Raw genomic sequence first — 57,369 nt, 5'->3', positions numbered from 1 at the left:
GAACTCGCCGCCGAGGGCGACGCGCTGGCCGCCCGCTTCGACGCCCGCAACGGCACCACCGCCGTCGGCGACGCCCGCCGCGAGCGCCTGGCCCGCACCCCGCTGCTCGCCGAGCCGCTCGCCCTCGGGCTGCGCGCCGCCACCCCGGCCCCGGCCCCCGCCCCCGCGCAGCCCGTCGGAGCCGCCCCCGCCGGCAGCGGGACGTTCGTCGAACTCGTCGTCCGCGCCCGCGAGTTGCACGATCAGCGGCACCCCGAGGCGGCCGCGCTGTGGCGGCGCATCGACGCCATCGCCACCGCCGACGACTACCGGCACCCCGACGACGCCGAGCTCGGGTCGCTCGCCCTGCTGCGCGCCGAGCTCGCCGAACAGCGCGCCCGCCGCGAGGGCCGGCCCGACGCCGAACTGGCCGCCCACCTCACCGAGGCCGCCGAGCACTTCGAACAGGCCGACCGCCCCGCCCAGGCCCTCGCCTGCCGCGCCCTGGCAGTGTCGCTGTCCAAGCCGGACGCCGGCACCGGAACCGCCGTCACCGACACCGAAGGCACCGGCACCGAAGGCACCGACGTCACGGCGGAACTCGACCGGTTCGAACAGCGGGTCCGCGAACTCGCCGAGGCCGGGGCCACCCGGGCCGGCGACGCCCTGACCACCGTGCTGTACGCCAAGGCCGTCACCGCCCTCCGCCAGGACCTGCCGGAGATCCGCGACACCGACGCCGACGAGCAGCGCGACCTCACCCGCTCCGAGGCCGCCGTCGCCCGCCTGCGCGAGGAGGCCGTCCGGCAGGGCGACGCGCTCACCGAGATCGGCGCCCACCAACTCCTGCTCCGCGCCTACTTCCTGACCGGCCGCAAGGCGGAGAGCGCCGAGCTGCTCCGGCAGGCCGAGCGCCGGATCGAGGCCGCGGGCGTCCCGTGGAAGCTGGTCGCCGTCCACGCCTGGCAGGCCGAACACGCCCTGGACGCCGACGAGCCGGACCGGGCCGAGGAACTCGCCCACCGCTCCCTGCAGGTCGCCGCGCAGCACGGCGACCGCACCGCGACCCGGGCGCACCTGGTGCTGGCCCGGGTGCACCTCGGCCGCGGCGCCTTCGACGCCGCCGCCCGCGTCCTCACCGAGGCCGCCGCCCGCCTCGACCAGGCCGGGGAGGAGGCGGAGGCCGCCTCCGTCCGCGGCCGGCTCGGCCAGGTGCTGGCCGCCGCCGGCCGGTTCGCCGACGCCGCCGAAGTGCTGGAGTCCGTCCGCCTGGAGCCCGGCTTCGCCGCACTCGACGTCCGCGAGCAGATCCACATCCGGCAGGGCCTCGCCCACGTCCTGCACGAACTCGACGAACACCGGGCCGCCGCTGAGGAGTTCCTGCACCTCGCCGAGTTCGCCGCGGCCCACGACGAGCCGCAGACGCACACCCTGGCCGCCTGCGGGGCCACCGTCTCGCTCGCCCGGGCCGGCCAGTGGCCCGCCGCCGACCTCGCCCGGCAGCGCGCCCTCGACAGCCACCGCACCGCGCCCCACGCCGACGCGGTCTTCGACATGCTGCTGGTGCTCGCCCGGCTCACCGCCGACACGCACGGCCCGGACGGCCAGGACGACGCCCTCGCCCGGCTCGCCGAGGCGGCCGAGGTGGTCGAGGCCGCCCGGGGGGACGGCCCCGCGCTCAGTGCCGAAAGCCCCGAAGGCACCCTGCACGACACCCGCGCCCGCACCCTGGCCGGCCTCCGGCGCCCCGAGGAGGCCCTCGCCGAGATGGAGCTGGCGATCGAGGCGTTCGGCGCCGTCGGCCCCGAGGGCCGGCTCTCCCGCGCCGAATCGATCCGCTACGCGGCCCTGATCGAGAGCAACGGCCTCGGCCGCGCCCAGGACGCCCTGACCCGGCTGGAGCAGGCCGCCGCCTGGTGCCGCGAGATCGGCGAACCCCAGGCCGCCGACGTCCTGGAGGGCCTGCACGCCCACCTGCGCCGCCAACACTGACCCGAACCGCCACCGACGGCCCGCCGAAGACGCCTCCGGCGGGCCGTCGCCGCGTCAGGACGCCCCCAGCACCTCGCCCACCAGGCCGCGGGCCTCCTCCTGGACCTTCGCCAGGTGGTCGGCCCCCAGGAAGCTCTCGGCGTAGATCTTGTACACGTCCTCGGTGCCGGAGGGCCGGGCCGCGAACCAGGCGTTCTCGGTGCGGACCTTCAGGCCGCCGATCGCCGCGCCGTTGCCCGGGGCCTCGGTCAGCACCCCGGTGATCCGCTCGCCGGCCAGCTCCGAGGCCGTCACCCGGGAGGCGTCCAGCGCCGCCAGCGCGGCCTTCTGCTCCCGGTCGGCGGGCGCGTCCACCCGGGCGTACACCGGGTCGCCGTGCCGGGACGTCAGCTCGCGGTAGTGCTCGGACGGGGTGCGGCCGGTGACGGCGGTGATCTCGGACGCCAGCAGCGCCAGCAGGATGCCGTCCTTGTCGGTGCTCCACGGCGTGCCGTTGCGGCGCAGGAACGACGCCCCGGCCGACTCCTCGCCGCCGAACGCCACCGAGCCGTTCAGCAGCCCCTCCACGAACCACTTGAAGCCGACCGGCACTTCGAGCAGCTCCCGGCCCAGCGCGCCCGCCACCCGGTCGATCATCGAGGAGGACACCAGCGTCTTGCCGACCGCCGCCGCGGCCGGCCAGCCCTCCCGGTGGCGGTACAGGTAGTCGATCGCCACCGCAAGATAGTGGTTGGGGTTCATCAGGCCGCCGTCCGGCGTGACGATGCCGTGCCGGTCGGCGTCCGCGTCGTTGCCGGTGGCCAGCGTGAACTCGTCGCGCCGGTCGATCAGCGAGGCCATCGCGTACGGGGAGGAGCAGTCCATCCGAATCTTGCCGTCCCAGTCCAGCGTCATGAACCGCCAGGTCGGATCGGTCAGCGGGTTGACCACCGTCAGGTCGAGGCGGTGGGTCTCCGCGATCCGCCCCCAGTACGCCACCGACGCGCCGCCCAGCGGGTCCGCGCCGATCCGCACCCCCGCCGACCGCACCGCGTCCAGGTCGAGCACGGCCGGCAGGTCGTCCACGTAGGCGCCCAGGAAGTCGTAGCGGCCGGTGGTGTCGGCCGCCAGCGCGCGCGCGTACCCGATCCGCCGCACCTCCTTCGACCCGCCCGCCAGCAGCTCGTTGGCGCGCCGCTCGATCCAGCCGGTCGCCGCCGAGTCCGCGGGGCCGCCGTGCGGCGGGTTGTACTTGAACCCGCCGTCGGACGGCGGGTTGTGCGAAGGCGTCACCACGATGCCGTCCGCGAGCGCCGCCGGCAGCGTCCGGTTGTGCGCCAGGACGGCGTGCGAGACGGCGGGCGTCGGCGTGTACCCGTCCGCCGGGTCCAGCAGCACCGTCACCCCGTTCGCCGCTAACACCTCCAGGGTGGTCACCCGGGCCGGCTCCGACAGCGCGTGGGTGTCGATGCCGAGGAACAGCGGCCCCGTGGTGCCCTGCTCGGCCCGGTAGTCGCAGATCGCCTGCGCCGTCGCCGCGATGTGGTCCTCGTTGAACGCCGTCCGCGCCGACGAGCCCCGGTGCCCCGAGGTGCCGAACGCCACCCGCTGCCCGACCTCCGCCGGGTCCGGATGCAGCGCGTAGTAGGCCGTCACCAGCCGGGCGACGTCGATCAGGTCCTGCGGCTGCGCCGGCTGCCCGGCCCGTGCGTGCACCATGGTGGCTTCTCTCCTCGGTCGGTACGGCCAGCATGCCCGCCGACCGCCGTCCGGGCCACACCGCGCCACCTGCGGCGACGCGGGCGGGACGCCGGGACGCCGCCGGGACGCCGGGCCGCCGGGACGCCGCCGGGAGGGCTACCGCTTGCGGCCGCGCTTCGCCTGGCCCTGGCCCTGCCGGGGCGCCGCGCCGCGCTGGGCGGTCCGCGACCGCTGCTGCGGCTTCTGCTGCGCCCTGGCGGGGGCCTTCTTCGCCGCGGGCTGCTTCTTCGCCGGCTCGGCGGCGGCCCGGCCGCGCGAGCTGTTGGCGGTGCGGCCGCGCACGATGCCGATGAACTCCTCGACCAGGTCGGTGGTCGCCGCCTCCGGCCAGGCCAGCGCCACCTGCGACTGCGGGACGTCCGCCAGCGTGCGGTAGGTCAGGTCGCGCCGGTGGTGCAGCCGGGCCAGCGACTGCGGCACCGCCAGCACGCCGACGTTGGCCGCCACCAGCTCGATCGCGTCGCCGGTGGTGGCCGGCCGCTCGAAGGCCGGACGGCCCGGCAGCGCGTCGTCCGGCCAGTGCAGCACGTCGTCCTGCGGGTGGAAGACGACCTCCTCGGCCAGGTCCGCCACCGAGACCTCCTCGGCGGCGGCCAGCCAGTGGTCCTTCGGGAACACCACCACGGTCGTCTCGGTGTACAGCGGGATGGCGCTCAGCACCGTCCGGTCCACCGGCAGCCGCACCAGGCCCGCGTCCGCGCCGCCCGACAGCAGCAGCTCGTGCCCGGCGGCGGGCGTCGACTGCAGCAGTTCCAGCGGGACGTCGGGCAGCCGCTCACCCCACACCCGCAGCCACTTGGTCGGGGTCACGCCCGGCACGTACACCAGGCGGAAGGAAGCGGAGGGCTGCTCGATCTCGGTCACACCGTCCAGGCTACCCACCGTGACCTGGGCAGGTGCGCACTCCCTATACCCTTGGTGCATGACTACGCCCAAGCCCAAGAGCACCCAGACCATGAAGCCCGCGACCGCGGCCAAGAAGCTGGGGATCTACCTGGCGGCGACCCCCGCCGAGTTCCAGGCGGGCGTCGTCACCCGCGACGAGCTCAACACCATGCAGTCCACCCCGCCGCAGTGGCTCGCCGACCTGCGCCGCAACGGCCCGCACCCGCGCCAGGTGGTCGCCGCCCGCCTCGGCATCTCCGTCACCGGCCTGAACCGGGCCGGCGTCACCGAGGCCCTCACCTCCGAGCAGATCGACGCCCTGCGCGAGGAGAACCCGGACTGGCTGCAGCGCGAGCGCACCATCCAGGCGGAGGTCCGCAAGGAGGCGCAGCGCCTCAAGGACAAGCCGGCGCCGAAGAAGAAGTAGCCCCCGCGAGCGACGGGACGCCGAACGCCCCGGGACGGATCGTCCGTCCCGGGGCGTTCCGTGCTCGGTGCGGTCAGCCCTTCGCGCCCGCGACGAGCTTGGCGAAGTCCACCGTGTCGCTCTCGCTCGGGGCGCTGGTCGCCACCGGGGTGCCGTAGTCGGAGTAGACCGCCGTCGAGGTGACCTCGCCGGCCTTGCTCTGCATCTTCTCGACCTTCTTCACCAGCAGGTTGTCGGCGTTCACCCAGACCTCGATGTGGTCGCTGGTGATCCCGGCGGTGGTGAACTGCTTCTGCAGGGCGTCCGCCTGCTCCTGGGTGAGGCCCTTGCTGGCGGCCGTCGCGAGGTCGGCCGCGGAGAGGTCGCCGGTGTACTTGGTGGCCTTGGCGCCGTTCACGGTCTCGGTGCCGGCCTCGGTGACCTTGCCGGAGGCGATCAGCGCGCGCACCGAGGTGACGGGGTCGGCGTTCTGCAGCTGGTTCTTCATGCTGTCGCCGGCCGCGCCCATCAGCTTCGCGAGGTCCGCGTAGCCGTACTTGATCCAGTGCGCGCCGCCGAGCTGGGCGGCCATGCCCGCGCCCATGTTCACGTACATCGCGTCTTCGAGGTAGCGCGCGGTGAAGGTGCCGTCGCCGCCGGCCTTGGCGAGGTTCGCCGCCATCGCACCCCCCATGGTGCCGCTCAGCTCGCCCTTGAGGCCGTGCTCCCAGGAGATGGCGCCCTTCAGGCTGCTGCTCTGCGTGGTGCCGACCTGCATGGTGGCCTCGGTCTTGGCGGACTTGGCCGCGCTGGTCTTCTCGCCGACCATCGCGAGCATCGCGGCGGGCGTCAGCTCCTTGGCCGCGTCGCCGCCGGCGCTCTTGCTGCTCGTCGGCTGGTCGGCGCCCGCGGCCTTGCTGTCCCCGCCCTTGCTGCCGCACGCCGTCGCGGTCAGCGCCAGCACGACGGCGGAGGCGGCGAGCAGCGTACGTCCGGTCTTGAACATCTGAACTCCCCCTGGAATATCGGACTTTCGGATCGGACTCTAACCGACCGGACGGACAATCCCCGCAGCGGGGGCCGAGGTGGGACAGAGCGCCCCGGCGGCGACCCGCCAGGGCCGAGTGTTGCATTGCGGTGCTTCATGTTCGAAAATGTTTGATGTGATGGTCGAATCTCAAGGGAGCGCCGCCGTGCACAAGACGGTGACCAAGCTGGCCGACGGCCGGGAGCTGATCTACTTCGACGCCGAGCCCGCGGTGCGCGACGCCGTCGACGCGCGGCCGCTGGAGCCGGCGGCGAGCGCCTCCGAGGTGCGGGTCGACCCGTTCACCGACGACGCCGTGGCCATCGCCGCGCACCGCCAGGGCCGCATCTACCACCCGCCGGCCGACGAGTGCCCGCTGTGCCCCTCGCGGGACGGCCGGCTCAGCGAAGTGCCCGCCGCCGACTACCAGGTGGCGGTGTTCGAGAACCGCTTCCCGTCGCTGGCCGGCTCCTCCGCCCAGCACGTCACCCCCTGGTCGGACGGGCCCTACACGCTCACGCCCGGCACCGGACGCTGCGAGGTGGTCTGCTTCACCCCCGACCACGGCGCCTCCTTCGCCGACCTGACCGAGCAGCAGGCCCGCCTCGTCCTCGACGCCTGGACGGACCGTACCGCCGAACTCCACGCCCGCCCCGACGTCCGGCAGGTCTACTGCTTCGAGAACCGCGGCGCGGACATCGGCGTCACCCTCGGCCACCCGCACGGCCAGATCTACGCCCTCCCGTACGTCACCCCGCGCACCGCGCAGGCCCTCGCCAAGGTCGCCGCCCACCGGCAGGCCACCGGCCGCAACCTGTACGACGACGTCCTCGCCGCCGAACGCGCCACCGCCGGCCGGCCGGACTCCCGGGTCGTGCTGGCCGGCGAGCACTGGACGGCGTTCGTCCCGTTCGCCGCCCGCTGGCCCTACGAGGTGCACCTGTACCCCCACCGCCGGGTCGCCGACCTCACCGCCCTCGACGAGCCGGCCCGCGCCGAGTTCCCCCGGATCTACCTCGACCTGCTGCGCCGCTTCGACCGGCTGTTCCCCGCCCCCGCGCCCTACATCGCCGCCTGGCACCAGACGCCGCGCCCCGCCGAGACCGAACTCGCCCTGCACCTGGAGCTGTTCACCATCCGGCGGACGGCCGACAAGCTGAAGTACCTGGCCGGCACCGAGTCCGGCATGGGCGCGTTCATGAACGACATCCGCCCCGAGACCGCCGCCCGCACCCTGCGCGAGCTGTAGGCCTGCTCCTCGGCCCCTCGACGCGAAGCCCCGCCCGGGGAAGGGAAGTTCCCGGGCGGGGCTTCGTCGTTCCGGCCGGTCCGGCCGGTCCGACTGTTCAGGCGAGGCGGTGCGCGCCCTGCGAGGGGACGGCCGGGAACACCAGCGGATCGAGGTACCCGGCCTCGGCGAAGGCGGCCCGCACCGCCCGCTCGACGGCCGCCAGCCGGTCGGTGTCGACCAGGGCCAGCACCGAGCCGCCGAAGCCGCCGCCCATCATCCGGGCGCCCAGCGCGCCCGCCGCGTTCGCCGCCGACACCGCGAGGTCGGTCTCCGGGCAGGACACCCGGTAGTCGTCGCGCAGCGAGGCGTGCCCCGCCGTCAGCACCGGGCCCAGCGCGCGCGGCTCGCCCGCGTCCAGCAGCCGGATGGCGTCCAGCACCCGCTGGTCCTCCGTCACCACGTGCCGCAGCAGCGGCCGCAGTTCGGCCGGCAGCTTCCGCTCGGCCGCCGCCAGCTCGTCGAGGCCGACGTCGCGCAGCGCCCGCACGCCCAGCAGCCCGGCGGCCCGCTCGCAGCCCGCCCGCAGCGCCGCGTACGCGCCGTCGCCCAGGTCGTGCTTGACCCGGGTGTCGATCACCAGCAGCGACAGGCCCACGGCGGGCAGGTCCAGCGGCACCTGGCGGCCGGCCAGCGTCCGGGTGTCCAGGAAGAACGCGTGGCCCGCGACGCAGCAGCTGGACGCCATCTGGTCGAGCGCGCCGCACGGCACGCCCACGAAGTCGTTCTCCGCGCGCTGGGCGAGCAGCGCCCTGGTCGGGGCGTCCAGGCCCAGTTCGAACAGGTCGTCCAGGGCGATCGCGGTGGCGCACTCCAGCGCCGCCGAGGAGGACAGGCCCGCGCCGGTCGGCACGTCCGAGGTGAACGCCAGGTCCGCGCCGCCCACCGGGTGCCCGGCCTGCGCCAACGCCCAGAACACGCCCGCCGGGTAGGCCGCCCAGCCCGGCACCGCGCCCGGCGCGAGCCCGTCCAGCGCCAGCTCGGTGACCTTGCCGTCGCCCTGCACGCTGGTCAGCCGGATCCGGCCGTCGGTACGGCGGCGGGCCGCCACCCGGGTGGTGTGCGGGAGCGCCGCCGGCAGCACGAACCCCTCGTTGTAGTCGGTGTGTTCGCCGATCACGTTGATCCGCCCGGGCGCGGCCCACACGCCGTCGGGGGCGGCACCGTAGGCGGCGGCGAAGGCGTCGGCGGCGTCGGTGGTCATCGGGCACTCCAGCAGGCGAGGGATATTCAACACATTCAAACACACAGCACCAGAGCCGAACAGCGAAGCGCGTGGTCGATTATGCTGACGGCTCCCCAATCACCTGCCCGGGCGGAGGACCGCGTGACCGACGGCGCACTGCTCGCCGCCCAGCGACGGGCGCTCATCCTCGACCTGGTTCGCCGCGACGGCGCCGTCAAGGTCGCCGACCTGGTCGAACGGCTCGGCGTCTCCGACATGACCGTCCGCCGCGACCTGGACGCCCTGGCCCGCACCGGCGCCGTCCGCAAGGTGCACGGCGGCGCGGTCGCCCGCCCCGCCGCCGCCGACGAGCCCGCCTTCGAGGCCAAGTCCGGCCTGGAGACCGACACCAAGGCCGCGCTCGCCGAGGCCGCCGCCGCGCAGGTCCGGCCCGGCAGCGTGGTCGCCCTCTCGGCCGGCACCACCACCTACGCCGTCGCCGCCCGGCTGCTCGACGTCCCCGGCCTGACCGTCGTCACCAACTCGCTGCCCGTCGCCGAACTCCTGCGCACCCACACCGCCGAACGCGGCGAGGACGCCCCCGCCCTGCTCCTCACCGGCGGGGCCCCCACCCGCTCCGCCGCGCTGGTCGGCCCGCTCGCCGACCAGGCCATCCGCTCCCTGCACGTCGACCTGCTCGTCATCGGCGCGCACGGCGTCAGCGAGCACGCCGGCCTCACCACCCCCAACCTCGCCGAGGCCCAGACCAACCGCGCCCTGATCGCCTCCGCGCACCGCACCGTCGCCGTCGCCGACCACACCAAGTGGGGCGTCGTCGGCCTCAGCAGCTTCGCCGCCCTCACCGACCTCGACTGCTTCATCACCGACCGCGCCCTCCCCGACGACGCCCGCACCGCGCTCGCCGAATCCTGCGGCGAACTCCTGATCGTCTGACTCTTCGCCACCGGCCTTCCGTTCCAGGGGCGTTGGTGATCAAATGGGGCGCATGGGGGACGAACGAAAGTACTACGGGCCGCTGGAAGTTCGCGACGGACGCTGGGCGGTGGGCGACTCCGCCCGCCCGCACGGCCGCTGGGTCGAACTGCGGCCGGACGGCATGGTCCAGCACACCGGTGACACCGAGGACGAACCGATCGCCTGGTCGCGGGTGATGTCCGGGATCACCATCCAGATCGGCCGCTTCGCCCGGAACCACGGCTACCCGGCCTCCTACGGCCTCGCCGGCTTCCTGCCCACCTCGGGCTCCGGCATCGGCTACCTCCACATGACCCTGCGCGACCCGTACGAGGACCACCGGCTGGCCTTCAACCGCCACCCCGGCACCTACGACGGCGGGCAACTCCTGCTCGCCGCCCAGCTGATGACCACCACCGTGGCCGACGGCAACGCCCACCTCCTCGGCGACAGCGCCTGGCTCACCTGGGCCGTCGAGCGCCTCTCCCGGATCACCCACTGGCCCGCCTTCCGCCAGCCGGAATCCCTGGTGAAGGAAGCCCTGGAGTCCGACGACTGACCGCCGCGGCCCCGGCGATGCCCGTCGGGGCCCTTCCGGCGCTGCGGGATGCGGGATGCGGGACCCGGGCGCGGGACGCCCGGTGGCCGTCCTCGGCCGCCCACGCCCGGCCTCCTCGCCCTCACCCCCGTGCAGGGCGAGAAGGACACGCAACCCCTGTCTCGCGGGACGTCCGGTGGCGGGGCGTTCATGGCAGGCCCCGCCACCGGACGCGTTGTGCGGGCGATCAGCTGGCGTAGACCCAGCCGGCCCAGTAGCCGTTCTCGGGGCGGCACTCGTAGGCCTTCACGTTGGACGCCGCCAGGTAGTACGAGGCACGGGCCTTGCAGGTCGAGTAGACCCGGAACAGCTCGCCGGTGGGCTGCCAGGTGTACACGGCCTGGACGGTGGCCCCCGACGAGGCCGGCGCGGGCGCGGGCGCGGGCGCGGCCGCCAGGGCCGGTGCGGCCGCGGTGCCCAGCGCGAGCGCGGCACCGACAGCGGTGGCCGCGAGAGCGTGACGAATACGCATGAACGCCTCCATGGGTGTGGTTACTCGAATCGGGCGGCCTTCCGGCCCGGGGATCCGGCTGTCTCCCGTGATCCCGGCCCTGCCGCCCTCAAGAACCATCCTGGCGCTGACACGGACACCGTCCCAGTCCTTTCGGCCGTCGCCAAAACACCTGTGGTGAGGCCCACTTGAAGCCTCCGGCCGCGCCGGAGACGATGGGCCCCGGACGCCGGAAGCCGGACGGAACCCGGGAGATCTCCACGTGTTACGCATCACGTTCACCCCGCAGGACCTCGCCCGGATCCGGATCGCGCAGACCTGGGGGCCCCTGACGGAGACGTTCCACGCACTGATGGCCGTGCAGCGGCCGGACAGCGCGGCCGTGCTCGGCGGATGGCGGCAGGAGGTCCACGCCCGTTCGCCTGCCGCGGTCCATCCGGCCTCGTCCCTCTTCCGGGAAACCATCGTGGACCTGTTCACCGTCACCGGCCCCGCACCGTCCTTCGAGGAGGGGATCGAGGCGTTGCGCGCGGTCCCGGCGGACCTCCTGAGCACCGAACTTCTGGGGGCCGTCGAGTACCGGGACCGCTACTCGCGCCGCACGACTCCGTGGGCGGGGCTGGCCTGGGGCGACATCGCGCACGACCGGGCGGACCGCGAAGAGCTCCTGGGGTTCCTGCGTGACGTCCACCGCGTCGCCGTGGCCCCGCACTGGCAGCGGATCACGGCCCGCCTGCGGGCCGAACAGACCAGGCACGCCCTCACGCTCGCCCAGGAGGGGCCGGAGGCGGTGCTCGCCGGTCTCCCGCCGGATTTCCGCTGGAAGCCGCCGGTCCTGGAGATCGGCCGAGGGGCCGTCACGGGCACCGTCGAGCTGAAGGGGCGGGGCCTGCTGCTGGTCCCGTCCGCGTTCTGCCGCACCAGGCCGGGCAGCTACACGGACGCCGCCGACGAGCAGGCACCCGTCCTGGTCTTCCTCCCCGTCATGCGCGGCCTCACCGACGCCGCCGGGCTGCTGACGTCCTCCCGCCAGGGGATCGACAGCGCCCTGACCGCGCTCCTCGGACGCACCCGGGCCCGAACCCTCCACGCCATCGGCGACGGCCCGTGCACCACCGGGCAGTTGGCCGAACGCATCGGCGCGTCCCAGCCCACCGCCAGCGAGCACGCCACGGTGCTGCGCAAGGCCGGCCTCATCGCCACCACCCGACGCGGCAGCGCCGTCCTGCACACCCTCGCCCCGCTCGGCAACGCGATGCTCAACGGCCGTCACTTCCAGGCCTGACCGCGCGCTCCCCGCCGTCCTCGCCCCCGGGCGCGGGCGGAGCGTTCTTCTCACGTCGGGCCCGCCGGAAGGCGCAGGTAGGGTCGGGCGGGAGCGAGGGCGGGGAGGCGCGCGGATGGACGTCGCGGTGTGGGCGGCGGTGCGGCGGGGGCCGGTGCGGTTCCTGGTGTCGGGGTGGCCGTGGCGGGCCTGGGCGCTGCTGCTGAGCGGGGCGGTGCAGGGGCTGGTCACCCTGGTGCTGCTGACCGTCGGGCTGGCGGCGGGGGTCGCGCTGTCGACGCTCGGGGTCGGGGTGGTGATCCTGGCGGGGACGGCCGTGCTCGGGGTGCCGGTCGGGGCGTGGGAGCGGCGGCGGTTGCGGCTGGTGGAGCCGGTGCGGCTCGCCGATCCGCACCGGGCGGTGGCGCGGGACTGGCTTCGGGCGCGCCTGCGGGAGCGGGCGACCTGGCGTGAACTCGGGTACGTGGCCGTGCAGTCCACCGTCTTCGCGACCGCCGGTCTGGCGTTCGCGGCGCTGCTCGGCTTCTGCGGGATGCTGCTGGCCGCACCGGTGTTCATCTGGGCGGTCCAGCCGGACACCGTGATGCTGATCCCCGGACGGCCGGTCTCCGGGCCGGTCGACGGCTTGGCGGCCAGCGCCGTCGGCCTGCTCGGGCTGGCGGTCGCCGCCTACAGCGGCGCGCTGCTGGCCGGCGCCCAAGTGCGGCTCGCCGGGCTGCTGTTGGCCGCCCGCGAGGAGGACCTCGGGGCGCAGGTGGTCGAACTCACCCGCTCCCGGGCCCGGTTGGCGGACGCGTTCGAGGCCGAGCGGCGCCGCATCGAGCGCGACCTGCACGACGGCGCGCAGCAGCAACTCGTCGCGCTGGGAATGACCTTGGGCCTGGCCGAACTCGAACTCCGCAGCCGGCCGGGCCCCGCCGCCGATCTCGTCGCCCGCGCCCGCGGCGAGGCCCGGCTCGCCCTCGACCAGCTGCGCGCCCTGGTGCGCGGCATCCACCCGCAGGTCCTCACCGACCACGGACTCCCCGCCGCCGTCGCCGAGTTGGCGCTGCGCCACCCCGTGCCGGTGCTGGTCGACGTGGACCTGCCGCGCCGACTGCCCGGCCCGGTGGAGAGTGCCGCGTACTTCACCGTCACCGAGGCGCTCACCAACGCCGCCAAACACAGCGGCGCCGACGAGATCGCCGTCCACGGCACGCTGGAAGATGGCACCCTGGTGCTGACCGTCACCGACAACGGCCGCGGCGGCGCCGACCCCGCGACCGGCGCCGGCCTCCAGGGCCTCGCCGACCGGGTGGCCATCCTGAGAGGACGCCTGACCGTGACCAGCCCCACCGGCGGCCCGACCCGCCTGCGCCTGGAGGTGCCGTGCTCCGGATCGTGATCGCCGAGGACGCCGTGCTGCTCCGGGCCGGCCTCGCCGAACTGCTCACCCGCCTCGGCCACCGCGTCACCGCCTCCGTCGGCGACGCCGAACAGCTGATCCGCGCCGTGGACGAGGACCGCCCCGACGTGGTCGTCACCGACGTCCGGATGCCCCCCGAACACCGCGACGAGGGCCTGCGCGCCGCCCTCTACCTGCGCGAACGCCACCCCGGCCTGCCCGTCCTGGTGCTCTCCCAGTACGTCGCCACCGCCTACGCCACCCGGCTGCTCGGCGCCGACACCGCCCACCGGGGCGGCCTCGGCTACCTGCTCAAGGACCGGGTCATGGACGTCGCCGACTTCACCGACGCCCTTGAACGCGTCGCCGCCGGCCGGACCGTCATCGACCCCGAGGTCGTCCGCATCCTGCTCGCCCACCGCACCGCCGACGACCCGCTGCGCCGCCTCACCCCCCGCGAGCACGAAGTCCTGGCGCTGATGGCGGAGGGCTTCAACAACCAGACCATCGCGCAGCGCCTCACCGTCACCGAGGCCTCCGTGGTCAAGCACGCCGGCAACATCTTCGGCAAACTCGCCCTCGACCCCACCGAGGGCAACCGGCGGGTCCTCGCCGTCCTCACCTACCGCGCCCACACCCCCGCCGACCCGTCCTGACCGCCCGCCGGGTCCGCCGGGTGCGCAGGGTCAGCCGGGTCGGCGGCGTCGGCGGGGTCGCCGGCGAGCAGGGCGTTCAGGTGGGCGGCGGAGGCGTCCCAGGACCACTGCCGCCGCACCCAGTCGCGGCCGGCCAGGCCGAACTCGCGGGCGTGGGACGGGTCTTCGAGGTAGCAGCAGACGGCGTCGGCGAGGGCGGCCAGGTCGCGGCCGTCGAGGACGGCGCCGGTGCGGTGGGGGAGGACGGCGTCCGGGGCGCCGCCGGAGCGGCCCGCCACGACGGGGAGTCGGGCGGCCGACGCCTCCAGGAAGACGATGCCGAGGCCCTCCGCCTCCAGGCCCGCCCGGCGGGTGCGGCACGGCATCGCGAAGACGTCGGCCGCCGCGTAGAACGGGGCGGTGTCGGCGTGCCGGCGGCCGCCCGCGAAGACCACCGCGCCCGGCGCGTGACGGCCCGCCAGGCGGCGCAGGCGGGCCTCGTCGGGGCCCCGGCCGACCAGCAGCAGGGTGGCGCCCGGGACACGGCGGCGGATCAACGGAAGGGCGCGGATCAGCGCGTCCTGGCCCTTGCGCGGCACCAGCCGGGCCACGCACAGCACCACCGGCGCGTCGCCGAGCCCGAACTGCTCGCGGACGCCGCGCCGTTCGGCCTCCGACGGGCGGAACAGCGACGGATCGACGCCCGGCACCAGCCGCGACATCCGGGCCCGGGGGCCGAGCGCGGGGCCGATCCGGCGGCGGGTGTACTCGCCGAGGTAGGTGACCACATCGCAGTGCGTGCCGATCCGCCGCAGCACGCGCCGCGCCCCGGGCGTCCGCGCCCACCAGATCTCGTGCCCGTGCGTGGTGGCGACCAGCCGCCGCACGCCCGCCTCGCGCCGCAGCGCCGGGGCCATCGCCGCGAGCGGCGCGGCCGCCCCGAACCACACCCGGTCGCACCCGTGCTCCCGAGCGATCCGGACGGCCCGCCGGGTCACCCGGCGGGTGGGCAGCAGCAGCCGGGACGGGTCGCGGACCACGGGGAACGGCAGCGTCGCGTCGTACGCCCGCGCGCCGGGCTCGGCGGAGGTGTAGACGACCACGTCGTGGTCCGGCACCCGGACGGCCATCGCGTGGACGAAAGTCTCGATGCCGCCCTGCCGGGGCGGGAAGTCGTTGGTGACGATCAGGGTGGTGGCCATCGGTGCCTCGCAGAGGAAGTGGGATCAGGGTGCGGTGACGAGCAGTGGGGCTTCGGGCCGCTCGGGCAGGGGAGTTGACGCCCGGCCCGGAGTGAGGCGGGCGAAGACGGCCAGGAACAGCGGCAGCGCCAGGTAGCCGAACCGCCCGGCCGGTGCGAGCAGGAACGCCAGGGCCAGCCCGAGCGCCAGCCGGTCGGCCGCCGCGACCACGTTCCGGGGCGGGCGGCGGACCAGCGACACCGCCACCGCAGCGCCGCCGAGCAGGAGCAGCGCCAGCGCCAACCACCAGCCGCCGACGCCCAGTTGGGCCAGCAGTCGGCCGGGCAGCGGGCTCGCGGCGGGCGTCCGCCACTCGCCGAGGCCGAGCGGGAACGCGAACACCTGGCGCACCATCGGCCCGGGCGCGAGCACCAGCCAGGGCGCGACCAGCGCCGCCGCGCCCGTCACCGCGACCCCGGCGCAGCGCAGCGCCGCCCGTCGGCCCGCCACCGCCGCGAGCAGCGCGACGGCCACCGGAACGGCGGGCCAGGCGGTCCACTTGAGCGCGCAGGCCGCCGCCAGTGCCAACCCGGCACCGGCGGGCCGCCGCCGCGCGGCGAGGGAGAGGGCCAGGCAGAGCAGGCCGGTCATCGGGAGATCGACCCCGCTCACGGCCTGCGGCAGCGCGACGATGGGCGAGGCCAGCAGCGCGAGGGCCGCCGGGGCGTGCTCGCTGGGGAGGTCGCGAGGTGGGCTGTGGCGTGTCGTTGCTCGCGATCTGGCCGGTGGTTGTGTGGTTGCTCGCGCAGTTCCTCGCGCCCCTGGGGTGGCCCAGCCTGGTGCGAGGACCGCAAGGGCGTGGGCGGTGGCGGGGTCGCGGCGTGGTCTGTGGCGTGTCGTTGCTCGCGCAGTTCCTCGTGCCCCTGGGGTGGCCCAGCCTGGTGTGATCTCCCGTGCCATGGTGAGCCATGCGCCGGCCACCGCTGTCAGGAACGCCGCCGCGCACCACAGGCGTGGGTCGCCGAGGGCGGCGTGCGGGCCGAGCAGGGCGCGGGGGAGGCCGAGGACGGCCATGCCCGGCAGGTAGGGCGTCAACTCCTCGACCGACGTGGGTGATTGGAGGTAGGGCGAGCCGTGCGCCAGCAGTTCGGCGCCCGCCCGGCCGATCACGGTGACCTCGCTCTGCCCTTCGCCGGCCAGGGCGGCGAGGCCGAGCGGCAGCAGCCCGCAGAGGGCGAGGGCGACCAGTGCCGAGGGCAGCCGGCCGTCGCGGCGGCAGGAGAGTGCGGCGGCCGCCAGGTAGCCGACGGCGGCGACCACGCCCCAGTCGCGGTGCGGCCCGAGCGAGGAGACCAGCGGGAAGAGCGCGGCCCAGACGGCGCAGAGCAGCCAGCCGGCCGGCCACAACCAGCGTCGGCGGTGGTCGAGTTGGCGGAGAGGAGAGGACACGGAGCCATTCCATCCGGCCCGCCCGGCGGCGTCAGCGGGCCCAGGTCGAGACCTGATGGTCGACTTTCCCCCACCTTCCCGGGGGTGCTGCCACCACCCGCCCCTGGTCTGGACCACTGGACGCTGAGCGGGGTGTCCGCGCACACTGGCGCGATGACGCTCCGACCGCCCGCCGGCCTGGAAATGCACGACCTGGACGTCCCGGACCCGGGGATGGTGCCGTTCGCCGCCGGCAGCTTCGACTCCATCGGGCCGCTCTCCCGGGCGGACTTCCCGCACCGGCACTCGTTCTACGAACTGGTCTACGTGACCAAGGGGAGCGGGACGCACGTCGTCGACCTGGCCGAGCACCGGATCGAGCCGCCGGTGCTGTACGTGGTGCTCCCGGGCCAGGTGCACCACTGGCAGGGCGCGCGCCAACTCGACGGCTGGGTCCTGCTGTTCAAGGAGGACTTCCTGCACCGCCACCCGGAGGACCTGGCCCTGCTGCGGTCGCTGGCCGGCGCCGCGGCGGCCCGGCCGAGCCGCCAGGGCAGCGACGAACTCTGCCGCCTGCTGGCCGAGTTGACCGCCGAGTACCGGGCGGGCCTGGACGGCGGGCTGGGCGTGCTGCAGGCGCTGCTGCACGTGCTGCTGGTGCGGGCGCTGCGCGCGGCCCGGCAGCACGACGGCGGCGACGGGGGGACGGCGCCGAGGGCGTCCGTGCACCCGCTGATGGACCGGTTCGGCCGGCTGATCGCGGAGGCCGGCCGGCCCGACCGCTCGGTGCTCGCACTGGCCCGCGAACTCGGCGTGTCCGCCGGGTACTTGCACGAGGTGGTGAAGGAGTCCACCGGCCGCACCCCGGCCCGGCTGATCCGCGAGCAGCAGACCCTGGAGGCCAAACGGCTGCTCGCCACCACGGACATGACGATCCGCCAGGTCGCGATGGCGGCCGGATTCTCCGACCCGGCATACTTCTGCCGCTTCTTCCGGCGCGAAGTCGGCCGCACGCCGGGGGAGTTCCGCGAACGCGCCGGATAATCGGGTGCGGGCGGGAAAGGCCGCCGGCGGGAAAGACCAACGGCGGGTAAAGGCTGAGGAATGCACCACGTCCGGCGGCCCCCGTCCATCGACGGCCCGCCCGGCAGGGCCTAGCGTCTGAGGCACCCCACAGCGCCGCCGCCACGGGGACACCCGACCTCTCCAGGTGTCATGTCCCAACCAGGGGAATCCGGGCGGGCGGCGATCCGACGAAGCAGCCGAACGGAGAGCCATGTCCACCCCCCACAACCCCCTGGGCGACCGGCAGATCAGCCGCAAGAGCCTGCTCAAGGCCGCCGCGCTGGCCGGTGCCGTGCCGGTGCTGATCGGCGGCGGAACCGCCCTGGCCCGCGACACCGCCGCCGCCGGCGGCACGTCGCTCCCGCTCACCCCCGACTGCCACGACGGCGACGCGCCGACCGGCGCGCAGATCGAAGGCCCCTACTTCAAGCCGGGCTCCCCGCTGCGCACCAACCTCGTCACCCCGGGCACCCCGGGCACCCCGCTGACCGTCAGCGGCTACGTGTTCGGCCGCAACTGCGCCCCCATCTCCGGCGCACTGCTGGACTTCTGGCAGGCCGACACCAACGGCACCTACGACAACAGCGGCTACACCTTCCGCGGCCACCAGTTCAGCGACGCCAACGGCGCGTACACGCTGACCACGATCATCCCGGGCCTCTACCCGGGCCGCACCCGGCACATCCACGTCAAGGTGCAGGCCCCCGGGCAGCCGATCCTGACCACGCAGCTGTACTTCCCGAACGAGCCGCGCAACGCCACCGACACCATCTTCGACCCGAAGCTGGTGATGACCGTCCGCCAGGTCGGCAACGGCAGCCAGGCCAGCTTCGACTTCGTGCTGAACGTCAACGGGACGCCCAAGCCGAGCACCAGCCCGACCGGCAGCAACTCGCCGAGCCCGAGCCCGAGTTCCTCCCCGACCGGTGCCACGACCTGGCAGGCCGGCACCAGCTACAAGGCCGGCGACCTGGTCACCTACAACGGCGTCACCTACGTCTGCGTCCAGGCCCACACCGCGTTCGCCGGCTGGGAGCCGCCGAACGTCCCGGCCCTCTGGTCCCGTCGCTGACCGTACCTGCCCCCACGCGGCACGGTCAGCGACGACACTCGTCGCAGAGCCATCCGAAGCGGCGGCGCGGCCCCACTCCCCGGGAGGGGAAAACCGGGGGTGCGGCCGTCGACCGTCAAGCGCCATGGCGGCCCGAGCGCGGGGTGCCCGAGCCGCCATGGCGCGCCGCCTCCGACTGTTGAGCGCCACCCGAAGCCACCCAGCGCCTCCCTCCCGACCCCCGTAGGCTCGGCCCATGACCGAGCCCCAGCACCTGGTGGTCACCACCACCCACGAGAACGAGGACGCCGCCCGCGCCCTCGCCACCGCCCTGGTCCGCGAACGCCTCGCCGCCTGCGCGCAGGTCCACCCCATCCGCTCCGTGTACTGGTGGGCCGGCGAGGCCCAGGACGCCGCCGAATGGCGGATCGACCTCAAGACCAGGGCCGCGCTCGCCCCGCAACTCGTCGACCGCATCAGCGAGTTGCACCCGTACGACACCCCGGAGGTGATCGCCGTGCCGATCACCGTCGGGGCGTCCGGCTATCTGGCCTGGCTCGACGCGGAGACCACCGCCGAACAGGCAGGCTGAGCTACGGCAGCGGTGCGCTGTGCCAGCGCTCGAAGACGCGGCGGCCGTGCCCGGGCAGCTCGGCGCGGCCGGTCGCCCACAGCAGGGTCGGCCAGCGGTCGGTGTCCACCGGGGCCCCGGGGAACAGCCGGCCCAGCACCCGGTCGCACAGCCCGGCCGGCGGCGACCACGGCAGGCCGAGACCGGCGGCCGCATCGTGGGTGTGCACCAGGGTCTCCACCACCCCCATCGCGGCGAACCCCTCCGGGTCCGACACCCCGTACGCGTGGAACGCGCGGACCTGCGGCGACGCCGTCCGGACCACGGACGCCAGCAGCCCGCCGCCGGCGTCCAGCGCCTGCAGCAGGCCCGCCGGGCCCGCGGCGCGGTCCACGAACACCACACTTGCCGGCCCGCCGGGGTGGTCGCGCTGCCAGCGCAGCGGCACGTGACCGTCCAACGGCGGTCGGGCGGGCGCGAGTTGGGTCGCGTAGCCGAACAGCCCGTCCGCCACGTGCTCCACGGTCTCCCAGCAGTCCCACGCCAAGGCGCCCGCCGCAGCGCCCCAGTCGGCGGCGGGTGCCGCCGTCAGCGCCGCGACCGCCAGGCGCACCGCGCACTCGACGTCCGCCGCCCCGACCGACCCTCGCGCGGGCCCGGACACCGTCCCGGCGTCATGATCCTTCGGCATGCCACGGACCCTACCCGTCCCCGCTACACTCCCGAACGCCCGTGCGCACCGCTCGGGTGTTCGGGCTGGTACGGCACGGTGACGGGGACGCGGATGCGACGGTGGGGCAGGCTCGGCAAGGCGGCGCTGGTGCTGGGGGTGCTGGGGGCGCTGCTCGCGGCGGGCGGGGTCGGGTACGGGCTGCACCTCGGGCCCCGGCGGGTGGTGGTCAGCTCGGACTCGATGAAGCCCACCTACCGGGCCGGGCAGGCCGTCCTGATGACCGCCGTCGAGCCCGGGCAGGTCCGGCGCGGCGACCTGGTGGTCCTCCGCCAGGCCGTCCAGCCCGGCGAGCCCGCCATCCCCGTCGCGAAGCGGGTGATCGCCCTCGGTGGCGACCACGTCTCGCAGTGCGGTGACCGGCCCGTGCAGTTGAACGATGCGCCGCTCGACGAGCCCTACCTGCGGGGCCTCGACGTCAACGGGTACCGCTGCTTCGACGTCACCGTCCCGCAGGGGCAGGTGTTCGTGCTCGGCGACGCCCGCACCAACTCGATCGACTCCCGGGTGTGGGGCCCCGTCCCGCTCGCCTCGGTGGAAGCCCGCGACGTGCCCGGCACGGCCGCCGCCCTGACCGCCGTCGGCGCGGCGGGCCTGCTCGGCCTGCTGCTGCTGGCGACCTCCGGGGTCCTCGGCGTGGTGGCCCGCCGCCGGCGCCGCCCCGCCGCGCCGGCCGGGTACCCGGGCTGGACGGCGCCGCCCGCCGAGGCCGGCGCTGTCGGTGGCGGCACTGTCGGTGGCGGGTCCTAGCATCGCGCGCATGCGAGCATCAGGAACCTTCACCGTCCCCGAGTTCACCCCCGCGCCCGTCCCGGCCGGCGACGTCGAGACCGCCGTCGGCGTCGGCGTCGCCACCATGCGCAAGGAGTTCCGGGGCGAGGTCGCGGGCCGCTCCACCACCCTGTTCACCTCCGCCTTCGACCACGCGGCCGGCGTCGGCACCTACCTCGCCATGGAGTCCTTCGCGGGCCGACTGCACGACGCCGAGGGCACGTTCAACTTCGCGCACTCCGCGACCACGCTCGGCGCGGGCCGCGACGGCGAGTACTTCGTCATCGTGCCGGGCAGCGGCACGGCGGGCCTGGCCGGGATCACCGGCACCGGCGACATCGTGATCGACGAGGACGGCACCCACCGCATCCACCTGGACTACCGACTCCCGCAGTAGTCGCGGGCGTTCACCCGGATCGGTGCCGGTTCGCCTCGACCCGGCGCCGCTCCTCCTCCACCAGGCCGCTCGCCCGCCGCCGCCGCTACGCCTCCCGGCGGGCCCGCGCGGCCCAGTCGCACAGCACCGGGACGCACTCCTCGGCGAAGTACTCGTAGTCCGCGGCCGTGTTGTACACGTGCGTGGACAGCCGGAAGTAGCCCGTCCCGCCGAAGCTGGTGAACGCCGCCTCGACGCCGAACTCCCGTGCCAGCCTGTCCCGCAGGCCGTCCGCCTCCAGCCGGGTCCGCCCCAGCCCGGCCGGCAGCCTGACCAGCCGCAGCGCGTTGACCGGCATGCCGACCTCCGCCGTCGCCGGCCCGCCGGTCGCCGCCGTGAACGCCTCGCCGATCAACTCCTGCGCGTAGTCGGCCAGTTCGGTCATGTACTCGCGGGCCTGCGGCCAACCCCACTGCCGCGCCACGAAGTCGAGCGCGGACGGTGCGGCGAGATAGGCGGTGGCGTCCACCGTGCCCTGGGTGTCGAAGCGGTCCGGGAACGGCTCCTCCGCGCCCCAGGAGTCGATCAACGGGTACAGCGCGTGCCGGAGTTCGCCCCGCGCGACGAGCGCCGCCGTGCCGCGCGGCGCACAGCCGAACTTGTGCAGGTTGCCGACCCAGGCGTCGCAGTCCGCACCCGCCCGCGGATCCTCCAGCAGGCCCGGGACGTGCGCGGCGTCCACCAGCAGCGGGATGCCGCGCTCGCGGGCCGCCGGCCCGATCAGGTCGATCGGCAGGCGGCGCGCGGTCGCGGAGGTGATCTGGTCCAGCACGATCAGCGCCGTCCGGTCGCCGACCTGCTCCAGCACCGCGGCCGCCGCCTCCTCGGGCCCCGCCGCCAGCGGCACGTGCGCGGTGCGCACCGCACCGCCCCAGCGCCGGGCCAGCCGGGCCGCGCCCATGGTGACCGCGCCGTACCCGTGGTCGGTCACCAGCACCTCCCCGCCCGGACGGTGCGGCAGGCAGTTGTACACCACGCTCGCGCCCGCACTCGCGTTCGGCACCAGCGCGGTGAACCCGGCCGGGACGCGCAGGAATTCGGCGATCGCCGCGCGCGCCCGGGCGACCCGTCCGGGCAGCGCCGGGAACCACACCACCGGGGCGCGCTCCATCTCCTCGCGCAGCTCCAGCTGCGCCCGCTGCGCGGCCAGCGGCACCGCCCCGAACGAGCCGTGGTTGAGATGCCGCAACGACGGGTCCAGCGACCAGCCGGCGGCGGCCGCCCGCCCGTCCTGGAGCAGCAGCGGCTTGGGCGCGACGACGGTTCCCACGGTTCCTCTCCGATCCGGCCGCCCGCCTCGAAGCGTCAGGAGCGGCCTGCCGGACGATCCTGGCACAGCCACCCGCGCGGCCCACCCCTGGCCCGTTCGGGTGGCCTGCCGTTGCGCCGTCCGGACGCGGCCGAGCGGGTGCCGCATCCTTGTCGCACCCGGCCCGCCCCGTCCCATCGGCGGGCCGCCGAACGAGAACGAGGTTTCGCGCATGTCCGAGAAGTCCCGCCCGCCGGCCGTCCCCGCCCCGCGCCGCCCGCTCGGCACCGCCCGCCCGCCGGCCCGCACACCCCGGCCGCCGCGCACCCGCCGCGAACGGTGAACCGGCCCTGCTGACCGGCCCGCCCCGGCCGACCGTCTCCCGCGGCCGGGGCCGGGCCACCGACCCACCCGCGGCGAAGCCGTCCTGCCGCTCCGCCCGATCTGCTCGCAGCGAAGAAAGCTGCCCACCCGGCCCGGCAGTCCGTAGTGTCCCCACGCATGACGACGACGGTCACCGCCCGCACGGTCCGCTACCCCGCCGACGGCCTCACCATGGTCGGCCACCTCGCCCTGCCCGCCGGCACCGGCCCCCGGCCCGCCGTGCTGCTCGGCCCCGAAGGCCCCGGCCTGAGCGACTTCCAGCGCAGCCGGGCCGACGCGCTCGCCGAACTCGGCTACGTGGCACTGCTGTTCGACATCAACGGCGGCCGCTGGTTCGCCGACCCGCAGGAGATGCTGGCCCGCGTCCTCCCGCTGATCGCCGACCCCGACCGGATGCGCGGGATCGGCCACGCCGCGCTCGACGTCCTGCGCGCCGAACCCCGCACCGACCCCGACCGGATCGCCGCCGTCGGCTACGGCACCGGCGGCATCATCGCCGTCGAACTCGGCCGCGCCGGCGTACCGTTGCGCGCCATCGCCACCGTCAACGGCTTCAGCACCGGCCGCCCCGGCGAAGCCGCCAACATCCACTGCCCGGTCTGGGCCGGCGTCGGCTCCGAGGACCCGATCATGCCCGCCGAGAGCCGCGACGCCTTCACCGCCGAACTGCAGTCCGCCGGCGTCGACTGGCGCCTGACCGTCTACGGCGGCGCCCAGCACGCCTTCCACCACCCCACCGCCGACGCCCCCGTCCTCCCCGGCGTCGCCCACCACCCCCGCCAGGCCGACCGCGCCTGGCACGACGTCCTCGCCCTCCTCACGGAGTGCGTCCCCGTCACCGCCCCGGGCGCGGGCGCCTGAGGGTCAGGGGCGGACGGCGCCCATGTACGGCATGACGTTCATGTCGACGATTTCGACGTTCTTGCCGGTGCGGGGGGCGTGCAGGAGTTTGCCGTTGCCGATGTAGATGCCGACGTGGTGCAGGTCGTTGTAGTAGAAGAGCAGGTCGCCGGGCTGGATGTCGGCCTTGGCGATGCGCTTGCCGGCGTTCCACTGGTCCTGCGAGACGCGGGGGAGGCTGACGCCGCCCGCGCGGAAGGCGGCCTGGGTGAGGCCGGAGCAGTCGAAGGAGTTGGGGCCGGTGGCGCCCCAGCCGTAGGGCTTGCCGATCTGGGCGTAGGCGAAGTCGAGGATGGCCTTGACCTGGCCGGTGGCGGGGCCGGTGTAGGTCTGTCCGCGGGTCGAACTGCGGGACGCGGCCTGGTTGTTGCTGTCGCCGAGGACGCGGGCCCGGTCGGCGGCCTTGAGGCCGGCCAGGATGCGGCTGGCCTCGCCCAGCTTCGACTGGACCTCGGCCTTCTTGGCGGAGAGCGTCGCCCGGGCCTGCTCCAGCTCCTGCAGTTTGGCGGCGGTCTCGGTGCGCTCCTGGTCGATGCTCTGCTGCAGTCGCAGCGCGGCGCGCAGCGTCTCGGCCTGCTGCCCGCCGGCCATGTCCTGGAGGCCGGCCTGCCGCAGGTAGTCCTCGGGGGAGGAGCTGAGCATCAGCTGCATGCTGGGGTCCATCCCGCCGCTGCGGTACTGCTCGGCGGCCAACGCGCCCAGGGTGTCCTGGAGTTGCAGGATCTTCGCCTGCTGGTCGGCCAGTCGGCTCTGCAACTTCCCGGCCTGGTCCTGGAGTTGGCGGGCCCGCTCGTCGACCTTGTTGTACTCCTCGGTGGACGCCTCGGCGTCCTCGTACAGGTCGTCGACCTGCGCCTTGACCTGGTCGAGGTTGCCGGCGCCCGGTTCGGCCCAGGCGGAGGCGGTGGGCAGCAGGACGGCGGCTCCGGCGGCGGCGCCGATGACGGCGGTCCTGGTGCGTCCGGCGGGGCGGGGGCGGCGGTGCGTTCCCATCGCTGCGTCTCTCTCCTCGGGCGCCCACCGTCCTGGGCGATCACTACGAGACAACTTAGTAGTTCAGTAGATCGACCGGCAAGCCGCCCGCCGCCCACTACCATGAGCCGGACGACAGCGGAGCGAGGAGACGGAAACAGCAGTGCGCAGACTCGGCGAGCTGGAGGCGGAGATCATGGACCGCCTGTGGACCTGGGGCCGCCCGGCCACCGTCCGCGAGATCGTCGACGACCTCAACCGCTCCCGGCCGCTGGCCTACACCACCGTGATGACGGTCGCCGACATCCTGTACCGCAAGGGCATGCTGCGCCGCGAGAAGTCCGGCCGCGCCTGGAGCTACCGGCCCGCGTGCAGCCGCGAGGCGTACAGCGCCGCCCTGATGCGCGACGTCCTCGGCGCGAGCCCCAACCCCACCGGCGCCCTCGCCCACCTGGTCGAACAGCTCACCCCGGCCGAACTCGACGCCCTGCGCGCCGCCATCGACTCCGTCGACCGCGACCACCCCGGCAACGGCGGCGGCGCACCGGGGACGGCGCGGTGACCGCCGCCCTCGTGCTGCTCGGCTACGCGCTGCTGGTCGGCGTGCTCGCCCCGCTGCCGCTGGCCCGGGCGCGCTGGACGCACCGCGCGCCCCGGCTGGCGGTCGCGCTCTGGCAGGGGCTCGCCCTGTCCTTCCTCACCGCGCTGGTGCTGGCCGCCGTCCACGTCGCCGTGCCCGGCGGCCACCTGCACCTCGGGCTGGTCGGCCTGATGCACCTGTGCGGCGTCGACCACGCCGGCGGCGGCGGGGCGCCGCCCGGCGGCCTGCGCCTGCTGCTGCCCGTCGCCGCCGCGCTCTGGCCGCTCGGCCGGTTCGCCGCCGTGCTGGGGCGCGCCGCCCGGCACCGCCGCCGCCACCGCCGACTGCTCGACCTGGTCGCCACCCGCGACCCGCGGCTCGGCGCGCACGTCCTCGACCACCACGTCCCCGCCGCGTACTGCCTGCCCGGCCACCGCTCCCGGATCGTGCTCACCCGGGGCGCGCTCGACCTGCTGACGCCCCCGCAGCTGGCTGCCGTGCTGGCCCACGAGCGCGCGCACGTGGCCGGCCGCCACCACCTGGCCCGCAACGCCGCCGACGCCTTCGCCGCCGCGTTCCCGTTCCTGCCGCTGGCCCGGCTGTCCGCCCGGGAGACCCCGCTGCTGCTGGAGATGGCCGCCGACGACCGCGCCGTGCGCAGCCACCCGCGCGCCGCGCTCGCCGCCGCCATGTACCGGGTGGCCGGCGGACAGGTCCCGCAGGCCGCGTTCGCCGCCGCCGGCACCGCCGCACTGCTGCGGGTCCGCCGCCTGCTCGCCCCCGCCACCGCCCCGCACCCCGCGCTGCGCGCCGCCGCCGCGCTCACCACGGCCACCGCGCCCGTCCTGCCGCTGCTGTTCACCTGCGGCCCGCTGCTGCCCTGAACCGCCCTGCCCGCCGCACGCCGCCCTGCCTGCCGCACGCCGCCCTGCCTGCCGCACGCCGCGCCGCCTGCCGCACGCCGCGCCGCCCGCCCGGGCGGACCCGGACGGGCGGCGCGGAGGTCGGCCGCCGACCTACATCGGCACCGGCTTGATCAACGCGAACGGCGCGCCCTGCGGGTCCGCGACCACCGCCATGCGGCCGGCCGGCATGTCGAACGCCGGGGCCAGTACGGTGCCGCCGGAGCGCACCAGCGCGTTCACGGTGGAGTCGGCGTCGTCCACCGCGAAGTACGTCAGCCAGTGCGCGGGCGTGCCGGGCGGGTCGTTGGCGAGCAGGGTGGCGCCGCCGACCTCGCGGCCGCCGACCTTCGGCAGCCAGTAGTTGTCCACGCCGTCCATCGGCTCGATCTCGATGCCGAACGCCTCGCCGTAGAACGCGGTGGCCGCCGGGATGTCGCTGGTGTGCAGCTCGTTCCAGACCACCGCGCCGGCCTCGTTGACCACCTGGGCGCCGAAGAAGTCGCCGGGCTGCCACACGCCGAACACCGCGCCCTGCGGGTCGGCGGCGATCAGCATCCGGCCCAGGCTGCCGACGTCCATGGTCGGGGCCAGTACGGTGCCGCCGGCCCGGACGATCGCCTCCTGGGTGGCCTGCGCGTCGGTGGTGGCCAGGTAGGTGGTCCACACGGTGGGCGGCTCCGGCGCTCCCTCGGGCGCCATCGCCGGGCCGATCCCGGCGACGGCCCGGCCGTTCAGCTCGCAGACCGCGTACCCGCCGAACTCGGCCGGGCCGGGCCTGCCCTGCCAGCCGAGCAGGTCGCGGTAGAAGTCCAGCGCCGCCTGCTGGTCCTTCGCCATCAGATCGACCCAGCACGGCGTGCCGGTCGCGTACGGTTTTGTGACTTCGGGCATGTCTCGCTCTTTCCGGTGAGGCGATCCGGTGCGTCCCCCGGATGCCACCCTCGCGGCGCGGCCCCCGATCCGCCACCGGACGTGCGCCCGACGGGCAGGCGGGGCGCCACGGCACGACGGGGTTCCCGGGCCGCCCGCCGATGCGGAGGCCGGGCCGTCCGAGTTGTGGAATGCACCGAGCAGGGCCGGGCGCCGCCGCTACGGTGACAGGGTCGCTGACGGACCGTCACCACCGAAAGGCCGCGCCATGACGCTCACCACCGGCTCCCACACCGTCGTGCTCACCTCCATCGCGGAGCGCTGCGCGGCGCTGGGGTTCACGATGTCCTGCGACCTGGTGACCGGCCAACTGCTGCGCACCCTCGCCGCGGCCCGGCCCGGCGGCCGGATACTGGAGCTCGGCACCGGCGCGGGCGCCTCCACCAGCTGGCTGCTGAGCGGCATGGACGCGGACACCACCCTGCTGAGCGTGGAGCAGGACCCGGTGGTGGCCGCCGTCGCCGCCGCGCACCTCGGGGCCGACCCGCGCCTGGAACTGGTGGTCGGCGACGGCGCCGAGCTGCTCGACTCGCTGGCCGGCCGCGAGTTCGACCTGGTCTTCGCCGACACCTGGCCCGGCAAGTTCCACCACCTCGACCAGGCCCTGGACCTGCTCGCCCCCGGCGGCCTCTACCTGATCGACGACCTGCTCCCGCAGCCCGCCTGGCCCGAGGGCCACGCCCCGGCCGTCACCGCGCTGATCGACCGCCTCACCGCCGACCCGCGCCTGCACGTCACCTACCTCGACTGCTCCACCGGCCTGCTGCTCGCCACCCGCCACGGCTAGGCCGGTCCGCCCCGATGGTCGTTTCGGGTGGTTTTGCGGCGATTCCGGCCAGACCTTGACGAATCCTTAACGGCAGGCCTTAACGCCCTCCAGGCCTTGGAATCGATCACTCAAACCGGCTCTGGCCTGCGGAAATGCGGCCAGTCCGACCATCGGACGGGCAGCTTGTCTTAACGGCGATCGCGCATACGCTCCCGTGCTGTGTTCAACCTCCCCCAGGCGCTCAAGCGCCTCGTGATCGGTCGCGCCATGCGCAGCGAGGAGCTCGGCGAGACGCTGCTCCCCAAGCGGCTCGCGCTGCCGATCTTCGCCTCCGATCCGCTCTCCTCGGTGGCCTACGCGACCGGCGAGATCCTGCTCGTCCTCACCGTCGGCGGCACCGCCTTCCTCTACCTCACCCCGTGGGTCGGCCTCGGCGTGATCGCGCTGATGGCCGTGGTGGTGATGTCCTACCGCCAGGTGGTGCACGCCTACCCGAGCGGCGGCGGCTCCTACGAGGTGGTCTCCCGCAACCTCGGCGCCAACTCCGGCCTGGTGGTGGCCGCTTCGCTGCTGGTCGACTACGTGATGACGGTCGCCGTCTCGGTGGCCTCCGGCGTCGACAACATCATCTCCGCGTTCGGCTCGCTCGCCGACCACCGGGTGGCGCTCGCCCTGGGCTTCGTGGCGCTGCTCACCGCGATGAACCTGCGCGGCGTGCGGGAGTCCGGCCGGGCCTTCGCCGCCCCCACCTACCTGTTCATCGGCGGCATCCTGCTGATGGTCGTCACCGGCCTGATCCGGCTCGCCTTCGGCGACAACCCGCAGGCCCCCACCGCGGGTCTCGGCATCGCCGCCGTCGACGGCAAGGACGCCCTCCAGGGCCTCGGCCTGCTGATGCTCGGCCTGCGCGCCTTCGCCTCCGGGTGCACGGCGCTCACCGGCGTCGAGGCGATCTCCAACGGCGTCCCCGCGTTCCGCGCCCCCAAGTCGCGCAACGCCGCCGCCACCATGGCCGTGATGGGCGTCGTCGCGGTGGTGATGTTCGCCGGAGTGACGCTGCTCGCCCTCACCTCGCACGTCCACTACGTCGAGGACGCCTGCCAGTTGACCGGCCTGGCCGGCGACTGCCACGGCTACACCCAGCAGACCGTGATCGCCCAGCTCGCCGCGACCGTCTTCGGCGGCTCCGACACGCTGCTGTTCTACTTCATCCAGGCCGTCACCGCGCTGGTGCTGATCCTCGCCGCGAACACCGCCTTCAACGGCTTCCCGCTGCTCGCCTCGATCCTGGCCCAGCACCGCTACCTGCCCCGGCAGATGCACACCCGCGGCGACCGGCTGGCGTTCTCCAACGGCATCATCGCGCTGGCCGTGGTGGCCGGCGGGCTGCTCTGGTTCTACAAGGCGGACGTCACCAGCCTGATCCACCTGTACATCCTGGGCGTGTTCACCTCCTTCACGCTGTCCCAGATCGGCATGGTCCGGCACTGGAACCGGACGCTGGCCACCGAGACCGACGCCGCGGTGCGGGCCGGGGCCCAGCGCTCCCGGCTGATCAACGGCCTGGGCGCCGTCACCACCGCGCTGGTGCTGGTCATCGTGCTGATCACCAAGTTCACCCAGGGCGCGTGGCTGGCCGTGGTCGCCGCAGCTCTGCTCTGGCTCACCATGCGGGGCATCCGCCGCCACTACGACGCCGTCGCGGCCGAACTCGCCGTCGAGGACGTCGCCGCGGAGAGTTCGCGCCCGCGCCAGGTGCACGCCGTGGTGCTGGTCTCCAAGCTCCACAAGCCCACCCTGCGGGCCCTCGGCTACGCGGAGGCGTTCCGGCCGGACACCGTCGAGGCGGTCACGGTCGACGTCGAGCCCGAGGCGACGGCCGACCTGCGGACGGCCTGGGACGGCAGCGGCCTGGACGTGCCGCTGCGGGTGCTGGCGTCGCCGTTCCGGGAGATCACCAAGCCGGTCGTCGCCCACGTCCGCGCGCTGAAGGCCGCCTCGCCCGGCGACGCGGTGGCCGTCTTCATCCCCGAGTACGTGGTCGGCCGCTGGTGGGAGAACCTGCTGCACAACCAGTCCGCGCTCTGGCTGAAGAGCCGCCTGCTGTTCACCCCCGGCGTGATGGTCATCTCGGTCCCCTGGCAGCTCACCTCCGCCAGTCGCCGCGCCGACCGCCCCTCCGTCCGCGCCCCGGGCGCCGCCCGCCGGGGCGAGGGCCGCTGACCCGCCCCGCACCGGTCGAGCCCCCGACAGCCGCGCGCTGCCGGGGGCTCGGTGCTGCGGCCGCCGGTCTACGATGCCCGAAGTCGGGAGGAGGGCGGGGCGGTGGACGGGATGCTGCACCACGTGGAGATCTGGGTGCCGGATCTGGGGCGGGCCGAGGAGTCGTTCGGCTGGCTGCTGGGGGCGCTCGGGTACGCGGGCTTCCAGGAGTGGGACGGCGGGCGCAGCTGGCGGCTCGGGCCGACCTACCTGGTGGTCGAGCAGTCGCCCGCGCTGACGGACGCGGAGCACGACCGGTGCCGCCCGGGCCTGAACCACCTGGCGTTCCACGTGGCGGACGCGGAACGGGTGGACGCGCTGGTCGCGGAGGCGCCGCGGCACGGCTGGAGCCTGATGTTCCCGGACCGCCACCCGCACGCGGGCGGCCCGCAGACGTACGCGGCGTACCTGGAGAACACCGACGGCTTCGAGCTGGAACTCGTCGCGATGCGGCCGCCGCAGGCGCGGTAGCGCCGCCGCTCCGGTTCCATGTCCCCGGCCGTGCACCCCCGTTCACCTAGACTTGTCCGGGTTGTCACGTTTCAGTTGCCTTCGGTTGACCGCCGGGGAACCCAGGACGAGGACCGTATCGCCGTGATCACCGATTCCGACACCGCGTTGTTCCGTGCCCGGCCCGCCTCCCCGCCGCGGACGCTGGTGGATGTGCTGGCGGCGACGGCGGCCGCGTTCCCGCAGGAGCCCGCGCTGGACGACGGGCGGCAGACCTTGAGCTATGCCGCGCTGATGGGCGAAGTCGAGCGGGTGGCAAGGGAGTTGGGCGCGGCCGGGGTCGGGCTGGGGGACCGGGTCGGGGTGCGGGTGCCGTCCGGCGGGAACGCGCTGTACGTGGCGGTCCTGGGCGTGCTGGCGGCGGGCGCGGCGTACGTGCCGGTGGACTTCGAGGACCCGGACGAGCGGGCCGAGCTGGTGTTCGGCGAGGCGGACGTCAACGCCGTGATCGGGGCCGAGCTGCGGCCGGAGAAGGTGAAGCCGTCGGGGCACGAGGCGCAGCGGCCGACGCCGGAGCACGACGCGTGGATCATCTTCACCTCCGGTTCGACGGGCCGGCCGAAGGGCGTCGCGGTGACGCACCGCAGCGCGGCGGCGTTCGTGGACGCCGAGGCGGCGATGTTCCTCCGGGAGGAGCCGATCGGGCCGGGGGACCGGGTGATGGCGGGGCTGTCGGTGGCGTTCGACGCGTCCTGCGAGGAGATGTGGCTGGCCTGGCGGCACGGCGCGTGCCTGGTGCCGGTGCCGCGCGCGCAGGTGCGCGGCGGGGCGGACCTGGGGCCGTGGCTCGCCGAGCAGGAGATCACCGTCATCTCGACGGTGCCGACGCTTGCCGCGCTGTGGCCGGCCGAGGCGCTGAACGAGGTTCGGCTGCTGATCTTCGGCGGCGAGGCGTGCCCGCCGGAGCTGGCGGAGCGGCTGGTCACCGAGGGCCGCGAGGTGTGGAACACCTACGGCCCGACCGAGGCCACCGTCGTCGCCTGCGGGTCGCTGCTGACCGGCGAGCAGCCGATCCGGATCGGACTGCCGCTGGACGGCTGGGAGTTGGCGGTCGTCGACGAGGCGGGCGCGCCGGTGCCGATGGGCGGCAGCGGGCAGCTGGTGATCGGCGGCGTGGGCCTGGCCCGCTACCTGGACCCGGCGAAGGACGCCGAGAAGTACGCGCCGCTGGACTCGCTGGGCTGGGAGCGGGCGTACCGCAGCGGCGACCTGGTGCGGGCCGAGCCCGAGGGGCTGGTGTTCCTCGGCCGGGCCGACGAGCAGATCAAGCTGGGCGGCCGGCGGATCGAACTCGGCGAGGTGGACGCGGCGTTGCAGGCGCTGCCCGGGGTGTCCGGCGCGGCGGCCGCGGTGCGCACCGCCCGCGGCGGCAACCAGCTGCTGGTCGGCTACCTGGTGGTCCGGGACGGCTTCGACCGCGACGCGGCCGTGGCCCGGCTGCGGGCCGAACTGCCCGCCGCGCTGGTGCCGCTGCTCGCCACTGTCGACCACCTGCCGACCCGGACGTCCGGCAAGGTCGACCGCGACGCGCTGCCCTGGCCGCTGCCCGACCTGGAGACCTCCGGCCCCGCCGAGCAGCTGTACGGCACCGAGGCGTGGCTGGCCGAGCAGTGGACGCAGATCCTCGGCACCCGGGTCCGCGGCGCCGGCGACGACTTCTTCGCGATCGGCGGCGGCTCGCTCGCCGCCGCCCAGCTGACCACCCTGCTGCGCGCCCGCTACCCGACCGCCTCGGTGCTCGACATCTACCAGCAGCCGACGCTGCGCAAGCTGGCCCGGCTGCTGGAGCGCTCCGCGCAGTCCGAGGGCCCGGCCCGCACCGTCGAGCCGACCCCGCGCCGCGCCCAGGCGCTGCAACTGCTGCTGATGCTGCCGCTGGCCACCCTCACCGGCCTCAAGTGGTCGCTGGCGCTGGCCGCCCTCGGCACCGTGCTGAACCTGCTCGGCGACTACCCGTGGGCGCCCACCGCGCCCTGGTGGCTGCTCGCGGCCGGCGCGGCGCTGCTGTACTCGGCGCCCGGGCGGCTGGCGATCGCCGCCGGCGGCGCCCGGCTGCTGCTGCGCGGAGTCGGCCCGGGCAGCTACCCGCGCGGCGGCAGCGTCCACCTGCGGCTGTGGACCGCCGAGCGGCTCGCCGAGGCCTCCGGCGCGGTGCAGCTGTCCGGCTCCTGGCTGGTCAGGTACGCGCGGGCGCTGGGCTGCCGGGTCGCACCGGACGTGGACCTGCACGCGCTGCCGCCGGTGACCGGCCTGCTGCGGCTCGGCAAGGGCTGCGCGATCGAGAACGAGGTGGACCTGTCCGGCCACTGGCTGGACGGCGACCGGCTGGAGATCGGCGCGCTGCGGATCGGCGCGGGCGCGGTGGTCGGCACCCGCTCGACGCTGCTGCCCGGCGCGAAGATCGGCAAGCGGGCCGAGGTCGCGCCCGGCTCCGGCGTCACCGGGCACGTCCCGACCGGCCAGCGCTGGGCCGGCGCACCCGCCGTCAAGACCGGCAAGGCCGAACGCGGCTGGCCCAAGCAGCGCCCGCCGCGCACCCTGCGCTGGGCGGCCGTGTACGGCGCCACCGGGTTCGTGCTGTCCGCGCTGCCGCTGCTGTCCGCGCTGCCCGCCCTGCTGATCGCCGCACAGTTCGTGCACCCCGGCGACAACCTGGCGCAGGCCCTGCGCGGCGCGCTGCTCGCCCTCGTCCCCGCCACCCTCGCCTACGGGCTGGCGTACGCGGTGAAGGTACTGGTCGGGGTCCGGCTGCTGTCGCGCGGGCTGCGCACCGGCCACCACCCGCTGCACGGGCGGATCGGCTGGCAGGCGTGGACGGTCAGCCAGTTGATGGACCTGGCCCGGGAGACGCTGTTCCCGCTGTACGCCGCGCTGATCACCCCGGTGTGGCTGCGGCTGCTCGGCATGCGGATCGGCAAGGGCACCGAGGTGTCCACTGTGCTCGCGCTGCCCAGCCTGACCACCGTCGGCGACGGGGCGTTCCTCGCCGACGACACCCTGATCGCCCCGTACGAACTCGGCGGCGGCTGGGTGCGGATCGGGCGGGCGGAGATCGGCGAGCGGGCGTTCCTCGGCAACTCCGGCATGACCGCGCCCGGCCGGGCCGTCCCGGACCGGGGGCTGGTCGGGGTGCTGTCGGCGACGCCCAAGAAGGCCAAGCGCGGCAGCTCCTACCTGGGCATGCCGCCCGTCAAGCTGCCCCGGGCCGCCGACACCGCCGACCTGGCGCTCACCTACGAGCCGCCCGCCCGGCTGCGCTGGGCGCGCGGGCTGACCGAACTCGGCCGGATCGTCCCCGTGCTGGCCTCCGCCGCGCTCGCGGTGCTGACCGCCGCCGTCCTGTGCGCGCTCCGGCAGCCGCTGCTGTCGGGGCTGGTGCTGCTGGCCGCCGGCCTGCTCGCCTGCGCGGTCTCCGCCGCCGCGAAGTGGCTGCTGGTGGGCCGGTTCCGGGCCGTCGAGCACCCGCTGTGGTCGTCCTTCGTGTGGCGCAACGAACTGGCCGACACCTTCACCGAGGTGCTCGCCGTGCCCTGGCTGGTCGGCCGGGCCGCCGGCACCCCCGTCATGACGCTGTGGCTGCGCGCGATCGGCGCCCGGATCGGACGCGGCGTGTGGAGCGAGAGCTACTGGCTGCCCGAGGCCGACCTGGTCACCCTCGGCGACGGCGTCAGCGTCAACCGGGGCTGCGTGCTGCAGACCCACCTCTTCCACGACCGGATCATGCGCCTGGACACGGTGGAGCTGCGCGCCGGATCCACCCTCGGCCCCGGCGGGATCGTGCTGCCCGGCAGCACCGTCGGCGAACGCACCACGCTCGGCCCGGCCTCGCTGGTGATGCGCGCCGAGACGGTGCCCGCCGACACCCGCTGGCTCGGCAACCCCATCGAAGCCTGGCACCAGGAGGAGACGCACCGGTGACCGCCGACCCGTACTTCCCCCGCAACGGCGACCCGCGCTACCACGCCCACCGCTACGAACTCGCCCTCGACTACCGGCCCGGCCCCAACCGGCTGGCCGGCTCCGCCCGGATCTCCGCCATAGCGGGCCCCGAGCCGCTGCGCGAGTTCGCCCTCGACCTGGCCGCGTTCCGGATCGGCAAGGTCCTGGTCGACGGAAAGGCCGCGCGCTGGGCGCACCGCGACGGCAAACTGCGGATCAGACCCGCCAAGGCCCTCGCGGCCGGCGCGGTCTTCACCTGCGACGTGCACTGGTCCGGCAACCCGCGCCCGGTCCGCAGCCCCTGGGGCGGCCTCGGCTTCGAGGAGATCGAGGACGGCGCGCTGGTCGCCTCCCAGCCGATCGGCGCACCGTCCTGGTTCCCGTGCAACGACCGGCCCGCCGACAAGGCCGCCTACCAGCTGACCGTCACCACCGCCACCCCGTACACCGTCGTCACCGGCGGACGGCTGCTCAGCCGCACCACCCGCTCCTCCGCCACCACCTGGGTGTACGAACAGCCCGTGCCCACCGCCTCCTACCTGGTCGGGCTCGCCGTCGCCCCGCTGCGCGAGCACCCGCTGACCGAACGCGCCCCCGGCACCGTCCCGCAGCTCGCCTGGGTGCCGCTCGCCCTGCAGACCGCGTTCGAGCACGACTTCGGGCGGCAGCCGCAGATGATGACCCTGTTCGAGGAACTGTTCGGCCCCTACCCGTTCGGCGAGTACACCGTCGCCGTGGTCGACGAGGAGCTCGACGTCCCCGTCGAGGCCCAGGGCATGGCCACGTTCGGCCGCAACCACGTCGACGGGCGGCGCGGCTGGGAACGCCTGGTCGCCCACGAACTCGCCCACCAGTGGTTCGGCAACAGCGTCACCATTGCCGACTGGCGGCACATCTGGCTCAACGAGGGCCTCGCCAAGTACGCCGAATGGCTCTGGTCCGAACGCACCGGCGGCCCCACCGCCCAGCACCGGGCCGCCGACGCCCACCGACAACTGCGCGCCCTCCCGCAGGACCTGGCCATCGGCGACCCCGGCCGACGCCACATGTTCGACGACCGGGTCTACGAACGCGGCGGCCTCACCGTGCACGCCCTGCGCTGCGCCCTCGGCGACAGCGCCTTCTTCCGCCTCCTGCACAGCTGGGCCACCGCCCACCGGAACTCCGTCGTCACCACCGACGACTTCGCCGCCCACGCCGCCCACTGGACCGACCGGCCGCTGCGCCCGCTGCTCGACGACTGGCTGCACCGGCCCGCCCTGCCCGACCTCCCCGAGCTGCGACCGTTCGTGACCTGATGTACTGACACCATGGCCGCGAAGCCAACGTCGGTCTTCGAAGTCTTCGGAGGAACGAGGAACATGAGCACGCACTACGACGTGGTCGTCCTGGGCGCCGGCCCCGGCGGCTACACCGCCGCCGTCCGCGCCTCCCAGCTCGGTCTGCGCACCGCCGTGATCGAAGCCAAGTACTGGGGCGGCGTCTGCCTGAACGTCGGCTGCATCCCCTCCAAGGCGCTGCTGCGCAACGCCGAGCTCGCGCACACCGTGCTGAAGGAGGCCGACCTCTACGGCATCCAGGTCGACGGCAAGGTGTCCTTCGACTACGGCAAGGCGTTCAGCCGCTCCCGGCAGGTCGCCGACGGCCGGGTCAAGGGCGTCCACTACCTGATGAAGAAGAACGACATCACGGAGTACGACGGCTGGGGCACCTTCGTCGACGACCACACCCTGCAGGTCACGCTGCGCGGCGGCGGGTTCGAACTGGTCACCTTCGACCACTGCATCATCGCCGCCGGCGCCACCACCCGGCTGCTGCCCGGCACTTCGCTCAGCGAGCGGGTCGTCACCTACGAGGAGCAGATCCTCACCGAGCAGCTCCCCGGGTCGATCATCATCGCGGGCGCCGGCGCGATCGGCGTCGAGTTCGCGTACGTGCTGCACAACTACGGCGTCAAGGTCACCATCGTCGAGTTCCTGGACCGCATGGTGCCGCTGGAGGACGCCGACGTGTCCGCCGAACTCGCCAAGCAGTACCGCAAGTTGGGCATCCAGGTGCTGACCTCCACCCGGGTCGACGCGATCGACGACTCCGACCCGGACAAGCCCGTCCGGGTCACCGTCACCCGCGACGGCAAGCAGGAGGTGCTGGAGGCCGACAAGGTCCTGCAGGCGATCGGCTTCGCGCCGCGCACCCAGGGCTACGGCCTGGAGGTCACCGGCGTGCAGCTCACCGAGCGCGGCGCGATCGCCGTGGACGGCCGGGGCCGCACCAGCGTCGAGCACATCTTCGCGATCGGCGACGTCACCGCGAAGCTGATGCTCGCGCACGCCGCCGAGGCGATGGCCGTGGTCGCCGCCGAGACCATCGGCAAGCACGAGACCATGGAGATCGACTTCGTCATGGTCCCGCGCGCCACCTACTGCCAGCCGCAGGTCGCCTCGTTCGGCTACACCGAGGCGCAGGCCCGCGAGCTCGGCTACGACGTCAAGGTGCAGAAGTTCCCGTTCACCGCCAACGGCAAGGCGCACGGCCTCGGCCAGCCCGTCGGCTTCGTCAAGGTGATCTGCGACAACACCCACGGCGAGCTGCTCGGCGCGCACCTGATCGGCCCCGAGGTCACCGAGCTGCTGCCCGAGCTGACCCTCGCCCAGCAGTGGGACCTCACCGTCCACGAGGTCGGCCGCAACATCCACGCCCACCCGACCCTGGGCGAGGCCGTCAAGGAGGCCGTGCACGGCCTGGCCGGCCACATGATCAACATGTAGTTCGCCTGTTCGGGTGAGCCCGGCCGCCCCGGCGTCCTCCGTCCCCCGACGGAGCGCGCCGGGGCGGTACGTTCTTGCGTCCACCACCCCCGGACGTGAGGAGTCGGCCCGCATGGACGTCCCGTACCTGACGGTCGAGGAGCGCGCCGAGCTCGGCCGCGCCGCCCGCAAGCGCGCCCCGCGCTCCACCGCCGGCCACTGGCGGCCCGCCGCCGACCGGCCCGACCCGCTCGCCGTGCTGCGCGCGCAGGCCGCCGACCGGGTGCCCGAGCTGGTCCCGATCCGCAACGGCCGGATGGCGGCCTCCCCGTTCGCGTTCCTGCGCGGCGCGGCCGCCGTGATGGCCGACGACCTCGCCGCCGCCCCCACCAGCGGCCTGACCGTCCAACTCTGCGGCGACGCCCACCTGGTGAACTTCGGGCTGTTCGCCTCGCCCGAACGCACCCTGGTGTTCGACCTCAACGACTTCGACGAGACCCTGCCCGGCCCGTTCGAATGGGACGTGCAGCGGCTCGCCGCCAGCCTCGCCGTCGCCGCCCAGGAGAACGGCGAGCGCCCCGAGGACGCGCACCAGGTGGTGCTGGACGCCGTCCGCGCCTACCGCGAACACGTCCGTGAACTCGCCGGCCTCGGCGAACTCGCCGTCTGGTACCGGCAGATCGACGCCCAGCGGCTGGCCGGGACGCTCAAGGGCAAGCCCCGCCGCCGGATCGAGGCCGGCCTCGCCGCCGCCCGCCGCCGCGACAGCCTGCAGGCCGCCGGCAAGCTCACCGAGACCACCGCGAACGGCCGCCGCCGCTTCAAGGACCAGCCCCCGCTGGTCGAACACCTCGGCTTCGACACCGACCAGGTGCGCGGCCTGCTCGCCGACTACGCCGACAACCTCCCCGACGACCGCCGCCGCCTGCTCGACCGCTACCGCTTCGTGGACGTCGCCCGCAAGGTCGTCGGCGTCGGCAGCGTCGGCACCCGCTGCTACATCGTGCTGCTGGAGGGACGGGACGCCGCCGACCCGCTGGTCCTCCAGGTCAAGGAGGCCCAGGCGTCCGTCCTGGAACCGCACCTGGGGCCCGGCGGGTACCGGCACCACGGCGAGCGCGTGGTCGCCGGGCAGCGGCTCGTACAGGCCGCCGGCGACATCTTCCTCGGCTGGACGACCGGCCCCGGCGGCCGCCACTTCTACTGGCGGCAACTGCGCGACATGAAGGGCTCCGCCGAGGTCGGCACCATGACCACCCGCACCCTGGGCGCCTACGCGGCCCTCTGCGGCACCGCCCTGGCCCGCGCCCACGCCCGCTCCGGCGACCGCGTCGCCCTCGCCGCCTACCTCGGCCGCGGCGACGCCTTCGACCGCGCGATCGCCGCCTTCGCCCACCACTACGCCCGGATCAACGCCGCCGACCACGCCCGCCTCACCGAGGCCGTCGCCACCGGCGAGGTCGAGGCCCAGAACGCCTGACGGGGGCCCGCGCTACCGGGCGGGGGTGCGCGGCCGCAGGCGCTCGCCCTGCGGCCCGAACATGATCAGGTACTCGACCGGCCCGCCGGGCCCGGCGTTGGCCACCCCGTGGGGGGTGCGGGTGTCGAACTCGACCACCTCCCCGGCGCTCAGCACCAGATCCTGCCCGCCGAGCGCCAGCCACAGCCGCCCGTACAGCACGCACAGCCACTCGTACCCGTCGTGGGAGACCTGCCGCGGGCGCGGCGGCGGCGCCTCGACGGCGGGCAGGACGTGCTTGTGGGCGTGCAGGCCGCCGACGTAGCGGGTCAGCGGCAGCACCGCCTTGCCGTCGGGGGAGAGCGGCGGCGCCGGGGCGGGCGGCCCGGCGGGCGCGGCGCCGGCCAGTTCGTCGAGGGAGACGCCGTAGGTCTTCGCGAGCCGCAGCAGCACCTCCAGGGTCGGTCGGCGGCGGCCGGTCTCGATCCGCGACAGCGTGCTCGGCGAGATGCCGGTGGCGCGGCCGACGCCGGTGAGGGTGGCGCCGCGCCGCTCGCGGGCGGCCCGCAGCCGGGGGCCCATGGCGGCCAGTGCATCGGCCGTGCCGTCGTCCGTCACCGTCGCCCCGCCTCCCCGGCCGCACCGCCCTGTGCTGCCAGTTTGCCAGAACGGCAAGGGTGTTCGCGCCGCGCGGCGGCCGCGCCGCATGATCGGCGGGCAATCCCGAACCGAGGAGGAAACGATGCATCAGCCCGCGCCGTCCGCCGCACCGCGCCACCGCACCGTCGAGGGCCCCGCCGGGCGCCTGCACCTGGTCGAGCAGGGCGCCGGGCCGCTGGTCCTGCTGGTCCACGGCTTCCCCGAGTCCTGGTACTCCTGGCGCCGCCAACTCCCGGCCCTCGCCGCGGCCGGCTACCGGGCCGCGGCGCTCGACGTGCGCGGCTACGGCCGCTCGTTCGGGCCGGCGGCGGTGGACGCCTACCGGATGGTCGACCTGGTGGCGGACAACGTCGCCGTGGTGCGCGCCCTGGGCGAGGAGACGGCGGTGGTGGTCGGGCACGACTGGGGCTCCGGCATCGCGGCGACCTCCGCCCTGCTCCACCCCGAGGTGTTCCGCGCCGTCGGACTGCTGAGCGTCCCCTACACGCCGCCCGGCGGCCCCCGCCCCGGCGACGTCTTCGCGCGGATGGGCGGCGAGGAGGAGTTCTACGTCTCGTACTTCCAGCAGCCCGGCCGGGCCGAGGCGGAGATGGAGCCCGACCTGCGGGGCTGGCTGGCGGGCTTCTACGCGGCCCTGTCCGCCGACACCATGCCCGCCCCCGGCGAGCCCGACCCGCACTTCACGGCCCGGGCCGGCGGCCGGCTGCGCGACCGGTTCCCCGCGGGCCGGCTGCCCGGCTGGCTGACCGAGGACGAACTCGACGTGTACGCCGGGGAGTTCGAGCGCACCGGGATGACCGGCGCGCTCAACCGCTACCGCTGCATGGACCGCGACTGGGAGGACCTCGCCCCGTACAACGGGGCCCCGATCGAGCAGCCGGCGCTGTTCGTCGGCGGCGCCCTGGACGCCTCCACCGCCTGGATGGCCGACGCGATCGCCGCCCACCCCGCCACCCTCCCCGGCCTGACCTCCAGTCACCTCCTGGACGGCTGCGGCCACTGGATCCAGCAGGAGCGCCCCGAGGAGGTCAACCGCCTGCTGACCGCCTGGCTCGCCGCCCTGGACGGCTGAGCCCGCGAGCTTCTCTCCGCAGCTCACAGGCGGTGCGCGGCACCGTCGGCGAAGGCTTCGGAGCGCTCTCGGAGCGCTCTCGGAGCGGGCCCTGGTGTTCTTTACCCACCGCACCGGCCGACCGGACGGGCGGAGGGAACCGCACAGCGAGGAGCACACCATGGCGAACGTCCTGAACCTGCAGAAGATCGTCGTCGTCGAGGGCGCCGGCGGCAAGACCGAGCCCAGCGAGTCCTGGAGCATCTCGTCCTGCGACTCGCACAGCTGCTGACGCAGACCCACTGAGGCCCTTCGGGCCCGGGCGGCGCGCCGCCGCCACACCGCACCGGCCGACCGGACGGGCGGAGGGAACCACACAGCGAGGAGCACCACCATGGCGAACGTCCTGAACCTGCAGAAGATCGTCGTCGTCGACGAGCGCCCGATCGACGACCAGCAGGAGTCCTGGAGCATCTCCTCCTGCGACTCGCACAGCTGCTGATCGGCCGAGACCTTCTGGAATCCGGCGGCGCACCGCCGCCGAGCCGCACCGGCCGACCGGACGGGGCGGACCGAGCACACACCACCGAGGAGCACACCATGGCGAACGTCCTGAACCTGCAGAAGATCGTCATCGCCGACCAGCGCCCGATCGAGGACCAGGAGGCCGTCAGCGTCTCGTCCTGCGACTCGCACAGCTGCTGACCGGCAGAAACCTCCTGGACTCCGGCGGCGCACCGCCGCCGAGCCGACCGGCCGACCGGCCGGGCGGACGAAGCACCACAACCAAGAAGGAGCACACCATGGCGAACGTCCTGAACCTGCAGAAGATCGTCATCGTCGACGAGCGCCCGATCGACGACCAGCAGGAGGCCATCAGCGTCTCGTCCTGCGACTCGCACAGCTGCTGACCCAAGAGGTCTTCCGGGCCCCGGCGAAGCGCAGCCGCCGGGGCCCGCCCGTTGCCTGGCACCAACCGTCCGGAAGGGAAACGCCCGTGCTCTCCTGGCAATCGCTCCAGTACTACCTGCAGTTCGACCGGCGCTGGTACGAGACCGCCGACCGCCACCGCCCCGACCCGGAGCACCTCGCGGCCTTCCGTGAACTCGTCCCGGACGGCTGGGCGACCCGCCGGCGCGGCCTGTGGTTCATGGCCGACCCGCCCGCCCGCAACACCCCCGCGCAGGGCTGGAAGCTGCACGTCACCGCGGAGGCGGCGGAGAGCGAGGAGGTGCTGCGGCTCGCCCTGCCGGTGCTGTTCGCGCACAAGGCGGCGTTCAAGTTCCTGATCGACCCCTGGTCGGTCGGCCTGACCAGCGGCAAGACCTTCTCCCGGACCGCCAGCGGCAAGTTCATCACCGTCTACCCGGCCGACGAGGCCGAGTTCCACGCGGTCGGCAAGGGGCTGGCCGAGGCCCTGGAGGGCCGCAGCGGCCCGTACATCCTCTCCGACCGGCGCTGGCCCGGCTCGACGGCCGTCTACTACCGCTACGGCGGCTTCTCCGCGATCAAGCGGCTGCGGGCCGACGGCATCAACGACCTGATGATCGCCACCCCCGACGGCACCCTGATCCCCGACGTCCGCAACCCGTACTTCGAGGCGCCCGAGTGGGTCACCGACCCGTTCCCGCCCGAGGAGGCCGAGGGGGACAGCGCGCTGAACGGGCGCTACCTGCCCACGTCCGCGCTGATGTTCGGCAACCGGGGCGGCGTCTACCTGGCCACCGACCGGGAGACCGGCGCGCAGGTGGTGCTCAAGGAGGCCCGCCCGGGCGTGCTGGTCGGGCGGCCCGGACGGGCGGCCACCGAGGTGCTGGAGAAGGAGTACCAGGTGCTGTCGGAGCTCGCCGACACCGGGTACTTCGTCAAGCCGCTGGACTTCTTCCACGAGGCCGGCCACGCCTTCCTGGTCGAGGAGTACATCGACGGCCCGCACTACAGCCGGCACTGCATCACCACCAACCCGGTGATCACCGGCAAGCTGGACGGCGACAGCCTGCGCGCCTACTACCGCACCCAGCGCGACATCTGGCGGCAGGTCGCCGAAGGCATCGCGGCCGCCCACCGCCGCGGCATCCTGCTCGGCGACCTCTCCTACACCAACGTGCACATCACCCCGGACGGCCGGGCCGTGCAGCTCGACCTGGAGGCCGCCGTCCGCGAGGGCGTCGACCCGCACCTGGGCGTGCACACCGTCGGCCTGGCCAGCCCCCGGCTGCGCGCCACCAACCGCTACGACCGCGCCAACGACTGGCACTGCCTCGGCGCGCTGATCTTCTCCTCGATCATGGTCGTCAACAACATCACCGGCTTCCACCGCCCCGCCCAGGACCGGTTCCTCGACGCGTTCACCGAGGACCTCGCGCTGCCCGCCGAACTCCCCGCGCTGATCCGGTACTTGACCGACCCGGAGGCCGAGGACAGCGACTTCGACCCGGACGAGCTGCTGAAGCGGATCGACGCCCTGCCGTTCGACGACCCGGCGCTGTGGACGTCCCCCGTCCCGCTCACCGAGCCCGCCGGCCGCCGCTACCACGACCCCGAGGCCGTGCCCGGGCTCGGGGACGCCGACCTCGCCGCCACCGTCGAGGGCATCGCCGCCGAGATCGAGGCCGCCGCCGACGCGCAGCGCGCCGACCGGCTGTTCCCCAGCAACCCGCTGGTCCACCAGACCAACCCGCTCTCCCTCGCCTACGGCGCCACCGGCGTCCTGTACGGCCTGCACCGGCTGCGCGGCAGCGTGCCCGACCGGCTGCTCGGCTGGACGCTCAGCAAGGACGTCGACCCCGCCGCGTACCCGCCCGGCCTGTACCTCGGCCAGTCCGGCCTGGCCTGGGCGTTCGACACGCTCGGCCAACCCGGCGTGGCCCGCGCGCTGATGGCCTCCGCCCGCCGCCACCCGCTGCGGCACGCCCTGCCCGGCGTCCTGCACGGCACCGCCGGCCACGGCCTCGCCGCCCTGCACCTGTGGCACCGGCAGCACGACCCCGAACTGCTCGCCGACGCCGTCGCCGACGGCGAACACCTCGCCGCCACCGCCGTCCACGGCCCCGACGGGCCGCACTGGCCGCAGCTCACCGCCGGCGACGACCGGCCGCGCACCCGGATCGGCCACGGCCACGGCGCCAGCGGCATCGCCCTGTTCCTGCTCTACCTGCACCTCGCGACCGGCGAGGAACGCTGGTACACCCTCGGCCGCGCCGCCCTCGGCCACGACCTCGCGCACGCCGGCCCGCTCCCCGGCGGCACCCTCGCCTTCCCGTCCTACACCGGCCCCGCCGAAGGCCGCACCATCCTGCGCAACTACTGGGACGAGGGCACCGCCGGCATCTCGGTCGCCGTCGTCCGCTACCTCGCCGCCCGGCCCGACGAGCAGCTCGCCGCCGTCGCCGACGACCTGCTGCGCGACTCGGCCCGCCGCTACGCCGTCTTCCCGCACCTCGCGCACGGACTCGCCGGCCTCGGCAACGTCCTGCTCGACGCGGGCGAACTGCTCGGCGAGCAGCGGTGGCTGGACGAAGCCCGCCGGGTCGCCGACGGCATCCTGCTCAGCCGGATCGAACAGGACGGCGAGATCCCCGGCGGCATCGGCTTCCCCGGCGAACAGGCCCTGCGCGAGAGCTGCGACCTGGCCACCGGCTCGATCGGCATCGCGCTCTTCCTCGACCGGCTGCGCCACGCCCGGCCCGGCACCCGCACCGACTTCCACTTCACCGTGGACGGACTGCTGCCGTGACCACCGACGTCGCGCCCGAGGTACGACCGGACCGGAACCGGCGCCCGCTGCGCCGGTTCCGGCTGATCGGGGCGAACCCGATGTTCCGGCGGCTGTGGATCGGCCAGTTCACCTCCGAACTCGGCAGCTCCATGAGCGTGCTGGCGATCCCCATGCTGGCCGTCGCGGTCACCGGGTCGCCCGGGAAGGCCAGCGTGCTGGCCACCCTCGGCTTCCTCACCACCTGGCTGACCGCCGCCCCGTGCGGCCAGCTCGCCGACCGGATCGCGCCGCGCCGCCTGATGCTGGCCTGCGACACCGCCCGGCTCGCCGCCGTCTCCACCGTCGCCGTCTGGGCGCTGGCCGGCGGGCCGCCGCTGTGGCTGCTGGCCGTCACCACCGTCGTCTCCGGCACCGCGCTCACCGCGTTCGGGCCCGCCGCCGGCAAGATGCTGCGCACCCTGGTACCCGCCGACCAGCTGCCCGAGGCGGTCTCCGCCAACCAGGTGCGCGGCTACAGCGCCTCCATCGTCGGCCCCGCCGCGGGCGGCGCGCTGTTCGGCGTGGCCCGGGCGGTGCCGTTCGTCGCCGACGCCCTCAGCTACCTGGTCTCGCTGGCCTGCGTGCGGGGCCTGCCGTCCGGCGCCGGCGACGGCCCGACGGCGCGCGGCTGGCCCCGGCTGCGCGAGGGCCTCGCCGTCATCCGGCGCACCCCGTTCCTGCGGGCCAGCCTGGCCTACTCGGTGCCCGGCAACCTCGCCGTCTCGATGCTGATGTACGTGCTGCTGCTGCGGCCCGACGCGGCCGGCGGCGGCACCGGCCTGGCGTTCAGCACCGCCGCCGTGTGCGGGCTGGTCGGCTCGCTGTTCGCGGCGGGCGCGTTCCGCCGCTGGGGCCTGTGGCGGCTGATGGCGGCCACCGCCTCGCTGCGGCTGCTGGCCGCGCTGGCCGCGGGCGTGCTGAGCGGCGGCCAGCTCGGCCCGGCGGCGGCGCTCGCCACCGTGCTGCTGCTGTCGCCCGTGGTCGGCGCGGCGCTCGGCAGCACCACCATGCTGGTCGTCGACTACGAGGTGTACGGCCGGGTCACCGGCACCACCTCGTTCATCGGCGGCGCGCTCCAGCCGCTCGCCCCGCTGGCGGCCGGCGCGCTGCTCCAGTCGGCGGGCGCGGGCGCGGCGCTGACCGTGGTGGCCGCGCTGTTCGGGGTGGCGCTGACGGCCGTGGTGCTGGGGCGGCGGAGCCTGAACGTGCGGCCGCCGGAGCCGGCCGAGCGGGCGGCGTGAGAAGGACCCCCGGCGCCGGTCGGCGGCAGGGGTCCCCGGTGTCGGACGCTCAGAGCGCGCCGAAGGCGCCCTCGGCGGCGGCGGTCGCGAAGGCCGCCCACGCCTCGTTCGGGAAGCGCAGCTGCGGGCCGCCCGGGTCCTTGGAGTCCCGGACGGCCGTGGTCGCGGCGTTCGGCACCGCGATCTCGACGCATGCGCCGGAGCCGCCGCTGTAGCTCGACTTGCGCCAGGTCAGCTCGTCGGTGGTCCTGCTCATGGGGGTCGCTCCTCCAACTCGGCTTTCGGGCATGGCGATCCGCGGACCCGGACGGGCCCGTCGATCTGAGGAGATCATAGGGACGTGGACATGCCGAAACACCGGCCGGGCGAAGATCGGACGCCCGGAGGCCCGATCATCGGCATAACCGGTGTCCGGGCCGTCCGGGCATGGGAGGATGCGGCGGCCTCTGCCCTCGTGCGGCGTCAGGCGGGCTGCCGGAGCGCCCCGGCCGGCTCCGCCGCGAGGGTCGGGTCGTGCAGCAGGACGCGCTGGGTCAGATGGGCCAGTTCCGGCCCGGGGTGGACGCCGAGCTCGTCGCGCAGGGTGCGCCGGGCGGTGTGCAGGACGGCCGCCGCCTCGGCCTGGCGGCCGCTGCGGTAGAGCGTCCGGGCCCGCAGGGCCCAGCCGGACTCGCGCAGCGGGGCCTCGCTGGTGAGCAGCGCGCACTCGGTCACGGCGAGGTGGTGGGCGTCCAGGGCGAGCAGCGCGGCGGCCCGGATCTCCCGGGCGGTGCAGCGCAGCTCGGCCAGCCGACATCGCTCGGGGTCGAGGAAGACCAGGTGGACCAGGTCGGCGAAGGCCGGGCCGCGCCACAGGGCGAGCGCCCGGTCCGCCGCGGCGAGCGCCTCCGCGGGGCGGTGGACGCGGGCGGCCGCACCGGCCCGCTCGACCAGGGCGACGAACCGGCGGGCGTCGACCGCGTCCGGGGCGAGCCGCAGCCGGTAGCCGCCGGGCCCGTGGCGCAGCACCGACGACGGGTGGCCGGCCGGGCGGCCGGGGTCCAGGGCGCGGCGCAGGTCGGCCACGCAGGTGTGCAGGGCGTGCCGGGGGTTGGCCGGCAGGCGGTCCTCCCAGGCGGAGTCGATCAGGTGCTGCTCGGGGACGACCGCGTCGCCCGCCGCGACCAGCGCCGCCAGCACGGCACGCGGCCGGGGCCCGCCGAGCCGCACCGGGGACCCGTCGACCGAGGCCGACATCGGGCCGAGGACCTGCACCGTCGTCTTTGTGATGGTCGCATCCATGGGAAGAGCGTGACCTGCGGAAGGCGCCGTTCCATCCGGGCGGCGCCCCCGAATTCCCTACGTACCGGCGGCCACCCGCCGCCCGTGTACGGGAATATGGGGGCCGCCCCCCATGTCCGCGAACCCGCCGCTCGCCATGCTCGTAAGCATGACGGATCCCACAGCCACCTGGGGCCGGGACGGCGACGGCCCCTGGTGGGCACCGGCGTTGAGCCTGACCGAACGCCTGCCCGGCGCAGCCGACGAGCGCCCGCCGCACCCGGCGGGGCAGCCGGCCGCGGCGCCCGGCTCGACGCCCGCCGCCCAGGCGGAGCGCCGACTCGCCTCCTGGCACGGGGAGTTCGACGGCAGACTCGACGAGTGGCTGGCCGACCTGGGCGCCGACCGGGCCCGCCTGCTGGCCCTGCTGGCCGAGCCGGCCGCCGACCTGGCGGCGCGGACCGCGCCGGCCCCCGAGTGGGTCGGCTTCGTCCGCAGCGCGGTCGCCGCCGCGTCCCTCCCGGCCGGCGCCGACGCGGAGCTGGCCCTCTGGGCGGCCGGTTTCGCGACCGTGGTCGCCCCGTTCACCGCCGCCGCGCTGGCCGCGCTGCGCGCCGAGGCGGACTGGAAGGCCGTCGGCGAGGTCGCGGAACTCCCGGCGCTGGAGCGGGACTTCGAGCGCAGCCTGACGGCCCGGCTGGTGCGGGTCGCCGACCGGACGCTGGTACTGGAACTGAACATGGCCCGGATCGGCGGCGCCCTGCGCGGCACGAACGGCCAGGAACGCTTCGACGACTTCGTCCGGCAGGCCCGCACGCCCGAGCGGTTGATCGCCCTGCTCGCCGAATACCCGGTGCTGGCACGCCTGCTGGCGCACAGCTGCCTGGACGCGGTGGCCGCCTGGAGCGAACTGGCCGGCCGCTTCGCCGCCGACCGTGCCGCCATGGCACGGGAGCTGTTCGCCGGCGCCGACCCGGGCCTGCTGGTCCGGGTGCGCACCGGGGCGGGCGACCGGCACGCCCACGGACGCACCGTGGCCGTCCTGGAGTTCGCCGACGGGCGGCGCGCCGTGTACAAGCCGCGCCCGCTGTCCGTCCACCGGCACTGGAACGAACTGCTGCGGCTGCTCGCCGAGTCGGTGCCGGACGCCGCACTGCGCAGGCTCGCCGTGCTGGACCGCGGCGACCACGGCTGGCTGGAGTTCGTCGCGGCCGGGCCGTGCCAGGACCGGTGCGGCGTGGACCGCTTCTACCGGCGGCTCGGCGTCCAACTGGCGCTGCTGCACGTCCTCGGCGGCACCGACATCCACTACGAGAACCTGATCGCCGCCGGCGACCAGCCCGTCCTGGTCGACCTGGAGACGCTGTTCCACCCCGACCAGGCGCCCGCCGAACCGCTCGGCGACGACCCCGCCCGGCGGGTGCTCGCCGAGTCGGTGCAGCGGATCTCGCTGCTGCCGTTCCCGATGTTCGGCGAACACGGCGCCCTCGACGTCTCCGGCCTCGGCGGCGACGACGGCGCGCCCCTGCCGATGTCGGTGCCCGGCTGGGCGGACGCCGGCACCGACCGGATGCGGCTGGTGCGCGAACAGGGCCGGCTGCGGCGGGCCGACAACCGGCCCCGGCTGGACGGCGCGGACGTCGACCCGCAGGAGTACACCGAGTCGCTGGTCGCCGGATTCCGCGCCGGCTACCGGGCCCTCGCCGACGCCGCACCCCGACTCGCCGCCCCCGGCGGCCCGTTGGAGAACTTCGCGGCCGACACCGTGCGCGTCGTGGTCCGTCCCACCCGGCGGTACGGGACGCTGCTGGAGGAGTCCACCCACCCCGACGCGCTGCGCGACGGCCTCGACCGCGACCGGCTGCTCGCCCTGCTGTGGCGCGAGTCCGCCGACGACCCGCACCGCCGCCCGCTGGCCGCCCACGAACACGCCGAACTCTGGCGCGGCGACATCCCGCTGTTCACCGCCACCGCCGGCGGCGGACGCCTGCACGCCGACGGCCGGCCCTGCGGCCCGACCCCCGCCGACAGCGGCGTCGAGCGGACCCGGCGGCGGCTCGCCGCCCTCGACCGCACCGACCTCTACGACCAGGAGTGGATCGTCCGCGCCGCACTGGCCACCCGCTCCGCCGGACCCGGCACGGCGCCGGCCGCCCCGGCCGAACGGTCCCGCCCGCCGCTCGCCCCCGACCCCGACCGGCTGCTCGCCGCCGCCTGCGACCTCGCCGACCGCATCCTGGCCCACGCCCACGGCGACCGGCGCCGCGTCAACTGGCTCACCCTGGAACCGATCACCGACCGCCAGTGGGCCCTGATGCCGCAGGGCGCGGCCCTCGACGGCGGCTACCTCGGCACCGCACTCTTCCTTGCCCAGCTCGCCGCGCTCACCGGCACCGCCCGCTACGCCGAGACCGCCCGCCGCGCCGTCCGCGCCCTGCCGCCGCTGCTCGACGCCCTCGCCAAGGACCCCGCCCACCTCGACGCCGTCGGCGCGGGCGGCTTCACCGGACTCGCCGGCATCGCCTACGGACTGGCCCGCCTGGACGCCCTGCACCTCGACGACACCGGCGAACTCGCCGACGCCGCCCGGGCCGCCGTCCGGCTCACCGCCCGCGCCGCGAGGACCGCGCCCCTCGACGACCCGCACCCCGACGCACAGCTGCTCTCCGGCGACGCCGGCTGCCTGGCCGCCCTGCTGGCCGTCCACCGCCTCACCGGCGACCCGGCCGCCGCCGGCGCCGCCGACCACTGCGCCCGACGGCTCGCCGCCACCCCCGACCCCACCCCCGACGGAGCCGCGCACCGCCGCTGGGCGCTGCACCGCTACGCCGCCACCGGCCGCGACATCCCGCTGCCCGACCCCGCGCCCGCCCGGGCGCTCGGCCCCGCCGCCCGCCTGACCGCCGCCCACACCCCCGGGACGGTGGCGCCCGCGGCGCCCGCCGCGCCCGCCGCCGACCACAGCCTGCTGCACGGCGACAGCGCCACCCTGGAGCTCCTGCTCACCGGCCACCCGACCCGCGCGGCCACCCGCGCCGCCACCCTGCTCGGCGAGCTCGACCACGCCGGGCCCCGCTGCGCCACCCCGTCCGGCATCACCACCCCCGGCCTGCTCACCGGCCTCGCCGGCATCGGCCACACCCTGCTGCGCCTCGCCCACCCCGCGGACGTGCCCTGCGTCCTGCTGCTGGAGGCCCCGCGCGGCTGACCGCCCGCCGCGCCGACCCCGGCCGCGAGCCGTCGCCACACTCCCGCACCACCCCCGGTCCGACGGACCCGTCGGACGTCACACCCTGCACGGCGGCCCCACCCGGCCTGCCGCTCACCACGCCACCCAGGAGGACCACCATGACCACCGCCACCCTCGTCGCCCCGTGGGAGATCTCCGAGTCCGCCGCCGCCGTGTGTACGCCGCACCCCGCCGGCGAGATCGTCCCGGCCCTGCGCGGAGCCGAACTGCCGCGCATGCGGCGGGCGTTGCTGCTGGCCGGATGGGTGGCGCCGGAGCTCGGCACGTTCGACCTCGACACCAACGACACCACCGCCCCGTCCACCCTCACCTCCCTCTCGTTCACCGAGGACTGACCCGGGGCCGACCGGGGTGCGAAAAGTCCCCATGGCTCGATGACGGCACGGACGGTTAGCCTGCGTGAATGCTCACCTCCTCGCCCTATGTCGTGGGTCGCGCCGCGGAACTGCGGGTCCTGCTCGACGGGTTGATCGACGCCCGCCGGCGGCTCGGCCGCGCGGTGTTCGTCGGCGGCGAAGCGGGAATCGGCAAGACCCGGCTGACCGCCGACTGCGCCTACCGGGCGGTCGCCGACGGGATGGCGGTGCTCCGCGGCCGGGGCAGCAGCGCCGGCGCGCCGGTGCCGTTCCGGCCGATCGCCGAGGCGCTGCTGTCGCTGTTCCGGGTGAGCGGACCGCCGCAGGACCCGGTCCTGGCGCCGTACCGGTCCGCGCTGGCGGCACTGGTCCCGGACTGGCGGGGCGAGCAACGCCCGGCCGCACCACCGTCGTTGACCGACATCGCGGAGGCGCTGCTGCGCCTGCTCGGCGCGGTCGGCCGGGGCGAGCAGGACGGGCCGCCGCGCGGCTGCCTCCTGATCGTCGAGGACCTGCACGAGGCCGACGCGGAGACCCTGGCCGTGCTCGACTACGTGATCGACAACCTCGACGGCCTGCCCGTCCTGCTGGTCGCCACGCTCCGCCAGCACCCGGGCCCGGCCCTCGACCTGGCCCTCGACGCCGCCGCCCGCCGACAGGCCCGCCGCCTCGACCTGCAGCCGCTGGACGAGGCGCAGACCGCCGAACTCGCCGCCGCCTGCCTGTCCGCCGCCCCCGGCGCGCTGCCCGCCGCCGTGGTCGAGCGGGTGGTCCGGGACGCCGGCGGCAACCCGTTCGTGATCGAGGAACTGCTCTCCGGCATGGTCACCGCCGGGGCGCTGCGCCGCGACCCCGAACGGGGCTGGGAGGTCTTCGGCGACCTCGGCATCGAGGTGCCCACCACGGTGGTGCGCAGCGTCGTGCAGCGCGCCGCCCGGATCGACCCGGCCGGCCGGGAGATGCTCAACGTCGCCGCCGTGCTCGGGCGGCGCTTCGCGCTGCCGGTGCTGCAACTGGTCACCGGCCTGGACGACCGCAGCCTGCTGATCCACCTGCGGGCCGGCATCGACGCCCGGCTGCTGTCGCCGAGCGGGCCGGTCGCCGACCGGTACGAGTTCCGGCACGCGATGGTCGCGGACGCGCTGCTGGCCGACCTGCTGCCCGCCGAGCGGGCCGCGATCGCCCGCCGCGCGGCCGGCGAGGTGGAACGCGCCTACCCCGGACTGCCCGGCGAGTGGCGGCAGTTGGTGGCCGTGCTGCGGCAGGCCGCGGGCGAACCGGAGGCCGCCGCCCGGCTGTTCGCCGAGGCCGCCGAGGAGGCCGGGCAGGGCGGGGCGACCGAGTCCGCCGTCGCCCTGCTGGAACGCGCCCTGGAACTGGTCGGCGGGGACGGCGCCGCCACGGCCGCCGCCAGCGCGATCCGCGAGCAGCTGGTGCACGCCCTCGCCGACAGCGGCCGCTTCGACCAGGCCCGCGACCTCGCCCGGACGCTCCCGCTGGGCGGCCCGGCCGCCCTCGGCGACGACCGCACCGCCGCCCTGCACCTGCGCCTCGCCCGGGCCGCCGTCACCGCCGGCCGGCTCGCCGACGCCGCCGAGCAGACCGCCCTGGTCCGCACCCTGCTCGGCCCGACGGCCGGCCCGGAGCGGACCTGTGCCCTGGAGGTGGTGGAGGCCCACCTCGCGCTGGCCGGCGTCGGCGGCGCGACACCCGACGGCGGGCTCCCGGAGGGCGAGGCGCGCACCGTCGCCGCGGAACGGCTGGCCCGGCGCGCCGCCGAACGCGCCGAGGCCGCCGGCCTGCCCGACATCGCCTGCCAGGCCTGGCAGCTGCTCGCCCTGCTGGAGCGCCGCAACGGCTTCGACCGGGCCGACGCCTGCCTGCGCCGGCTGCTCGACCTGGCCGCCCGCAACCGGCTCCCCGGCTGGCAGGTCGACGCCCAACTCCGGCTCGGCGTCAACGAGTTCATGCGGGTCGGGGAGTCCGTCCAACTGGAGCGGGCACACCGCGCGGCGGTCGACCTGGGGGCGCTCGACCTGGTCCGCTCCGCCGAGGCGACGCTCGCCATGCACGCCGTGCTGCGCGGCGACTACGCCCGGGCCCGCACCCTCACCGACCAGGGCCTGGAGGCCAGCGCCCGGCTGCGCAACGTCGACCACCACCAGTTCCTGCTGCTGACCCGGGCGACGGTGGCCGCCCACCAGGGCCGGCGGGCCGAAATGGCCGACGTGCTGGCCGAGTTCGACCGCTGGGCCGGCCCGGACTCCTTACAGCTGCCGCTGACCCACGGCAACTGCCGGGCGGTGTGCGCGCTGCTGGAGGAGGACCGGGCGCTGGCCCTCGACGAGTTCGACCGGGCCCGCCGCCGGGAGGCCCGCTACCCGTCGGTGTTCTACCTGAACGGCGCGCACGGCCTGCACCCGCTGCTGCGCGCGCTGGCCGGCGCCGAGAGCGCGCAGGAGCACGCCCGGACGGCCGCCGACCACGCCGCCGCGCTGGCCTGGAACCGGCAGTTCGAACGGCTCGCGCACGCCGTCCACCTGGGCCGGGCCGGGAAGGCGGGGGAGGCCGCCGACGCCGTCGCGGAGGCCGTCCGGGCGGCCCGCCCGTTCGAGATGGCCCGGCACCTGGGGCTGCGGCTGATCGCGGAGGCCGCGCTCGCCGACGGCTGGGGCGAGCCGGTGCCGTGGCTGCGCAGCGCCGAGGAGTACTTCCACCGCGCCGGGGTGCCCGCCGTCGGGGCCGCCTGCCGCCGCCTGCTGCGGGAGGCCGGGGCGAGCGTCCCGCAGCGGCGCACCGGCACCGAGCAGGTCCCGGAGCCGCTGCGCGGGCGGCGGGTGACGGTGCGGGAGTACGAGGTGGTGCTGCTGGTCGCGCAGCGCCTGGGCAACCAGGAGATCGCCGCCCGGCTGAGCATCTCGCCGCGCACGGTGGAGAAGCACGTCGCGAGCCTGCTGGAGAAGGCCGCCCAGCCGAACCGGGCGGCCCTCGCGGACTGGGCGGCCCGCGTCACCTCGCCGTGACTCAGGCGGCGGCCGGGCTGCCGATCGAGCAGGTCAGCTCGCCGTCGCGGGCGTCGGCGACGATGGTGTCGCCGGGCCGGACGTCGCCGGCCAGCAGCAGGGTGGCGAGCCGGTTGTCCAGCTGCGTCTGGATGGTGCGGCGCAGCGGCCGGGCGCCGAACTCGGGCTGGTGGCCGCGGTCGACCAGCCAGCGCTTCGCGGCCTCGGTGACGTCGAGTTCCATCCCCTGTGCCCTCACCCGCCGCTCGGAGTTGGCGAGCATCAGGTCGACGATGCGCAGCAGGTCCTCCTCGCCGAGCGCGTCGAAGACGATGATGTCGTCGATCCGGTTGAGGAACTCCGGCAGGAAGCGGGCGCGCAGTTCGGCCATCAGCCGGTCGCGGATCTCCTCGGTCTCGCCCCGGTGCGAGAGGATCAGCTGCGAGCCGATGTTGGAGGTCATGATGACCACGGTGTTGCGGAAGTCGACGGTGCGGCCCTGGGCGTCGGTGAGCCGCCCGTCGTCGAGGACCTGGAGCAGCGCGTTGAACACGTCCGGGTGGGCCTTCTCCACCTCGTCGAACAGCAGCACGCTGTACGGGCGGCGGCGGACGGCCTCGGTGAGCTGCCCGGCCTCCTCGTAGCCGACGTACCCGGGCGGGGCGCCGACCAGCCGGGAGACGGTGTGCTTCTCCTGGAACTCGCTCATGTCGAAGCGCACCAGCCGGTCCTCGTCGCCGAAGATCAACTCGGCCAGGGCCTTGGCGAGTTCGGTCTTGCCGACGCCGGTCGGGCCGAGGAACAGGAAGGAGCCGACCGGCCGGTTCGGGTCGGCCATGCCGGCCCGGCTGCGGCGCACCGCCTCGGAGACCGCGACCACCGCCTTGTCCTGGCCGACCACCCGGGCGTGCAGCTCGTCCTCCAGTTTGAGCAGCCGGGCCTTCTCGTCCTCGGTGAGCTGGGAGACCGGGATGCCGGTCTGCCGGGAGAGCACGTCGGCGATGTCGTCGACGGTGACGGAGACGACGCCCTCGCGGCGCTCCTCGATCTCCGCGTTCTGCGACTCCAGGTCGGCGATCCGGGTCTTGAGCTCGGAGGCGCGGGTGAAGTCCTCGGCGGCGACCGCCTCGTCCTTCTCCCGGCGCAGCTTGGCGAGTTCGTCCTCGCGGCCGATCACCTCGGTGGAGCGGCCCAGGCCGCGCAGCCGGACCCGGGCGCCGGCCTGGTCCATCAGGTCGATGGCCTTGTCGGGCAGGAAGCGGTCGGAGACGTACCGGTCGGACAGGTCGGCGGCGGCCCGCAGCGCCTCGTCGGTGAACCGGACCTGGTGGTGCGCCTCGTAGGAGTCGCGCAGGCCCTGCAGGATCTGCACGGTCTCCTCGACGGACGGCTCCGGGATCAGCACCGGCTGGAAGCGGCGCTCCAGGGCGGCGTCCTTCTCGATGTGCTTGCGGTACTCGTCGAGCGTGGTCGCCCCGATGACGTGCAACTCGCCCCGTGCCAGGGCCGGTTTGAGCATGTTGCCGGCGTCCATCGCGCCCTCGCCGCCGGCGCCCGCGCCGACCACGGTGTGCAGCTCGTCGATGAACAGGATGGTCGAGTCGGCGGCCTCGCGGACCTCGTCGATGACCTTCTTCAGCCGCTCCTCGAACTCGCCCCGGTACTTCGACCCCGCCACCAGGCCGGACAGGTCCAGCATCACCACCCGGCGGTCCTTCAGGGTGGCGGGGACGTCGCCGGTGACGACCCGCTGGGCGAGGCCCTCGACGATGGCGGTCTTGCCGACGCCGGGCTCGCCGATCAGCACCGGGTTGTTCTTGGAGCGGCGGGAGAGGATCTCGACGGTCTGCTCGATCTCCTCGGCCCGGCCGACCACCGGGTCCAGCCGGCCGAGCTTGGCGTCCTCGGTCAGGTCGCGCCCGTACTCGTCCAGCGTCGGGGTCCTGCTGTCCTGCTTGGCCGGGGCGCCGCGCTCGCCCCGCGCGGCCGCCGCCTCCGCGCCGCGCTGCCACCGGGAGGAGTCGGCGCCGTGCGCGGCCAGCAGCCGGCCCGCCGCCGAGTCCGGGTCGTCCAGCAGCGCCGCCAGGATGTGCTCCGGCCCGATGTACGAGACGCCGGCGGCCTGCGAACGGGCGTGCGCGCCGATCAGCACCCGCTTGGCGGCCGGCGTCAGACCGGGCTCCACGGACGGGTCGGCCTCGCCCGCCGGGAGGGTGCGCTCGACGGCGGCGGCCAGCTCGTCCGGGTCGGCGCCCGCCTGGGCGAGCAGTGAACGGGCCGGGTCGGTCAGGGTGGCCGCCCACAGCAGGTGCGGGGTGTCGAGGTCGGCGCTGCCGTCCTCCTGGGCGCGCAGCTCGGCCCGGCCGATCAGGTCCCGGGCGGACTCGGTGAGCAGCCGGCCGATCGGCACCCGCTGCACGGCGGGCGGGGCGGCGGCCGGATTCAGGCCGAAGAAGCGATTCAGCAGTTCGGAGAAGGCGTCGTTGGAGCCGAGCGAGCCGAAGCCGGGCATGGTCATCGTGAGGCACTCCCATGGGCGGGCGGGCAGCAGTCTCCCCGAACTATGTCAATCCGTTATCAACCCCGCAAAACGGTGCGATCCGGACAGGCGGCCCATTGGCCGATCCCCGCCGCACCCCGGGCCGACTCCCAGGAACCTTTCAGGAACTTGGGACAGCCATTACCCGCGCATGGGAGGCTGATGACCAGCAGCTCCGACGGGCACCCCGGGCCGACCGCCCGGGGTGCCCGTCCGTGCCACCGGCCGAGGGGGGAAACCATGCCGACCGCGGACCGCGCCGCCCGGCGCCGGGGACTCGACGCACTCCTGCGGCACTCCCCGCTCCAACCCGCCTTCCGCGCCCGCGCCGCCCGCCGGCTCGCCGTCCTCGCCTACCACGGCGTCGACGACCCGGCCGCGTTCCGCGCCCAGATGGAACGCCTCGCCCGCACCGCCCATCCCGTCGGCCCCGAACAGGTCGCCCGCGCCGCCGAACACCGCCGGCCGCTGCCGCCGCGCAGCGTCCTGGTCACCTTCGACGACGGCGACCCCACCGTCCTCACCCGCGCGCTGCCCGTCCTCGCCCGGCTGCGCATCCCCGCCGCCGCCTACGTCATCACCGACCTCGTCGACAGCGACCACCCCTACTGGTGGACCGAGGCCACCCACCTCATCCAGCGCGGCGGCCACACCGAGACCCTGCACGGCCTCGGCTCGGCCGCCGCCGTCCACCGCCTCAAGACCCTCCCCGACGCCCAACGCCTGCACGCCCTCGCCGAGTTGCGCGCCACCGCGCGGCGGCAGGCGCCGCGGCAACGGCAGTTGAGCTCGGCGGAGCTGCTCGCGCTCGCCGACGGCGGCGTCACCGTCGGCAACCACACCGCCGCCCACCCCTGCCTCGACCGCTGCACCGACGACCGGATCCACAGCCAACTCGCCGACGCCCACCGGCGGTTGACCGGCTGGCTCGGCCAACCGCCGACCACCTTCGCCTACCCGAACGGCAACCACGACCCCCGCGCCGAGACCGTGCTGCGCACCCTCGGCTACCGCACCGCCTTCCTCTTCGACCACCGCCACACCGCCCTCGCCCCCGCCCACCACCTCCGCATCAGCCGCCTGCGCGTCAACTCCCACACCGGGCGCAACCGCTTCGACACCATCCTCTCGGGCCTCCACCCGGCCATCCACCGCCTGCGCGGCGGGAGTTGAGGGGGTGAGGGGCTGCCGGTGCGCCGGTCGGCGGGGCTGTCGGTTCGTGTGCGGGGGGAGTGGAAGCCGGTGGCCGCTGCGCAGGCGGATGGGGCGCGACGGGGTGCCCCGGCGGCCGGTGGAGCTGCTGGCGTGCGTCGGGCGGGGGTCGGGGGCCGGGGCGCTGCGCGGCGCGGGCCGGCGCGGTGCGTTCGGGGCGGGGGGCAGTCGGGTCGGTGCTTGGGGCGGTCGGCGGGTGCCGGGACCGGGGTGGCGGTTGGCAACTGTCGGGTGGGCGGGGAGAGTTGCGGTCCGAATGGTGCCGTCGGCGTCGGCGGCTCGGTGGAGGGGGTTGTGCTGTGACCGATGCGCCGGAGATTCTGCGGACGCCCGAGCTGGACGGACAACTCGTCGAGGAGTGGCGGCAGTTGGTCGTCGACGATCCGGACGGG

46 protein-coding genes (2 of these 46 running past the window's edge) are annotated in these 57,369 nt (G+C 75.1%); 31 read left to right on the top strand and 15 right to left on the bottom strand.

The annotated features are described in order from the left end of the window. On the top strand, positions 1-1,971 hold the 3' portion of the coding sequence (locus ACWEMJ_RS01030; RefSeq protein WP_452134793.1) for a hypothetical protein. It extends 963 nt beyond the left edge of the window; the window shows 1,971 of its 2,934 coding nt (coding positions 964-2,934); its start codon lies beyond the left edge, outside the window; it ends in the stop codon at positions 1,969-1,971. 54 nt (positions 1,972-2,025) lie between these two features. On the opposite strand, the gene pgm is transcribed toward ACWEMJ_RS01030, so the two are convergent. Together pgm and ACWEMJ_RS01020 are read right to left on the bottom strand one after the other, a co-directional pair. Beyond that, positions 2,026-3,669 carry a phosphoglucomutase (alpha-D-glucose-1,6-bisphosphate-dependent) gene (gene pgm, locus ACWEMJ_RS01025; RefSeq protein ID WP_452134792.1) on the bottom strand — a complete coding sequence of 548 codons (1,644 nt, stop codon included), beginning with the start codon at positions 3,667-3,669 and terminating at the stop codon, positions 2,026-2,028. Positions 3,670-3,807: 138 nt separating this feature from the next. Further along, positions 3,808-4,575 (bottom strand): LysR family substrate-binding domain-containing protein, encoded by a 768-nt coding sequence (locus tag ACWEMJ_RS01020; RefSeq protein ID WP_452134791.1) that lies wholly within the window; start codon positions 4,573-4,575, stop codon positions 3,808-3,810. Between the two features lie 58 nt (positions 4,576-4,633). On the opposite strand from ACWEMJ_RS01020, the gene ACWEMJ_RS01015 reads away from it, so the two are divergent. After that, positions 4,634-5,023 (top strand): DUF5997 family protein, encoded by a 390-nt coding sequence (locus ACWEMJ_RS01015; RefSeq protein WP_452134790.1) that lies wholly within the window; start codon positions 4,634-4,636, stop codon positions 5,021-5,023. Positions 5,024-5,096: 73 nt separating this feature from the next. Here ACWEMJ_RS01015 and ACWEMJ_RS01010 read toward each other — a convergent pair whose 3' ends face one another. Then, entirely contained in the window at positions 5,097-6,008 is a 912-nt protein-coding gene (locus tag ACWEMJ_RS01010) for a hypothetical protein (protein WP_452134789.1), read from the bottom strand. Positions 6,009-6,195: 187 nt separating this feature from the next. Between ACWEMJ_RS01010 and galT the strand changes: the two genes are divergently transcribed. Next, positions 6,196-7,278 carry a galactose-1-phosphate uridylyltransferase gene (gene galT / locus ACWEMJ_RS01005; protein WP_452134788.1) on the top strand — a complete coding sequence of 361 codons (1,083 nt, stop codon included), beginning with the start codon at positions 6,196-6,198 and terminating at the stop codon, positions 7,276-7,278. 97 nt (positions 7,279-7,375) lie between these two features. Here galT and galK read toward each other — a convergent pair whose 3' ends face one another. Continuing rightward, positions 7,376-8,521, bottom strand: coding sequence for a galactokinase (gene galK / locus ACWEMJ_RS01000; RefSeq protein ID WP_452134787.1), 1,146 nt, complete (start codon positions 8,519-8,521; stop codon positions 7,376-7,378). 123 nt (positions 8,522-8,644) lie between these two features. Between galK and ACWEMJ_RS00995 the strand changes: the two genes are divergently transcribed. Further along, positions 8,645-9,436 carry a DeoR/GlpR family DNA-binding transcription regulator gene (locus ACWEMJ_RS00995; protein ID WP_452134786.1) on the top strand — a complete coding sequence of 264 codons (792 nt, stop codon included), beginning with the start codon at positions 8,645-8,647 and terminating at the stop codon, positions 9,434-9,436. Between the two features lie 52 nt (positions 9,437-9,488). Then, complete coding sequence (locus ACWEMJ_RS00990; RefSeq protein WP_452134785.1) at positions 9,489-10,016, top strand: hypothetical protein; 528 nt, start codon at positions 9,489-9,491, stop codon at positions 10,014-10,016. Positions 10,017-10,242: 226 nt separating this feature from the next. On the opposite strand, the gene ACWEMJ_RS00985 is transcribed toward ACWEMJ_RS00990, so the two are convergent. After that, a complete protein-coding gene (locus tag ACWEMJ_RS00985) occupies positions 10,243-10,527 on the bottom strand; it encodes a hypothetical protein (protein ID WP_452134784.1) in 285 nt (94 codons plus the stop codon). Between the two features lie 241 nt (positions 10,528-10,768). Here ACWEMJ_RS00985 and ACWEMJ_RS00980 point away from each other — a divergent pair, with 241 nt between their 5' ends. From ACWEMJ_RS00980 to ACWEMJ_RS00970, 3 genes are all read left to right on the top strand, one after another. Then, complete coding sequence (locus ACWEMJ_RS00980) at positions 10,769-11,791, top strand: MarR family transcriptional regulator (RefSeq protein ID WP_452134783.1); 1,023 nt, start codon at positions 10,769-10,771, stop codon at positions 11,789-11,791. 115 nt (positions 11,792-11,906) lie between these two features. Continuing rightward, on the top strand, positions 11,907-13,175 hold the full coding sequence (locus ACWEMJ_RS00975) for a sensor histidine kinase (protein ID WP_452134782.1): 1,269 nt from the start codon (positions 11,907-11,909) through the stop codon (positions 13,173-13,175). Beyond that, positions 13,160-13,831, top strand: coding sequence for a response regulator transcription factor (locus ACWEMJ_RS00970; RefSeq protein WP_452134781.1), 672 nt, complete (start codon positions 13,160-13,162; stop codon positions 13,829-13,831). Before ACWEMJ_RS00975 ends, ACWEMJ_RS00970 begins: the two co-directional genes overlap by 16 nt. Here ACWEMJ_RS00970 and ACWEMJ_RS00965 read toward each other — a convergent pair. Next, positions 13,798-15,012 (bottom strand): glycosyltransferase family 4 protein, encoded by a 1,215-nt coding sequence (locus tag ACWEMJ_RS00965; protein ID WP_452134780.1) that lies wholly within the window; start codon positions 15,010-15,012, stop codon positions 13,798-13,800. The two genes, ACWEMJ_RS00970 and ACWEMJ_RS00965, sit on opposite strands and share 34 nt — an antisense overlap. Positions 15,013-15,036: 24 nt before the next feature. Next, on the bottom strand, positions 15,037-16,251 hold the full coding sequence (locus ACWEMJ_RS00960; RefSeq protein WP_452134848.1) for a hypothetical protein: 1,215 nt from the start codon (positions 16,249-16,251) through the stop codon (positions 15,037-15,039). A 342-nt stretch (positions 16,252-16,593) separates the two neighbouring features. On the opposite strand from ACWEMJ_RS00960, the gene ACWEMJ_RS00955 reads away from it, so the two are divergent. The 3 genes from ACWEMJ_RS00955 to cutA all read left to right on the top strand — a co-directional run bounded on the left by ACWEMJ_RS00955 (position 16,594) and on the right by cutA (position 19,127). After that, on the top strand, positions 16,594-17,463 hold the full coding sequence (locus ACWEMJ_RS00955) for a helix-turn-helix domain-containing protein (RefSeq protein WP_452134779.1): 870 nt from the start codon (positions 16,594-16,596) through the stop codon (positions 17,461-17,463). Between the two features lie 232 nt (positions 17,464-17,695). Next, positions 17,696-18,556 carry a dioxygenase family protein gene (locus ACWEMJ_RS00950; protein ID WP_452134778.1) on the top strand — a complete coding sequence of 287 codons (861 nt, stop codon included), beginning with the start codon at positions 17,696-17,698 and terminating at the stop codon, positions 18,554-18,556. Between the two features lie 235 nt (positions 18,557-18,791). After that, the gene (gene cutA / locus ACWEMJ_RS00945) at positions 18,792-19,127 is read left to right on the top strand and encodes a divalent-cation tolerance protein CutA (protein ID WP_452134777.1); all 336 of its coding nucleotides are present in this window, start codon (positions 18,792-18,794) and stop codon (positions 19,125-19,127) included. Between the two features lies 1 nt (position 19,128). Here cutA and ACWEMJ_RS00940 read toward each other — a convergent pair whose 3' ends face one another. Further along, positions 19,129-19,797, bottom strand: a complete 669-nt coding sequence (locus tag ACWEMJ_RS00940; protein ID WP_452134776.1) for a hypothetical protein — start codon at positions 19,795-19,797, stop codon at positions 19,129-19,131. Between the two features lie 93 nt (positions 19,798-19,890). Here ACWEMJ_RS00940 and lepB point away from each other — a divergent pair, with 93 nt between their 5' ends. Continuing rightward, positions 19,891-20,586 (top strand): signal peptidase I, encoded by a 696-nt coding sequence (gene lepB / locus ACWEMJ_RS00935; RefSeq protein WP_452134775.1) that lies wholly within the window; start codon positions 19,891-19,893, stop codon positions 20,584-20,586. Between the two features lie 10 nt (positions 20,587-20,596). Further along, on the top strand, positions 20,597-21,004 hold the full coding sequence (locus tag ACWEMJ_RS00930; protein WP_452134774.1) for a DUF3224 domain-containing protein: 408 nt from the start codon (positions 20,597-20,599) through the stop codon (positions 21,002-21,004). An 85-nt stretch (positions 21,005-21,089) separates the two neighbouring features. Here the strand turns inward: ACWEMJ_RS00930 and ACWEMJ_RS00925 are convergent, their stop codons facing one another. Beyond that, entirely contained in the window at positions 21,090-22,313 is a 1,224-nt protein-coding gene (locus tag ACWEMJ_RS00925; protein ID WP_452134773.1) for an aminotransferase class V-fold PLP-dependent enzyme, read from the bottom strand. A gap of 480 nt (positions 22,314-22,793) precedes the next feature. Here ACWEMJ_RS00925 and ACWEMJ_RS00920 point away from each other — a divergent pair, with 480 nt between their 5' ends. Further along, positions 22,794-23,537: a dienelactone hydrolase family protein gene (locus ACWEMJ_RS00920; protein ID WP_452134772.1), complete on the top strand. Its 744-nt coding sequence runs from the start codon at positions 22,794-22,796 to the stop codon at positions 23,535-23,537. A 3-nt stretch (positions 23,538-23,540) separates the two neighbouring features. Here ACWEMJ_RS00920 and ACWEMJ_RS00915 read toward each other — a convergent pair whose 3' ends face one another. Continuing rightward, positions 23,541-24,569, bottom strand: a complete 1,029-nt coding sequence (locus ACWEMJ_RS00915; RefSeq protein ID WP_452134771.1) for an NlpC/P60 family protein — start codon at positions 24,567-24,569, stop codon at positions 23,541-23,543. Between the two features lie 142 nt (positions 24,570-24,711). Between ACWEMJ_RS00915 and ACWEMJ_RS00910 the strand changes: the two genes are divergently transcribed. Next, on the top strand, positions 24,712-25,110 hold the full coding sequence (locus ACWEMJ_RS00910; RefSeq protein WP_452134770.1) for a BlaI/MecI/CopY family transcriptional regulator: 399 nt from the start codon (positions 24,712-24,714) through the stop codon (positions 25,108-25,110). Next, positions 25,107-26,012 (top strand): M56 family metallopeptidase, encoded by a 906-nt coding sequence (locus ACWEMJ_RS00905; RefSeq protein ID WP_452134769.1) that lies wholly within the window; start codon positions 25,107-25,109, stop codon positions 26,010-26,012. Before ACWEMJ_RS00910 ends, ACWEMJ_RS00905 begins: the two co-directional genes overlap by 4 nt. Positions 26,013-26,144: 132 nt before the next feature. Here ACWEMJ_RS00905 and ACWEMJ_RS00900 read toward each other — a convergent pair whose 3' ends face one another. Beyond that, on the bottom strand, positions 26,145-26,924 hold the full coding sequence (locus ACWEMJ_RS00900) for a VOC family protein (protein ID WP_452134768.1): 780 nt from the start codon (positions 26,922-26,924) through the stop codon (positions 26,145-26,147). A gap of 247 nt (positions 26,925-27,171) precedes the next feature. Between ACWEMJ_RS00900 and ACWEMJ_RS00895 the strand changes: the two genes are divergently transcribed. The 7 genes from ACWEMJ_RS00895 (at position 27,172) to ACWEMJ_RS00865 (ending at position 38,670) form a co-directional block, all read left to right on the top strand. Continuing rightward, entirely contained in the window at positions 27,172-27,750 is a 579-nt protein-coding gene (locus ACWEMJ_RS00895; protein ID WP_452134767.1) for an O-methyltransferase, read from the top strand. Positions 27,751-27,951: 201 nt separating this feature from the next. Then, entirely contained in the window at positions 27,952-29,955 is a 2,004-nt protein-coding gene (locus ACWEMJ_RS00890; RefSeq protein WP_452134766.1) for an APC family permease, read from the top strand. 111 nt (positions 29,956-30,066) lie between these two features. Further along, positions 30,067-30,465 carry a VOC family protein gene (locus ACWEMJ_RS00885; RefSeq protein ID WP_452134847.1) on the top strand — a complete coding sequence of 133 codons (399 nt, stop codon included), beginning with the start codon at positions 30,067-30,069 and terminating at the stop codon, positions 30,463-30,465. A gap of 123 nt (positions 30,466-30,588) precedes the next feature. Beyond that, positions 30,589-34,422 (top strand): Pls/PosA family non-ribosomal peptide synthetase, encoded by a 3,834-nt coding sequence (locus ACWEMJ_RS00880; protein ID WP_452134765.1) that lies wholly within the window; start codon positions 30,589-30,591, stop codon positions 34,420-34,422. Next, the gene (locus ACWEMJ_RS00875; protein WP_452134764.1) at positions 34,419-35,741 is read left to right on the top strand and encodes a M1 family metallopeptidase; all 1,323 of its coding nucleotides are present in this window, start codon (positions 34,419-34,421) and stop codon (positions 35,739-35,741) included. The genes ACWEMJ_RS00880 and ACWEMJ_RS00875 overlap by 4 nt, the downstream gene beginning before the upstream one ends. 63 nt (positions 35,742-35,804) lie before the next feature. Continuing rightward, positions 35,805-37,211 (top strand): dihydrolipoyl dehydrogenase, encoded by a 1,407-nt coding sequence (gene lpdA / locus ACWEMJ_RS00870; protein ID WP_452134763.1) that lies wholly within the window; start codon positions 35,805-35,807, stop codon positions 37,209-37,211. 112 nt (positions 37,212-37,323) lie between these two features. Further along, complete coding sequence (locus ACWEMJ_RS00865) at positions 37,324-38,670, top strand: DUF2252 domain-containing protein (protein ID WP_452134762.1); 1,347 nt, start codon at positions 37,324-37,326, stop codon at positions 38,668-38,670. A gap of 12 nt (positions 38,671-38,682) precedes the next feature. Here ACWEMJ_RS00865 and ACWEMJ_RS00860 read toward each other — a convergent pair whose 3' ends face one another. Further along, positions 38,683-39,267, bottom strand: coding sequence for a helix-turn-helix domain-containing protein (locus tag ACWEMJ_RS00860; protein ID WP_452134761.1), 585 nt, complete (start codon positions 39,265-39,267; stop codon positions 38,683-38,685). Between the two features lie 124 nt (positions 39,268-39,391). Here ACWEMJ_RS00860 and ACWEMJ_RS00855 point away from each other — a divergent pair, with 124 nt between their 5' ends. From ACWEMJ_RS00855 to ACWEMJ_RS00845, 3 genes are all read left to right on the top strand, one after another. Continuing rightward, positions 39,392-40,381: an alpha/beta fold hydrolase gene (locus ACWEMJ_RS00855; RefSeq protein WP_452134760.1), complete on the top strand. Its 990-nt coding sequence runs from the start codon at positions 39,392-39,394 to the stop codon at positions 40,379-40,381. A gap of 976 nt (positions 40,382-41,357) precedes the next feature. Continuing rightward, positions 41,358-44,096, top strand: a complete 2,739-nt coding sequence (gene lanKC, locus ACWEMJ_RS00850) for a class III lanthionine synthetase LanKC (RefSeq protein ID WP_452134759.1) — start codon at positions 41,358-41,360, stop codon at positions 44,094-44,096. Beyond that, positions 44,093-45,358, top strand: coding sequence for an MFS transporter (locus tag ACWEMJ_RS00845; RefSeq protein WP_452134758.1), 1,266 nt, complete (start codon positions 44,093-44,095; stop codon positions 45,356-45,358). The genes lanKC and ACWEMJ_RS00845 overlap by 4 nt, the downstream gene beginning before the upstream one ends. A 49-nt stretch (positions 45,359-45,407) precedes the next feature. Here ACWEMJ_RS00845 and ACWEMJ_RS00840 read toward each other — a convergent pair whose 3' ends face one another. After that, positions 45,408-45,614, bottom strand: a complete 207-nt coding sequence (locus tag ACWEMJ_RS00840; protein WP_452134757.1) for a DUF397 domain-containing protein — start codon at positions 45,612-45,614, stop codon at positions 45,408-45,410. Positions 45,615-45,820: 206 nt separating this feature from the next. Next, positions 45,821-46,639 (bottom strand): AfsR/SARP family transcriptional regulator, encoded by an 819-nt coding sequence (locus ACWEMJ_RS00835; protein WP_452134756.1) that lies wholly within the window; start codon positions 46,637-46,639, stop codon positions 45,821-45,823. Positions 46,640-46,787: 148 nt separating this feature from the next. On the opposite strand from ACWEMJ_RS00835, the gene lanM reads away from it, so the two are divergent. From lanM to ACWEMJ_RS00820, 3 genes are all read left to right on the top strand, one after another. Then, the gene (gene lanM / locus ACWEMJ_RS00830) at positions 46,788-49,826 is read left to right on the top strand and encodes a type 2 lanthipeptide synthetase LanM (protein WP_452134755.1); all 3,039 of its coding nucleotides are present in this window, start codon (positions 46,788-46,790) and stop codon (positions 49,824-49,826) included. A gap of 140 nt (positions 49,827-49,966) precedes the next feature. Continuing rightward, positions 49,967-50,203, top strand: a complete 237-nt coding sequence (locus ACWEMJ_RS00825) for a hypothetical protein (protein WP_452134754.1) — start codon at positions 49,967-49,969, stop codon at positions 50,201-50,203. Between the two features lie 68 nt (positions 50,204-50,271). After that, positions 50,272-53,247 carry a helix-turn-helix transcriptional regulator gene (locus tag ACWEMJ_RS00820; protein ID WP_452134753.1) on the top strand — a complete coding sequence of 992 codons (2,976 nt, stop codon included), beginning with the start codon at positions 50,272-50,274 and terminating at the stop codon, positions 53,245-53,247. 1 nt (position 53,248) lies between these two features. Here the strand turns inward: ACWEMJ_RS00820 and ACWEMJ_RS00815 are convergent, their stop codons facing one another. Beyond that, a complete protein-coding gene (locus tag ACWEMJ_RS00815; RefSeq protein ID WP_452134752.1) occupies positions 53,249-55,744 on the bottom strand; it encodes an ATP-dependent Clp protease ATP-binding subunit in 2,496 nt (831 codons plus the stop codon). Positions 55,745-56,005: 261 nt separating this feature from the next. Between ACWEMJ_RS00815 and ACWEMJ_RS00810 the strand changes: the two genes are divergently transcribed. Both ACWEMJ_RS00810 and ACWEMJ_RS00805 read left to right on the top strand, forming a co-directional pair. Then, positions 56,006-56,938 (top strand): polysaccharide deacetylase family protein, encoded by a 933-nt coding sequence (locus ACWEMJ_RS00810; protein ID WP_452134751.1) that lies wholly within the window; start codon positions 56,006-56,008, stop codon positions 56,936-56,938. A gap of 338 nt (positions 56,939-57,276) precedes the next feature. Beyond that, positions 57,277-57,369, top strand: partial view of a GNAT family N-acetyltransferase gene (locus ACWEMJ_RS00805; protein WP_452134750.1) — the beginning only. The gene runs 948 nt beyond the window's last position; the window shows 93 of its 1,041 coding nt (coding positions 1-93); its start codon is at positions 57,277-57,279; its stop codon lies off the right edge, out of view.

The organism is Kitasatospora sp. NPDC004531 (assembly GCF_053602195.1).
The sequence above is the reverse complement of the archived record's forward strand: the minus strand, read 5'-3'. Positions and strand labels throughout refer to the sequence as shown.

Excerpts from the sequence above, each read along its gene's own strand:
- pgm (WP_452134792.1), bottom strand. The coding sequence starts at position 3,669 with ATGGTGCACGCACGGGCCGGGCAGCCGGCGCAGCCGCAGGACCTGATC.
- ACWEMJ_RS01015 (WP_452134790.1), top strand. The coding sequence starts at position 4,634 with ATGACTACGCCCAAGCCCAAGAGCACCCAGACCATGAAGCCCGCGACC.
- ACWEMJ_RS01010 (WP_452134789.1), bottom strand. The coding sequence starts at position 6,008 with ATGTTCAAGACCGGACGTACGCTGCTCGCCGCCTCCGCCGTCGTGCTG.
- galK (WP_452134787.1), bottom strand. The coding sequence starts at position 8,521 with ATGACCACCGACGCCGCCGACGCCTTCGCCGCCGCCTACGGTGCCGCC.
- ACWEMJ_RS00990 (WP_452134785.1), top strand. The coding sequence starts at position 9,489 with ATGGGGGACGAACGAAAGTACTACGGGCCGCTGGAAGTTCGCGACGGA.
- ACWEMJ_RS00985 (WP_452134784.1), bottom strand. The coding sequence starts at position 10,527 with ATGCGTATTCGTCACGCTCTCGCGGCCACCGCTGTCGGTGCCGCGCTC.
- ACWEMJ_RS00975 (WP_452134782.1), top strand. The coding sequence starts at position 11,907 with ATGGACGTCGCGGTGTGGGCGGCGGTGCGGCGGGGGCCGGTGCGGTTC.
- ACWEMJ_RS00965 (WP_452134780.1), bottom strand. The coding sequence starts at position 15,012 with ATGGCCACCACCCTGATCGTCACCAACGACTTCCCGCCCCGGCAGGGC.
- ACWEMJ_RS00955 (WP_452134779.1), top strand. The coding sequence starts at position 16,594 with ATGACGCTCCGACCGCCCGCCGGCCTGGAAATGCACGACCTGGACGTC.
- ACWEMJ_RS00950 (WP_452134778.1), top strand. The coding sequence starts at position 17,696 with ATGTCCACCCCCCACAACCCCCTGGGCGACCGGCAGATCAGCCGCAAG.
- cutA (WP_452134777.1), top strand. The coding sequence starts at position 18,792 with ATGACCGAGCCCCAGCACCTGGTGGTCACCACCACCCACGAGAACGAG.
- ACWEMJ_RS00940 (WP_452134776.1), bottom strand. The coding sequence starts at position 19,797 with ATGCCGAAGGATCATGACGCCGGGACGGTGTCCGGGCCCGCGCGAGGG.
- lepB (WP_452134775.1), top strand. The coding sequence starts at position 19,891 with ATGCGACGGTGGGGCAGGCTCGGCAAGGCGGCGCTGGTGCTGGGGGTG.
- ACWEMJ_RS00930 (WP_452134774.1), top strand. The coding sequence starts at position 20,597 with ATGCGAGCATCAGGAACCTTCACCGTCCCCGAGTTCACCCCCGCGCCC.
- ACWEMJ_RS00920 (WP_452134772.1), top strand. The coding sequence starts at position 22,794 with ATGACGACGACGGTCACCGCCCGCACGGTCCGCTACCCCGCCGACGGC.
- ACWEMJ_RS00915 (WP_452134771.1), bottom strand. The coding sequence starts at position 24,569 with ATGGGAACGCACCGCCGCCCCCGCCCCGCCGGACGCACCAGGACCGCC.
- ACWEMJ_RS00900 (WP_452134768.1), bottom strand. The coding sequence starts at position 26,924 with ATGCCCGAAGTCACAAAACCGTACGCGACCGGCACGCCGTGCTGGGTC.
- ACWEMJ_RS00895 (WP_452134767.1), top strand. The coding sequence starts at position 27,172 with ATGACGCTCACCACCGGCTCCCACACCGTCGTGCTCACCTCCATCGCG.
- ACWEMJ_RS00885 (WP_452134847.1), top strand. The coding sequence starts at position 30,067 with ATGCTGCACCACGTGGAGATCTGGGTGCCGGATCTGGGGCGGGCCGAG.
- lpdA (WP_452134763.1), top strand. The coding sequence starts at position 35,805 with ATGAGCACGCACTACGACGTGGTCGTCCTGGGCGCCGGCCCCGGCGGC.
- ACWEMJ_RS00865 (WP_452134762.1), top strand. The coding sequence starts at position 37,324 with ATGGACGTCCCGTACCTGACGGTCGAGGAGCGCGCCGAGCTCGGCCGC.
- ACWEMJ_RS00855 (WP_452134760.1), top strand. The coding sequence starts at position 39,392 with ATGCATCAGCCCGCGCCGTCCGCCGCACCGCGCCACCGCACCGTCGAG.
- ACWEMJ_RS00840 (WP_452134757.1), bottom strand. The coding sequence starts at position 45,614 with ATGAGCAGGACCACCGACGAGCTGACCTGGCGCAAGTCGAGCTACAGC.
- ACWEMJ_RS00835 (WP_452134756.1), bottom strand. The coding sequence starts at position 46,639 with ATGGATGCGACCATCACAAAGACGACGGTGCAGGTCCTCGGCCCGATG.
- lanM (WP_452134755.1), top strand. The coding sequence starts at position 46,788 with ATGACGGATCCCACAGCCACCTGGGGCCGGGACGGCGACGGCCCCTGG.
- ACWEMJ_RS00825 (WP_452134754.1), top strand. The coding sequence starts at position 49,967 with ATGACCACCGCCACCCTCGTCGCCCCGTGGGAGATCTCCGAGTCCGCC.
- ACWEMJ_RS00820 (WP_452134753.1), top strand. The coding sequence starts at position 50,272 with ATGCTCACCTCCTCGCCCTATGTCGTGGGTCGCGCCGCGGAACTGCGG.
- ACWEMJ_RS00815 (WP_452134752.1), bottom strand. The coding sequence starts at position 55,744 with ATGACCATGCCCGGCTTCGGCTCGCTCGGCTCCAACGACGCCTTCTCC.
- ACWEMJ_RS00810 (WP_452134751.1), top strand. The coding sequence starts at position 56,006 with ATGCCGACCGCGGACCGCGCCGCCCGGCGCCGGGGACTCGACGCACTC.